The sequence below is a fragment of the Microcoleus sp. AR_TQ3_B6 genome, assembly GCF_036702785.1.
Taxonomy (GTDB): domain Bacteria; phylum Cyanobacteriota; class Cyanobacteriia; order Cyanobacteriales; family Microcoleaceae; genus Microcoleus.
In genome coordinates this window covers 57672-115342 of sequence record NZ_JAUBVJ010000006.1, presented here as the reverse complement: position 1 = coordinate 115342, position 57671 = coordinate 57672, and the positions used below count along the sequence as shown (strand labels likewise).

Annotated in this window: 55 protein-coding genes, 1 tRNA gene and 1 pseudogene (2 of these 57 cut by a window edge); 36 read left to right on the top strand and 21 right to left on the bottom strand. The window is 45.7% G+C overall.

All coding sequences use genetic code 11. From position 1 onward, the window contains the following. Together QUB56_RS05175 and QUB56_RS05170 are read left to right on the top strand one after the other, a co-directional pair. A protein-coding gene (locus tag QUB56_RS05175; RefSeq protein ID WP_332953762.1) for a hypothetical protein crosses the window boundary here: on the top strand, nt 1–275 show its end. Its footprint begins 742 nt before the window's first position; only the last 275 of its 1017 coding nucleotides appear in the window; its start codon lies beyond the left edge, outside the window; the stop codon is at nt 273–275. Nucleotides 276–407: 132 nt separating this feature from the next. Further along, complete coding sequence (locus QUB56_RS05170) at nt 408–542, top strand: hypothetical protein (RefSeq protein ID WP_332953760.1); 135 nt, start codon at nt 408–410, stop codon at nt 540–542. 155 nt (nt 543–697) lie between these two features. Here the strand turns inward: QUB56_RS05170 and serS are convergent, their stop codons facing one another. The 5 genes from serS to QUB56_RS05145 all read right to left on the bottom strand — a co-directional run bounded on the left by serS (nt 698) and on the right by QUB56_RS05145 (nt 8111). Further along, a complete protein-coding gene (serS, locus tag QUB56_RS05165) occupies nt 698–1978 on the bottom strand; it encodes a serine--tRNA ligase (RefSeq protein WP_332953759.1) in 1281 nt (426 codons plus the stop codon). A gap of 372 nt (nt 1979–2350) precedes the next feature. After that, nucleotides 2351–3985: an iron uptake porin gene (locus QUB56_RS05160; protein WP_332953757.1), complete on the bottom strand. Its 1635-nt coding sequence runs from the start codon at nt 3983–3985 to the stop codon at nt 2351–2353. Between the two features lie 231 nt (nt 3986–4216). Beyond that, the gene (locus tag QUB56_RS05155; RefSeq protein WP_332953755.1) at nt 4217–5221 is read right to left on the bottom strand and encodes an ABC transporter permease subunit; all 1005 of its coding nucleotides are present in this window, start codon (nt 5219–5221) and stop codon (nt 4217–4219) included. Further along, nucleotides 5218–6813, bottom strand: a complete 1596-nt coding sequence (locus tag QUB56_RS05150) for a sugar ABC transporter ATP-binding protein (protein ID WP_332953753.1) — start codon at nt 6811–6813, stop codon at nt 5218–5220. The genes QUB56_RS05155 and QUB56_RS05150 overlap by 4 nt, the downstream gene beginning before the upstream one ends. Nucleotides 6814–7064: 251 nt before the next feature. Then, nucleotides 7065–8111: an ABC transporter substrate-binding protein gene (locus QUB56_RS05145; protein WP_332953752.1), complete on the bottom strand. Its 1047-nt coding sequence runs from the start codon at nt 8109–8111 to the stop codon at nt 7065–7067. 767 nt (nt 8112–8878) lie between these two features. Here QUB56_RS05145 and QUB56_RS05140 point away from each other — a divergent pair. Together QUB56_RS05140 and QUB56_RS05135 are read left to right on the top strand one after the other, a co-directional pair. Beyond that, entirely contained in the window at nt 8879–10045 is a 1167-nt protein-coding gene (locus QUB56_RS05140) for a glycosyltransferase family 4 protein (protein WP_332953750.1), read from the top strand. 106 nt (nt 10046–10151) lie between these two features. After that, nucleotides 10152–10532: a hypothetical protein gene (locus QUB56_RS05135; RefSeq protein ID WP_332953748.1), complete on the top strand. Its 381-nt coding sequence runs from the start codon at nt 10152–10154 to the stop codon at nt 10530–10532. Nucleotides 10533–10680: 148 nt separating this feature from the next. Here QUB56_RS05135 and QUB56_RS05130 read toward each other — a convergent pair whose 3' ends face one another. Beyond that, nucleotides 10681–10929, bottom strand: coding sequence for a chlororespiratory reduction protein 7 (locus QUB56_RS05130; RefSeq protein ID WP_332953747.1), 249 nt, complete (start codon nt 10927–10929; stop codon nt 10681–10683). Between the two features lie 286 nt (nt 10930–11215). Between QUB56_RS05130 and sir the strand changes: the two genes are divergently transcribed. The 5 genes from sir to QUB56_RS05105 all read left to right on the top strand — a co-directional run bounded on the left by sir (nt 11216) and on the right by QUB56_RS05105 (nt 17096). Continuing rightward, the gene (gene sir / locus QUB56_RS05125) at nt 11216–13204 is read left to right on the top strand and encodes a sulfite reductase, ferredoxin dependent (protein WP_332953745.1); all 1989 of its coding nucleotides are present in this window, start codon (nt 11216–11218) and stop codon (nt 13202–13204) included. A gap of 453 nt (nt 13205–13657) precedes the next feature. Beyond that, nucleotides 13658–14434: a 16S rRNA (uracil(1498)-N(3))-methyltransferase gene (locus QUB56_RS05120; RefSeq protein ID WP_332953743.1), complete on the top strand. Its 777-nt coding sequence runs from the start codon at nt 13658–13660 to the stop codon at nt 14432–14434. A gap of 47 nt (nt 14435–14481) precedes the next feature. Further along, nucleotides 14482–14922 (top strand): lysozyme inhibitor LprI family protein, encoded by a 441-nt coding sequence (locus tag QUB56_RS05115; protein ID WP_332953740.1) that lies wholly within the window; start codon nt 14482–14484, stop codon nt 14920–14922. Nucleotides 14923–14975: 53 nt separating this feature from the next. Next, on the top strand, nt 14976–15728 hold the full coding sequence (locus QUB56_RS05110) for a hypothetical protein (protein ID WP_332953738.1): 753 nt from the start codon (nt 14976–14978) through the stop codon (nt 15726–15728). Between the two features lie 210 nt (nt 15729–15938). Continuing rightward, nucleotides 15939–17096, top strand: a complete 1158-nt coding sequence (locus QUB56_RS05105; RefSeq protein ID WP_332953737.1) for a tetratricopeptide repeat protein — start codon at nt 15939–15941, stop codon at nt 17094–17096. Between the two features lie 104 nt (nt 17097–17200). Here the strand turns inward: QUB56_RS05105 and QUB56_RS05100 are convergent, their stop codons facing one another. After that, a complete protein-coding gene (locus QUB56_RS05100; protein WP_332953735.1) occupies nt 17201–17674 on the bottom strand; it encodes a hypothetical protein in 474 nt (157 codons plus the stop codon). Nucleotides 17675–17981: 307 nt separating this feature from the next. Between QUB56_RS05100 and QUB56_RS05095 the strand changes: the two genes are divergently transcribed. Next, on the top strand, nt 17982–18599 hold the full coding sequence (locus QUB56_RS05095; RefSeq protein WP_332953733.1) for an alpha/beta fold hydrolase: 618 nt from the start codon (nt 17982–17984) through the stop codon (nt 18597–18599). Between the two features lie 2 nt (nt 18600–18601). Next, entirely contained in the window at nt 18602–19213 is a 612-nt protein-coding gene (locus QUB56_RS05090) for an alpha/beta fold hydrolase (RefSeq protein WP_332953730.1), read from the top strand. Nucleotides 19214–19627: 414 nt separating this feature from the next. On the opposite strand, the gene QUB56_RS05085 is transcribed toward QUB56_RS05090, so the two are convergent. Further along, a complete protein-coding gene (locus tag QUB56_RS05085; protein ID WP_332953727.1) occupies nt 19628–20059 on the bottom strand; it encodes a VOC family protein in 432 nt (143 codons plus the stop codon). Between the two features lie 11 nt (nt 20060–20070). Here QUB56_RS05085 and QUB56_RS05080 point away from each other — a divergent pair, with 11 nt between their 5' ends. Next, nucleotides 20071–20883 (top strand): TIGR00297 family protein, encoded by an 813-nt coding sequence (locus QUB56_RS05080; protein ID WP_332953726.1) that lies wholly within the window; start codon nt 20071–20073, stop codon nt 20881–20883. Between the two features lie 278 nt (nt 20884–21161). Here QUB56_RS05080 and hetR read toward each other — a convergent pair whose 3' ends face one another. From hetR to QUB56_RS05065, 3 genes are all read right to left on the bottom strand, one after another. Next, nucleotides 21162–22067 (bottom strand): heterocyst differentiation master regulator HetR, encoded by a 906-nt coding sequence (gene hetR / locus QUB56_RS05075; RefSeq protein ID WP_332953841.1) that lies wholly within the window; start codon nt 22065–22067, stop codon nt 21162–21164. Nucleotides 22068–22785: 718 nt separating this feature from the next. Further along, entirely contained in the window at nt 22786–23013 is a 228-nt protein-coding gene (gene patX / locus QUB56_RS05070; protein WP_332953724.1) for a heterocyst-inhibiting protein PatX, read from the bottom strand. A gap of 365 nt (nt 23014–23378) precedes the next feature. Then, complete coding sequence (locus QUB56_RS05065; RefSeq protein ID WP_332953722.1) at nt 23379–25181, bottom strand: FAD-dependent oxidoreductase; 1803 nt, start codon at nt 25179–25181, stop codon at nt 23379–23381. Nucleotides 25182–25516: 335 nt separating this feature from the next. Between QUB56_RS05065 and cysC the strand changes: the two genes are divergently transcribed. The 12 genes from cysC to QUB56_RS05005 all read left to right on the top strand — a co-directional run bounded on the left by cysC (nt 25517) and on the right by QUB56_RS05005 (nt 37265). Beyond that, a complete protein-coding gene (cysC, locus tag QUB56_RS05060) occupies nt 25517–26041 on the top strand; it encodes an adenylyl-sulfate kinase (RefSeq protein WP_332953721.1) in 525 nt (174 codons plus the stop codon). Between the two features lie 37 nt (nt 26042–26078). Further along, complete coding sequence (locus QUB56_RS05055; protein WP_332953720.1) at nt 26079–27806, top strand: SLBB domain-containing protein; 1728 nt, start codon at nt 26079–26081, stop codon at nt 27804–27806. A gap of 142 nt (nt 27807–27948) precedes the next feature. Continuing rightward, the gene (locus QUB56_RS05050) at nt 27949–30276 is read left to right on the top strand and encodes a polysaccharide biosynthesis tyrosine autokinase (RefSeq protein WP_332953718.1); all 2328 of its coding nucleotides are present in this window, start codon (nt 27949–27951) and stop codon (nt 30274–30276) included. Nucleotides 30277–30827: 551 nt separating this feature from the next. Beyond that, nucleotides 30828–32195, top strand: a complete 1368-nt coding sequence (locus tag QUB56_RS05045) for an NAD-dependent succinate-semialdehyde dehydrogenase (RefSeq protein WP_332953716.1) — start codon at nt 30828–30830, stop codon at nt 32193–32195. A gap of 109 nt (nt 32196–32304) precedes the next feature. Beyond that, nucleotides 32305–33987: an acetolactate synthase large subunit gene (locus QUB56_RS05040; protein WP_332953713.1), complete on the top strand. Its 1683-nt coding sequence runs from the start codon at nt 32305–32307 to the stop codon at nt 33985–33987. A gap of 560 nt (nt 33988–34547) precedes the next feature. Then, nucleotides 34548–34787: a DUF2283 domain-containing protein gene (locus QUB56_RS05035; protein ID WP_332953712.1), complete on the top strand. Its 240-nt coding sequence runs from the start codon at nt 34548–34550 to the stop codon at nt 34785–34787. A gap of 72 nt (nt 34788–34859) precedes the next feature. Further along, nucleotides 34860–35492, top strand: coding sequence for a type II toxin-antitoxin system antitoxin SocA domain-containing protein (locus tag QUB56_RS05030; RefSeq protein WP_332953709.1), 633 nt, complete (start codon nt 34860–34862; stop codon nt 35490–35492). After that, nucleotides 35467–35871: a hypothetical protein gene (locus QUB56_RS05025; protein WP_332953707.1), complete on the top strand. Its 405-nt coding sequence runs from the start codon at nt 35467–35469 to the stop codon at nt 35869–35871. The genes QUB56_RS05030 and QUB56_RS05025 overlap by 26 nt, the downstream gene beginning before the upstream one ends. A 134-nt stretch (nt 35872–36005) precedes the next feature. Next, nucleotides 36006–36344 carry a DUF6972 family protein gene (locus tag QUB56_RS37120; RefSeq protein ID WP_445243309.1) on the top strand — a complete coding sequence of 113 codons (339 nt, stop codon included), beginning with the start codon at nt 36006–36008 and terminating at the stop codon, nt 36342–36344. Next, the gene (locus QUB56_RS05015) at nt 36334–36561 is read left to right on the top strand and encodes a hypothetical protein (RefSeq protein ID WP_445243308.1); all 228 of its coding nucleotides are present in this window, start codon (nt 36334–36336) and stop codon (nt 36559–36561) included. Before QUB56_RS37120 ends, QUB56_RS05015 begins: the two co-directional genes overlap by 11 nt. 70 nt (nt 36562–36631) lie before the next feature. Further along, nucleotides 36632–36976 (top strand): type II toxin-antitoxin system RelE/ParE family toxin, encoded by a 345-nt coding sequence (locus QUB56_RS05010; protein ID WP_332953700.1) that lies wholly within the window; start codon nt 36632–36634, stop codon nt 36974–36976. Beyond that, a complete protein-coding gene (locus tag QUB56_RS05005) occupies nt 36948–37265 on the top strand; it encodes a transcriptional regulator (RefSeq protein ID WP_332953697.1) in 318 nt (105 codons plus the stop codon). Before QUB56_RS05010 ends, QUB56_RS05005 begins: the two co-directional genes overlap by 29 nt. A gap of 105 nt (nt 37266–37370) precedes the next feature. Here QUB56_RS05005 and QUB56_RS05000 read toward each other — a convergent pair whose 3' ends face one another. Both QUB56_RS05000 and QUB56_RS04995 read right to left on the bottom strand, forming a co-directional pair. Then, nucleotides 37371–38108, bottom strand: a complete 738-nt coding sequence (locus QUB56_RS05000; protein WP_332953695.1) for a hypothetical protein — start codon at nt 38106–38108, stop codon at nt 37371–37373. Between the two features lie 176 nt (nt 38109–38284). After that, nucleotides 38285–39580, bottom strand: a complete 1296-nt coding sequence (locus QUB56_RS04995; protein WP_332953693.1) for a hypothetical protein — start codon at nt 39578–39580, stop codon at nt 38285–38287. Nucleotides 39581–39795: 215 nt separating this feature from the next. Here QUB56_RS04995 and QUB56_RS04990 point away from each other — a divergent pair, with 215 nt between their 5' ends. Continuing rightward, complete coding sequence (locus QUB56_RS04990; protein ID WP_332953690.1) at nt 39796–41214, top strand: NB-ARC domain-containing protein; 1419 nt, start codon at nt 39796–39798, stop codon at nt 41212–41214. Between the two features lie 124 nt (nt 41215–41338). Here QUB56_RS04990 and QUB56_RS04985 read toward each other — a convergent pair whose 3' ends face one another. Then, the gene (locus QUB56_RS04985) at nt 41339–42157 is read right to left on the bottom strand and encodes a hypothetical protein (RefSeq protein ID WP_332953688.1); all 819 of its coding nucleotides are present in this window, start codon (nt 42155–42157) and stop codon (nt 41339–41341) included. 42 nt (nt 42158–42199) lie between these two features. Next, entirely contained in the window at nt 42200–42796 is a 597-nt protein-coding gene (locus QUB56_RS04980) for a hypothetical protein (RefSeq protein WP_332953686.1), read from the bottom strand. Between the two features lie 288 nt (nt 42797–43084). Here QUB56_RS04980 and QUB56_RS04975 point away from each other — a divergent pair, with 288 nt between their 5' ends. The 6 genes from QUB56_RS04975 to QUB56_RS04950 all read left to right on the top strand — a co-directional run bounded on the left by QUB56_RS04975 (nt 43085) and on the right by QUB56_RS04950 (nt 47277). After that, nucleotides 43085–43678 carry a hypothetical protein gene (locus QUB56_RS04975; protein WP_332953683.1) on the top strand — a complete coding sequence of 198 codons (594 nt, stop codon included), beginning with the start codon at nt 43085–43087 and terminating at the stop codon, nt 43676–43678. A 159-nt stretch (nt 43679–43837) separates the two neighbouring features. Further along, on the top strand, nt 43838–44542 hold the full coding sequence (locus QUB56_RS04970) for a hypothetical protein (protein ID WP_332953680.1): 705 nt from the start codon (nt 43838–43840) through the stop codon (nt 44540–44542). Between the two features lie 61 nt (nt 44543–44603). After that, nucleotides 44604–44999, top strand: coding sequence for a HEPN domain-containing protein (locus tag QUB56_RS04965; RefSeq protein ID WP_332953677.1), 396 nt, complete (start codon nt 44604–44606; stop codon nt 44997–44999). Next, nucleotides 44978–45367 (top strand): hypothetical protein, encoded by a 390-nt coding sequence (locus QUB56_RS04960; protein ID WP_332953675.1) that lies wholly within the window; start codon nt 44978–44980, stop codon nt 45365–45367. Before QUB56_RS04965 ends, QUB56_RS04960 begins: the two co-directional genes overlap by 22 nt. Before the next feature lie 76 nt (nt 45368–45443). After that, nucleotides 45444–46229, top strand: coding sequence for an exodeoxyribonuclease III (xth, locus tag QUB56_RS04955; RefSeq protein ID WP_332953672.1), 786 nt, complete (start codon nt 45444–45446; stop codon nt 46227–46229). A gap of 172 nt (nt 46230–46401) precedes the next feature. Next, the gene (locus QUB56_RS04950) at nt 46402–47277 is read left to right on the top strand and encodes an SDR family oxidoreductase (protein ID WP_332953670.1); all 876 of its coding nucleotides are present in this window, start codon (nt 46402–46404) and stop codon (nt 47275–47277) included. Between the two features lie 161 nt (nt 47278–47438). On the opposite strand, the gene QUB56_RS04945 is transcribed toward QUB56_RS04950, so the two are convergent. Then, nucleotides 47439–48560 (bottom strand): EAL domain-containing protein, encoded by a 1122-nt coding sequence (locus QUB56_RS04945; RefSeq protein WP_332953667.1) that lies wholly within the window; start codon nt 48558–48560, stop codon nt 47439–47441. Nucleotides 48561–49038: 478 nt separating this feature from the next. Further along, nucleotides 49039–49112, bottom strand: a tRNA-Pro gene (locus QUB56_RS04940). A gap of 91 nt (nt 49113–49203) precedes the next feature. On the opposite strand from QUB56_RS04940, the pseudogene lipA reads away from it, so the two are divergent. From lipA to QUB56_RS04920, 4 genes and pseudogenes are all read left to right on the top strand, one after another. After that, nucleotides 49204–50079 (top strand): annotated as a pseudogene (lipA, locus tag QUB56_RS04935) (lipoyl synthase); the annotation flags it as partial. A gap of 207 nt (nt 50080–50286) precedes the next feature. Further along, nucleotides 50287–50427, top strand: coding sequence for a hypothetical protein (locus QUB56_RS04930; protein ID WP_332953665.1), 141 nt, complete (start codon nt 50287–50289; stop codon nt 50425–50427). 532 nt (nt 50428–50959) lie between these two features. Continuing rightward, nucleotides 50960–52225 carry an RNA polymerase sigma factor SigC gene (sigC, locus tag QUB56_RS04925; protein WP_332953663.1) on the top strand — a complete coding sequence of 422 codons (1266 nt, stop codon included), beginning with the start codon at nt 50960–50962 and terminating at the stop codon, nt 52223–52225. A 272-nt stretch (nt 52226–52497) separates the two neighbouring features. After that, nucleotides 52498–53025 (top strand): transcriptional repressor, encoded by a 528-nt coding sequence (locus QUB56_RS04920; protein ID WP_332953661.1) that lies wholly within the window; start codon nt 52498–52500, stop codon nt 53023–53025. 182 nt (nt 53026–53207) lie between these two features. Here QUB56_RS04920 and QUB56_RS04915 read toward each other — a convergent pair whose 3' ends face one another. The 4 genes from QUB56_RS04915 to QUB56_RS04900 all read right to left on the bottom strand — a co-directional run bounded on the left by QUB56_RS04915 (nt 53208) and on the right by QUB56_RS04900 (nt 56390). Next, nucleotides 53208–54782, bottom strand: a complete 1575-nt coding sequence (locus QUB56_RS04915) for a peptidoglycan-binding protein (RefSeq protein ID WP_332953660.1) — start codon at nt 54780–54782, stop codon at nt 53208–53210. 506 nt (nt 54783–55288) lie between these two features. Beyond that, the gene (locus QUB56_RS04910; RefSeq protein WP_332953658.1) at nt 55289–55465 is read right to left on the bottom strand and encodes a hypothetical protein; all 177 of its coding nucleotides are present in this window, start codon (nt 55463–55465) and stop codon (nt 55289–55291) included. A 274-nt stretch (nt 55466–55739) separates the two neighbouring features. Beyond that, nucleotides 55740–55979, bottom strand: a complete 240-nt coding sequence (locus tag QUB56_RS04905; RefSeq protein ID WP_332953656.1) for a hypothetical protein — start codon at nt 55977–55979, stop codon at nt 55740–55742. Nucleotides 55980–56102: 123 nt separating this feature from the next. Beyond that, the gene (locus QUB56_RS04900) at nt 56103–56390 is read right to left on the bottom strand and encodes a hypothetical protein (RefSeq protein ID WP_332953654.1); all 288 of its coding nucleotides are present in this window, start codon (nt 56388–56390) and stop codon (nt 56103–56105) included. A gap of 233 nt (nt 56391–56623) precedes the next feature. Here QUB56_RS04900 and QUB56_RS04895 point away from each other — a divergent pair, with 233 nt between their 5' ends. After that, nucleotides 56624–57671, top strand: partial view of an nSTAND1 domain-containing NTPase gene (locus QUB56_RS04895; protein WP_332953653.1) — the start only. It continues 3743 nt past the right edge of the window; 1048 of the gene's 4791 nt are visible here — the first part of the coding sequence; its start codon is at nt 56624–56626; the stop codon falls past the right edge of the window.

The following is a 57671-nucleotide window of genomic DNA, read 5'->3' as shown; positions in this document are numbered from 1 at the left end:
TTGTCCGCAGTTGGATGATAGATCCGCAGTATTTCTCAGAATACCAAATTGCTTTCCTCGAAGACACACAGAAAGTTTTAGTTGAAATGCAAACAGATTTTCCCAATCTTTGCGACTTGCACACGCTGATAATGCACCCCCAGTACGAAAAACAGGCCATGGCTTTGGGATTTCAGAAGACTAGCACCGATAGTCAGTTATCTGTTTATTGGATCTATCTAGCATTGGATAGATTTTTGGCGCTGGATATCAAGGAAACATTAGGTAAACTGTAAGTAATATCAATTCCGGTTGCACCGTCCGTGATTGTTGACTGATGACTGTTGACTGTTGACTGTTGAATGTTGACTGATGACTGATGACTGTTGACTGTTGACTGATAACTAATGACTAAGGACTAATGATTAATGACTGTTGGCTCCCACCAACTCTGGACACCGCATCGTGCCGTTTCCCTACCCCAAAATAATCAATCTTCCTGGATAAAAGATGTAACTATCGCTCGATTGATTGTCGGGAAACGCCACGGCGCTGTGTCCTGACTTTCGGTAATATGAATTCGGATCCCACCGGATTTTATCTAATATCAAATCTCATTTTGTAGTAAGAGCTTTAGTCCTAATTAACTGGTTCGTAGTAAGAACTTTAGTCCTAGTTTCTTCTTCGATTAGGACTGAAGTCATCACTACGAAATTGTTTACAAAACCTCGCGACCTAAATAGGGTTGTAAGGCTTCCGGCACTTTTACAGTCCCGTCCGGCTGCTGGTAATTTTCCAAAATTGCCGCCATTGTCCGGCCTATAGCTAAACCGGAACCGTTAAGGGCGTGAACGAATTGAGTGCCTTTTTTCCCCGTTTCTTTAAAGCGAATATTTGCCCGCCGCGCCTGAAAATCTGCGACGTTGGAACAACTGGAAATCTCGCGGTATTTGCCAGCAGATGGCAGCCACACCTCTAAATCGTAGGTTTTGGCTGCCGCGAAACCCAAGTCGCCTGTACATAGTGCGATCGCCCGATAAGGCAGTTTCAGCGCCTGCAAAACGGACTCAGCATCCTGCACTAACTTTTCGTGCTCTGCCTCGGAGGTACTCGGATGCACGAGTTTTACCAATTCAACTTTATTAAATTGGTGCAGCCGAATTAATCCCCTCGTATCTTTGCCGTAACTGCCAGCTTCGCGCCGAAAACAAGGAGTATAAGAACAGTGATAAATTGGCAACTGTTCGGCTGTCAAAATTTCACCTCTGTACAAATTGACCACCGAAACTTCGGAAGTAGGAATCAGCCACAAATCGTCTTGGTCGCACTTGAAACTTTCTTCAGCAAATTTTGGCAATTGACCCGTAGCAGTGAGGGATTCGGTGTTAACTAAAAATGGGGGAATGACTTCTACATAACCGGCTTTTGTGTGGCGGTCGAGCATGAATTGAATTATCGCTCTTTCCAGGGCTGCACCAGCTCCCATTAAGGCGACAAAGCGGGGTTGAGAAATTTTGACAGCGCGTTCAAAGTTGAGAATTCCTAACTTTTCGCCGATTTCCCAGTGCGGCAAAATCCCCGTATTTTGGGGAATGTATTCGTCTCCCCAGCGCCGGATTTCGACGTTTTCCTCTTCATTTTTGCCGATCGGCGTTGAGGAGCCCGGCAAGTTTGGCAGCGGCAGCAATAAAGCTTCTATTTGAGCTTTTAGGTCTTTTTCCTTTGCTTGCAGTTCGTTTGACTCGGTGCCGACTTCGTTGCCTTCTGCTTGCAAAGTTTGAATTTCGGGAGATTCGAGGGGTAAACCCGATTTTCTTTTTTGACCTATGAGTTTGGCGATTTCGTTGCTGCGGGCTTGCAGTTGCGATCGCTTGCCTTCCAACTCCCGCTGCTGTCTGTCTAGTTGCAAAATCGCCTCGATTTCATAGTTACCTCCGCGCAGGTTGAGGCTTTCTTGCACGGCTTGCGGGTTTTCTCGGATTAATTTGAGGTCTAGCACAGATTTATTCTAAATCTTAAATTTTAGATCGGCTGGGACAAAACCAGATGATATAGAAGCTTTGTCAATCATTTGCGCTATCAATTATAAATTATTCTGATGAGTTTTGCCGTTGGGTGTTACCCATGAAGGGTTACACCCCCCAAAGATCTGCTATACTGGCAAATATTAGTAGATGCACCCTGATAATTTTTTACCCCAGCCAGCGATGGCTGGGGTTTTTTGTTGTGGCATGGGATTGAAGTCCTGGACGCACTCTCAGTCTAAAAAAGCCGGTTTCTCGCGCTCGTCGTCTCAAATGAGGCAATTACGTTAAGAAACTGGGTTTTTGCGTCCAGGACTAGGTTGGTAAGTCCTAAAATGTCTTTCCGGTTAAAAGTTAAAGCCTGTGCGAACCAACCAAACCCATTGAGTGTCGTTGCGGCTGTCATTCTCAGGATTAACCACTACCCAAACAGCAGGGGTGATGGAAATGTTGTCGTTGACCTGAAAGCGATAGAAGGCTTCAATGTGATAGGAAGTATCTCGCTCGCGGCGCACACTACTGCTCGTCACGCGACCTGGCAAACCCACCAAAATCCCGGGTAGGTTGCCTTCACCTCCCACATCTGGGAAACTTATACCGATCGCTGCATACACAATATCAGCGCGATCGCCGCCGTCAACATTTAGCAAAACCAAGCCACCTCTACCATCAGAAACGCTGCTAACACCGGAATTTTCTGCATTGGCGCGAGTATAAACGCCCCAACCGTGAACTTGCAAGCGGGGAGCAAGGCGGTAAAATCCTTGTACGCCTACAGTATCGCTGGATGTAGCAATATTGTCCCCAAAGGGTCGCGCAGCCAGAAAACTGCCCGTACCGCCTGTGATATCGGCTTTACCGCTTGGTGCAAAAGTACGAGAATAGGCTACGCCAATGGCTCCGCGATCGCCCCGGTAGGCAAGCTGAACCAAAGCGTTGTACGAACCGTTGAATAAACCGTTACTTGACTGCGAGAGATTGGGATTTCCTGCTATATAGCCTACAGTCAGGGTGAGGTTTTTGACGATCGTCCAGTTGACAGCAGCACCGCCACCTCCCCGGCGGTAGAGGGGATTGTATTGTCCGAACTTCGAGGGAATTCCCTCACTATCGGTAGCGATCGTGGGAGGAGTCAGCAAATCCGTAATATCGGGATACCCGACACCTGTCGGGCCGACGGTCAGCGCCAGATTAGAGGTCAGCGGCGTTACATACAATACGTGAGGGACGGTGATTGTGTTGTCGGTATTGCCATCAAAGTTCAAGGCCGTCATATTTGTACCCGTCTCATCGGCAATCCTCCTGCCCAAGTTGCCGAATTCCAAACGGGTTCTCAGCATATCGCGACCGGTGAAGCTGGTTTCAAAATTTAATCGGCCCCGGTTGGCAATAATAGTGTTGGTGCGATCGCGCGAATCCCCAACACTGTTACCCGAGGTATCTGTTACCACCACGATAATTTCCGCATTCAGCTTAGTTGTGGTGGAGAACTGATTCGCTTCTAGTTGTGCTGTGCGTGCATCGAGAGTATCGACTCGACCCCGCAACACCGATAATTCAGTTGCAAATTCTGCTTGCAGTTTTTGGACGATCGCTAAATCTTCCCCAGTAATCAGGTTGGTTGTTCCGGCGGCAATTAGTTCGCTGACTCGATCGAGACAGCTATTCAATCCTGCTGCAAATTCGTAGCGAGTCATAGCCCGGTTTCCTCTGTAAGTGCCGTCGGGATAACCGGCAATGCAGCCGTAGCGTTCTACCAGAGATTGCAGCGCCTGAAACGCCCAGTCAGTCGGTTTTACATCCGAGAGTTGAGAGACAGAATTCACCTGTGCGAAGGGTTCTTCTGCCAAAGTATTTAACGGTTCAGGAGCAACTAATCTATCAATTGGTGCAGCAAAACTTGGTAATGATGTTAGTAGAAATACACCAGGCGTTCCCACTATAAAAGCAGTAATCAGGTGAGGAAAATGCTGGATTTGCATAGGACAAAGCTCCGCATAAAAACCGATATTGCATCATTCTCAATAACGGGCAAGATGCCCGTTCCACAATAAAATTCACTCTTTGTGGAACGGGCATCTTGCCCGTTCCTAAACAAGTAATTGAGAAAGGTGCAATATCTCAGTTACATCCGTTAAATTCGTTACAGAATCCTTTTCGGAACTTCCTTCTTCCTTTTCCCCCTTGGGGGGGCTGGGGGGGGTTGGATTCCCCTAGGCTGCGCTTGAACCGGTGCGAACTTTGTCAATCGTCACTGCGATAATTATCACCAGACCTTTCACAACTAACTGCCAGAAGAAAGACACATTCATGAGAGTTAGTCCATTGTTGAGCAGGGCAATAATTAAAGCCCCGAGCAAAGTACCCCAAATAGTGCCAATTCCACCTGTAAAACTCGTTCCTCCCAAAATTACAGCAGCGATCGCATCTAATTCGTAGCCTTGCCCCAACATCCCCGTCGCACTGTAGAGGCGCGACGCGCTCATAATTCCACCTAAACCAGAAAGCAACCCACTCACGCCATAGACAAATAACAGCACCCGACTCACCTTAATACCTGTCAACCGTGCTGCCCGGATGTTGCCTCCCACGGCGTAAATATGCCTCCCGAGAACAGTCCGCCGCAAGACAAACCAACTCGCTAAAACTGCGAGGAAAGCGATAATAACCAACCAGGGAATAGGACCGACATAACTGTTACCTATCCAAGCAAAATTCAGATTTCTATTGATAACGGTAGTGCCGTTAGCGACTAAATAAGCAACTCCCCGCAAAGCTGTGTAAGAACCGAGGGTGACGATGAACGGAGGCAAACCTAAATAGGCAACTAGGGACCCGTTAAGCAATCCCAAAAAGACTCCGGCTATTAACGCAGCCGGTACGGCAAACCAACCCAGACCAGGAACTAAGGAAACCAGCACCCCGACAACTGCCGTCACGCCCAAAATTGACCCGACTGAAAGGTCAATTCCGCCAGTCAAAATCACAAAAGTCATGCCAGTAGCTAGGACAATATTGATCGATGCTTGCCGAATGACATTGATCAAATTTCCTACGGAAAGAAAGTTGGGCGTTACCAGGGAAAAAATTACACAGATGGCAACCAAAATCGGCAGGATACCGGCAACTTGGATGAATTTTTTCCAAGCTACGACTTGGCTCGCTTTCTGCCGATCGCTCCCTGAACTTCTGCTGGTTTTTGTTTGCGTTTGACTCATGATTTTACTACCTCTTTTGCACCAGTGGCATAAGCCATAATGTTTTCTTGCGTAATCTTTTCCCCAGTCGAGCCGCCTACTTCACCGACAAGGCTTCCTGCTCGCATCACTAAGACGCGATCGCTCATTCCCACAATTTCCGGCAGTTCGCTAGAAATCATCAAAATAGCCACACCTTTGGCTGCCAAATCGCTAATAATTCGATAAATTTCGCTTTTTGCGCCAATGTCCACACCCCGCGTCGGTTCATCTAGCAAAAGTACCTTTGGGTTGATAGCCAACCAACGGGCTAGCAGCAACTTCTGCTGATTTCCCCCAGAAAGATCCATTGCCCTGATGCTCGGACTTGCCAGGCGAATCTGCAAATTATTAATAGCATCATTGACAACTTTTAACAAAAAATTTGAGTTAATAATGCCAGCTTTTGCTTCTCTATCGAGGACGTTCATGGTGATATTCTCACCCGAACTTGCCTCCAAAAATAGTCCGAGAGCCTTGCGGTCTTCTGGCACGTAAGCAATTCCGGCGGCCATTGCTTCATTTGGTGTCGAGACATTGAGATGACGACCTTCCAGTTTTATTTCACCGCTTACCTTCCGATCTGCACCAAAAATCAGGCGGGCAAGTTCTGTTCTGCCAGCGCCAACTAAACCCGCTAAACCCAGAATTTCGCCCGCATAAAGTTGAAAACTGGCAGGCTTTACTTTGTGGCCGTCGCTTAAATTTGTTACCTCAAGAACAACTGCACCCGGTGTTATTTGATGCTTGTTTTCGTACAAATCCTGTAAAGAACGACCCACCATCATTTCCACCAGGCGTTCTGCCGAAATTTCGTGCTTTTCAAGAGAGCCAATATACCCGCCATCTCGGATGACGCTCACGCGATCGGCAAGGGCATAAATTTCTGCCATTCTGTGGCTGATATAAATAATAGCAATGCCCTCATTCCGCAAGCGGCGAACCACTTCAAAAAGCTTATCTGTTTCGCGGTCTGAAAGCGCGGCCGTCGGCTCGTCCATCACTAAAATTCGGCTGTTGTCTTTGAGCGCCCTAGCTATTTCCACTTGCTGCTGTTCGGCAATTGAAAGTGTCGAAACCAGGTCTCCCGCCTCAAAATTTGCATCGAGGTTTTTCAAGACCTCAGCGGCCCTACGCTGCATTTCATCTTGGTCGAGAAATGTACCTCCTTTCTTCAGTTCGCTGCCCATAAAAATGTTTTCAGCAACTGTCAGATTGGGGGCGAGATTGAGTTCTTGATAAATAATCGCTATCCCTAAATCTCTGGCTTGACCGGGGTCTGTCATCTTAACAGCTTTGCCCTCAATTCTGATTTCGCCTGCATCGGCTATGTACGCTCCCGCCAGAATTTTCATCAGCGTACTTTTGCCCGCGCCGTTTTCCCCCATGAGGGCGTGGACTTCGCCCGGGTAAACGGTGATATTTACATCGTGCAAGGCTATAAAACCGTTAAAGGTTTTTTTAATACCTTGCATTTCGAGGACGGGCTTGGTTTGGATTGAATTTATAGTGCTATTTACCATCGTAAATTTGGTGTAGGAGGATGTCACTTGCCATTGATGCCAACTTTCCACGCTCTTTCCCGCAGTCCGGCAGGGGTTGAAACCCCTGCCTCAAAGCTAAAGTCCTCTGAAGAGGACTAATAGATATCTCCCAGAATTGTTGTGGAACAGGCAAGATGCCTGTTCTTGACAGGCTTTTTGGGAGAGGTCTAATGAGTCTGAAAATTCTTCTTCTGAGTCCTCTTCAGAGGACTTTAGCTATTAGCCAGGGACTTCAGTCCCTGGCGGACTGCCGGACTGACAGCTTAAGTTGACACTAATGGTCACTCGCTAGTCCAGCCTTTATGTTGATGGACGTTTTCGCGATCGATCAGCGCGACTGGAATCAGAATGTTTGGATTGGCTGGCTTTTTTCCTTTCCGAATGTCGTTTCCGACTTCAACTGCCTTGGCTGCCATGCGAAATGGATCTTGAGCTGCTGTAGCCACAAAGAGACTGTTGTTTTGCTTGAGGGCATCTAAAGCTTCCGGTGCACCATCGACTCCCACAATAAAGAACTCGCTTCTTTGTGCTTGTTTGGCCGCTAATTCTGCACCAATGGCACAGGGGTCATTAATTGCAAAAACAGCATCAATTTTTGGGAAAGAAGTAAGGACATCGCTCATCACTCTCAATCCGCCATCGCGGCTGCCTTCTGCGTTCTGATCTTTGGAAAGAACCTTGATCTCGGGATATTTGGAGAAGACACTCTGGCACCCCTGAACTCGCTCGACGACTGAAGCGACGGGAGGCCCGTTGATAATCACAACGCTGCCTTTTCCTTTCAAGCGATCGGCTATATATTGACAGCTTACTTCGCCAGCTTGCACGTTATTTGAAGTAACTGTGGCATCCACGCCTCCCTCGGCGGCGGTATCAACTGCAATTATCGGAATTCCGGCTTGCTTGGCTTTTTCGACAGCGGGGGCAATGCCTTTGGTGTCTGCCGCATTGAGTACAATCATGCCGACATTCGAGGCAATAAAGTTTTCGATTTGATTGAATTGCTGATTTAAATCGTCGCCGCTGGAAACGAGAGTTGTCCTCACGTTTGCACCGCCGAGTTTCTTGGCTTCGGCCTCAGCGCCTTTGCCAACTTGTACGAAGAATGGATTGCCGAGGTCGCGGACTGCTACAGCAACTGATGAAAGTTCGGAGTTGCTTGGTTGTGTGCTGTTTTGAGCGTTCTGGGAAGCTGCGGTGCAACTTGCCAGGGTGCTGCTGAGTAGACTAAAAAGACTGAGTGCGATCGTTACTCGTTTCACCTCAAACTCCAATGAAGGCTCGTTTGGAGAGAGTCGCTCGTAAATATGACCTTGCCAACCTAACATTAGCTTTTGTTAGGTTTAAGCTCGAATACCTATTGTTTTAGGTGAGCCGCTTTTCTTTGTACATGATTGTACTAGATCGTGTTTATTTTCTGCTCGTAAAAGTTTCTCACTCGGCTCGCCAGACTACTTTTGTAAACCGAAAAGATCTGAATATTCAAACTATCTCCTCGATGCCAAAATAATCAACGATATTTATATTTTTTTTAATGCTTTATGAGCATTATTTTCTTGGCAATGCGTGAGAAATTTTTAGGAGAATATTTTCGACAAAATCTTTCAGAAATTGCTTTTAAAACCTGGCAGAGTCATATTAAATCTAACTCTCTATGTTGCTGATGATAACAATTAAATACTGGCTCTATATCTATCTGTGGATAGACAATACTTTTACCAAAAACTAAAGAGCCGAGCTCCTCGATCGGCACCGATATGCTAATTCGCAGTCGGGTGGGACGCGCAGCGCCAACTTAATAAATCTTAAATTTTGCTTGGGGTAGAATTTTGTAAAAAATCATTAAGTTTACAGTCAATTATGGTAGATTATAGTAAACTGCAAACAAAGTTTCGCACTTACCGATGCAGCCGGTTAAAAAGCCCTAGTAAAAAAGCAGATAGTCGCTCAAAACCAACGGTGAGAGTAGGCGAGTCAAATATTTGCCTGTAAAACCTGCAATTAGAGTCATCATGACATGGTTTAAAAGCTCTGGATAATGGCGATCGCCCGGACCGGCAAAATCACTATACTGCAATAATTGTCTGCGCTGTCAATGGGTAAATCACAGATGCGATCGGCAAATCACCTATTCTGTTTCCTCGAAATATTTGCCAGCGAAGGCGGGATTCAATCCTACGTTAAAGACATTCTCAAAGCTTACCTGTCCATAACCGCAGGGACAAACTCGCCGCCCCAAGCTGAAGTTTTGCTGTTGCGAGATGCCGAAGACTGCAACAATCCTTACGAGTCAAAAAATCTGAAATTTTATTACCTCAAAACCGAGAATCCCGGGTTGGGTCGTCTTAAGTTTGCTAAAGTATTACTAACTCGGTTGCTGCAAAAACGACCGCAGCGGGTTTTTTGCGGTCACATCAAACTCGCACCGCTAATTCAAATTCTGTGCCAACCCTTGGGAATTCCCTACACAATTTTAACTTACGGCAAGGAAGTGTGGGAACCGCTTGAGCCCAAATATCAAACAGCAATGAGTAAAGCTGACAGTATTTGGACTATAAGCAGGTACACGCGCGATCGCACTTGCGAAATTAACCAATTAAATCCCGAAAAGTTCCAAATAGTGCCTTGTACGGTAGATGAAAATATATTTACGACAGAACCCGGGCCAGAGGATTTATTAGAGCAGTACAATTTGGTGGGTGCTAAAATATTGATGACTGTAGCCAGATTGCGATCGACTGATATTTACAAAGGCGTCGATGTCACAATTCAAGCTTTGGCGCAAATAGCCAAAACTTTTCCGAATGTGAAATACTTAGTTATTGGACGCGGAGACGATCGCTCGAGATTAGCCAAACTCGCTGATGATTTGGGAGTTACCGAAAGAGTAATATTTGCGGGTTTTGTACCGACAGAAAATTTAGCAGCACATTACCAGTTGGCCGATGCTTATGTAATGCCCTCCCAGGAAGGGTTCGGTATAGTTTATTTGGAAGCGCTAGCTTGCGGAGTACCCGTGCTGGCGGGGGACGCGGACGGGTCAGCCGATCCCCTGCAAGATGGTAAACTGGGATGGCGAGTTCCCCACCGAGATTCAGCAGCAGTAGCGGTTGCTTGTGTGGAAATGCTGCGAGGGGAGGATAAAAGGTGCGATCGGCGCTGGTTGAGGGAACAAACCCTGGCAAGATTTAGTTTTGAATCCCTTTGTCAATCCTTACAAGGAAATTTTCAACCCTCTGTCTCAGATAAACTTATGCCGTAGAGAGCGGTTTCTGGGTGTACAATGGGAAAATTAACTCGATCGACCGCCTGAATTTCTGAGTAGGATAGAGTTATGCCTACCTGCAAAGACACCCAAGGAGACCACCGTGAACCAAGGCACCCCCAAAATATCTTTAAAACTACCCCGTATTAGCAATTGGCTGATACTGCTGGGCATCGCCTGTTTGTTGGTGTCAATTGGTTTGGGTTGGGTAGTTAAATCATTGTTGATTGTAGTAGCTTTTTTGCTGCTGACACCTGTAGTCGCAGTTTTCGCGCTTCAGTGGTGGCTGAAACGAAATTTAATTGAGGACAAGTGTCCAGTTTGTCAATACGAATTTACAGCTTTAAATCAAACTCAGTTTCAGTGTGCCAACTGCGGCGAACCTCTGAAAATAGAGCAAGGTCATTTTAGCCGCTTGACACCGCCCGGTACGATCGATGTTACCGCAGTTGAAGTATCATCTGTTCAACAGTTAGAAGATTAACCCATTTTAGATTTTAGATTTTGGATTTTGGATTGAAGAATTGAAGAATTGAAGAATTGTTGACTGCTAACTGTTACCAATTCCGAATTTCCGATGGCCGATACTTCGACTACGCTCAGTATAAGTGCCCAATGCGCGATGCCCAAAATTACTTTTCTAGACGCACTGCATACCACTGCAAAAATTTTCCCGGCCCGACATCTAATTCACAATAAGTATCAATTAAATACTTGGCTTGAGCTTCCACGCCAGATATTTTCTGCACGTCCTGCGGCAAATCTTCGTGTTCCTGGGCTAACACAGCTTTCAGCTTTTCTAACAGTTCTGCGGCAGTCAAAAACTGCTCTGGCTGGTTTGTTTCTAAGACCACAAAGGTATCTTCGTCATACAGTGACATAGTTTCAAAGGTTGAGGTTAATTATTTCTAAAGTTTTGTGAAGTTAAGCGATCGAAAGTATAAACTCTGGATTACAACTTTTCAGCCCGGACTCGATCGTGTTACAATTAAGCACCATCAGAATTCCTAGCGGATTACCGTTATTAACTTAGTTGTTAACCGAGTTCTCAACAGATCCGACACAGCATTTCTGAGGAGATTTGTCAAGTGCAAATTTGTCAAGTGTCAAATTGTCAAGAAATATTCGATCGGCTGTATCTAATTATAACTGGCACTACACATTCCCATGATCACATCTTCCATATCAACCCCAGTTGCGCGCAAGCCCTCTAAATCAGAAGGTCTGAAAGAACGGAGCAACTACTTACGAGAACCCGTTGCGACTGAACTGTTACAAGAAACCACCCACTTCACCGAAGACGGGATTCAGATTCTCAAATTTCACGGTTCGTACCAGCAAGACAACCGCGACAATCGAGTTAAAGGACAAGAAAAAGACTATCAGTTCATGCTCCGGACCCGCAATCCCGGCGGGTTCACCCCGCCGCAATTATACTTAGCCTTAGACAAGCTATCTGAAGAATACGGCAACCACACGATCCGCGTCACAACGCGCCAAGGTTTCCAACTGCACGGGGTGTTGAAAAAAAATCTAAAAACAGTGTTTTCCTCAATTATTAAAAATATGGGGTCAACCTTGGGAGCTTGCGGCGACTTGAACCGCAACGTCATGGCACCGCCAGCCCCGTACAAAAATCGCCCAGAATACAAGTATGCGCTGCAATACGCTAACAATGTCGCCGATTTGCTGACACCGCAAACCGGTGCTTATTATGAAATTTGGTTGGACGGCGAAAAAGCTGTTTCGGCCGAAGAAGACCCCGCAGTGAAGGCTGCGAGACAGAAAAACGGCAACGGCACAATCTTTAGCGACAAAGAAGAACCGATTTACGGCAGCCATTATATGCCGCGGAAGTTCAAGTGTGCCGTTACCGTACCCGGAGACAATTCAATTGACTTGTACTCTCAGGATTTGAGCTTAGTGGTAATTACCAATAAAGCTGGCGAGTTGCAAGGTTTTGACGTGTTTGCTGGCGGCGGTTTGGGCCGTACTCACAATAAAGAAGAAACTTTTGCGCGGGTTGCTGATGAGATTTGCTATGTTGCCAAGGATGATGTTTACGATTTGGTCAAGGCAATTGTAGCAACCCAAAGAGATTTTGGCGATCGCACAGACAGACGGCACGCGAGGCTAAAGTACCTGATTAACGACAAAGGTGTACAGTGGTTCCGCGAAAAAGTAGCCGAATATTTTGGCAAGCCGCTAGAAGCCTTTAAACCGCTGCCTGAGTGGAAGTATCTGGATTTCTTGGGCTGGAACGAACAAGGAGACGGCAAGTTGTTTGTCGGCATTTCTGTGAATAATGGCCGGATCAAGGATGAAGGTTCATTTCAGCTAAAAACGGCTTTGCGGGAAATTGTGCAGAAGTACAACTTGCCGGTACTGGCGACACCACACCAAAACGTGCTGATTTACGATATTTCGCCCGATATCAAACAAGAAATTCAGGGAATACTCGATCAATGTGGCATTGAGTCAGAAACTGCCATCGACCCCTTAGTGCGCTATGGGATGGCGTGTCCGGCAATGCCGACTTGCGGGCTGGCGATTACCGAGTCCGAGCGCGTGATGCCGAGTATTTTAGAGCGGATTCGGGCACTTTTGACCAAAGTGGGCTTAGAAGACGAGCATTTGGTGGTGCGGATGACAGGTTGCCCAAATGGATGCGCCCGCCCTTATATGGCAGAATTGGGGTTTGTCGGGAGTTCGCCGGAATCCTACCAGATTTGGCTGGGCGGTTCTCCCTCGCAAACGCGGCTGGCAAAAGCAATTGAGGAAAAGCTGCACGTCAAGGATTTTGAAGCTTTTCTCGAGCCGATTTTTGTTTATTTCAAGCAAAAACGGCAACTGAGCGAGAGTTTTGGCAATTTTTGCGATCGCGTCGGGTTAGAATCTATCCGTCAATTTGTAACCAACTACCAATCTGCTGACTCGATGACAACTGAGATTAATGAATTAGAAGTTACGTCTAGTAACGATGACGGCAACGAGACTGCCACTGCTAGCGGTGGCAAAGTCCGCCGTCGAATTAGCGTCCGCGATGAAATCTACAACGAGCTCAAAGAAGAAGCAGCCCGTCAGGGCAAGCCGATCACACAGCTAGCTACAGAGGCGATTTCTACTTACTTAAAGAAGATTAAGGAGGAAGGATAAGCCGATTTTCGATTGTATTCAATAGACTTCTGTCAAAAGTAATATAAAGGCAGAGCATTTGCAGAAAAAAACTTGAATTTGTAAAATAATTCCAGTTGTAGATGCTTTGCCTTTATTAATTCATAACAGCTTTATTTTTTCGTACATAAAAGTCCGCGGTAGAAACGAAATCCTAGCAGAGGGGGACTGATATCATGTCCGATCGATTGACCATAATATCCCGGCCGGGCGGGTTTTTGAGATTGGAGATTGTTGGCAGATATTGTTTGCTCACGGGCCCCTACCTGAGGTCGGGTAATCGACAGGACATGATATGAAAGACAAATGTGGTATGAAATTACAAACCAAAAACCTATCTCCTCTCTTCCTCTCTTCCTCTGCGTTCTCTGCGTTCTCTGCGTTCTCTGCGGTTAAATAAAAAAATATATTAAGCAAAGAGCAATCCAAAATCCAATGGCTCAATTACAAAGATTAGCAGTTACCGCCACTCAAATTTGCGATCGCACAATCGACTTAACCAGGGAACAGCAGCATTATTTAAATCGAGTGCTACGTTTGCAAACAGGCGATCGATTTATTGCCATAGACGGCCGAGGACATTGGTGGTCAGCCGTCCTCGAAGAGCGGGAAACCGGGTTATTTGCCTCCATAGCAGAGGAGATAGCTGTGAACAGAGAGCTACCCGTGGAAGTAACTTTAATGGCAGCCTTGCCCAAGGGAAACGGCTTTGATGAGGTTGTGAGGCAGGCGGTGGAGTTGGGGGTGGCAAGTATAATGCCCGTGACGAGCGATCGAACTTTACTCAAACCGAGTTCTCAGAAGGTGGCAAGGTGGAAAAGAATTGCTGCGGAGGCGGTGGAACAGTCGGAACGCCAAATTGTGCCGACAATTTTAGATCCAGTTTCATTTAATATTGCTGTCAAAGATTGCGGTCAAAAATATCGATTTATGTGTGTTGCTCGCGGTGAAAATCGGCATTTGTGGGATTGTTTGATTGGTAGTTTCGAGCCCCCCTTTGTAGGGGCAGTGTCGCCGTGCCCGCCCCCGGCTGGGGGAGAATTATCGATTGTGATTGCTGTTGGACCCGAGGGTGGATGGACTGAGGGTGAAGTGGAAAGAGCGATCGAATTTGGTTTTGAAGCTGTTTCTTTGGGTAGTAGAATTTTAAGAGCAGTGACAGCACCGATTGTGGCTTTATCTTTAGTTAGCGCGGCATTTGAGAAGTGCTAACATCAACAAATAACAAAGAATTCATCAGATAGGTGGGTTGACGGGCAATGAAAATAGAGTTTAGGAAACATCGATCGCCCTTTTGGTCGATTCCCTACGGAATAGCTTCGTTTCACGCGCTTTTGTCAATTTGCGGTACAACATCAGTTTGTGCACAATCTCCGATTTTTCCCATTGCTCAACAGATTAATTGCGATCGGCCGCAAGGAGATGTAGAAGTCAGAGCTTGTATTCGGTTGAATTACGAAGCCTCGGATAAACGACTGAACGAGGTTTACAAACAACTGATTTCCCACTTGAGTGGCGAAGAGCGGGCGCTACTTTCCGAAGCACAAATAGGGTGGATTAAATTAAGAGATAAAACCTGTGAATTTGAAGTTTATAAAAGTCGTGGCGGTACGGGTTATGGAGGTTTCCTAAATCAATGTTTGGAACGCCTGACAAAACAGCGCACTGCGGAATTAGAAAAGTATTTAAAAGACAGATAAAATAGGAAGTAAACCGTACAACACCTGACAAGAATAAAGATAAACAAGTATTTATGAAAAGCCGCTCGCCCTTCACCCTCACCCTCACCATCATCTCAGCAATTGTAACCCCGACCGTACCAGAAGTTTTTGCCCAGCAACAGCCATCAGCCAACCAAATCTACATCAATAAAAATTGCCAGCGCAACCAGCAATTACCGCAACTTGAAAGATTCACCATCTTTAGCAGAAACGAAATTACAACTAACGGTCAAAACTACTGGTTTTACGCCGCCCGCTATCAAGATGGAGGCGTACTTCTTTGTATATCACAACCAAATTTCAACCAACCAAAACCTATAAATGAACCAAAAATACAAGCCAATTTCATTGACAAAATAGTCCGAGACCCCAACCACAAAACAGCCTTTATCATCGCAGTCAGAGAAGGAAATGGTCCCGAAGCACCCGTGACAAATTACGGCTTAGAATTGAGCAACGTCGATCGCCCATTCCTCACCTCCCTTTCCATCCTACAGCAGCAGGGAACCCTCAAAGAAGGCGAAACCCGCCAACACACATTTCAAGGACGGGTAGGTCAATCTATCACCATCGACCTCAAAAGCAGAGCATTCGACCACAACATAACACTGTTCGACACCAGCGGCAAAAAAATTGCCGAAAAAACAGGCAACTCCCAGAATCGCCGAGAGTCTCAACTAACCCTAAAATTGCCTAGTAACGGCACTTATAAAATACTTGTGAAAGGAAGCGATCGTACAAGCAAAGGTTCCTACAGCTTAAGCATTAATTCCAATCAACATTAACTTATATTTATTTTCACATCCACTCAACATCCCTCTCTACACATCCGCGTTCATCCGCGTTCATCCGCATACATCTGCGGTTAAAAAATCCAAATCTTAAATTTTCCCACCAGCCCAAAATCCCAAACGAAAAAAGCCAAACTTGTTAACCAGTAGCGGAACCAACCAAACATCAGCCAAGATAGAAACAACGCCATTCCCACAACCGCCATGACAGACATCAACCAAATAGCCGCCGCCCTAGAGAGTAAAGAGTACAAACAAGCTGCCCAACTCATCAAACAACTGCAAAAAGAATCCCCCCAAAATCCCTGGGTACAATACTACATGGCCCGCTACTACGAACTCACCAACAACCTCGAAAAAGCCCAAACAACCTACAAACAAATACTCCGCGACATCACCAACCCCAAAATAGTCTCCCAGACGCGCCAAGCTATTCAACGGATTGAAACCGCACAACAAAACCTGCGCCAACAAGCCATACAAACCGCCAAAAACGACCCCAGCAACCTCGAACCCGGACTCCTCATCCTCGAACCAGTTAGCCCCGAAAAGAAAGCTGCAGCCGTACAAAATATCAGCAGAATCTTCAAAATCGACGCCTACACAACCCGGATGCAAATCCAAAGCCGCGGCTGGAGACTCTACAAAACAGGTCCCATTGCCGAACTCCGAATTTACGGTCAAGAACTCCTCAACGCCAGCATTCCCGTATTTTGGGCAACCCTAAGCGATATTCAAAAAATCCAAATCTTCCGAGTGCAACACTTCCAGTCTCTGTCTTCCCCAGCCGTTGTTTGCAAAGATAAACTCGATAGACTCGGTGCGATCGAGTTTAACTGGTCAGAAGTTACCCAAAGAGTAGAAGGCTTGTTACCGATGTTCATCGAAATCATGGACTACTCGCCCCACCGGCGAAAGGATCAATTTCGCCACAAAGAGATCAGGCAAGATTACGCTCAAATCTGCGACTTGCACATTCCCAGCAGAAACTGCATTCTGCGAATTTCTGACCAAAGTTACGAATTTCAAAAAGGCGTTGACTTCACCCAAATTTCAGCAGATATCCCTGGTTTAGCCCATCCCAAAAACCAAAAATCCCGTTCTCAAAAATCCAAACAAATCCCTCAAAGTACCACCAGAATTAACTGGAATAACTTACTGGAAATACTTGACCAACAGCTTGACGTTACAGTTTGGTCAGAATTTACTTCATTTGCCGAGACAGTGATCGATTACACGCAGATGTTGAGCAAGATCGAATCTCATGTAGAGGTCGATCGCAAATCCGAAACTCCTTGGGACGCAGCTTTTCAGCTATACAGCGGATTAGCCTTCCTCAGAAACCAAGAAAATAGGGAATAGAACAAAGAGTTAAAATTAAAAATGAGTAATGCCATTTTTTTAATTTTAACGCCAGCATTTGGAATTATCCAATGCCCCATTCCCTATTACCAATTCCCAATTTTTTACTTCGTTTTCACCTGACGAGCCATTTCCCGGAAATTATTCATGCTGGGGCCGGGACTGCGACGACTTGCAGTTGGTGTCGGCATTAAATTATTAGGAGCAAAAGTCCGAATAGGTTCAGCTTGACTCGGCGCTTTCCCGTTAGTTGCAGCAGCAGGTATCTTAGCGGGTTCCGCATTATTAGCAGGAACGCTAGCGACTGGTTCCTTTTCTTTCTTAGACTTTTTCTCTACCTTAGCCTTCTTAGCCGGTTCTGACTTCTCAGACTTAACTGGCTCAACTTTTGCTGGTGCGCTCGCAACAGGCTCAGGCTTCTTGGCAACAACAGGCTCAGCCTTTGCGGGTTCAACTTTTGCTGGTTCCTTCGCTCCTGAGTCGCCCAAATCTAGGAAATATTCAGACTTTTTAAAGCCCAACAGTCTGCCGAGAAAGCCGAAAATACCGCCGAAGAAATTTTTGATAAAACCAAACATTACACTTACTCCTTTTGTTCTTTTAGAGAAATTTGTACAAGCTTGTCAACAAAGTTAGATTACGAGGTAGGGCAACCTTTGTCTATATTTCTTAATTAAAATTTACATTGTGCTGTATGTTAAGCTATCTCATCAAAGCAAATTTTAGGTATAAATACCAGTAAAGCTTTGCACTTATTTACAATAATCTCAGAATTTGTTAGCGATTGCCCCTAATTGCCGATCCGATTCCCTAGCTGTCCTAGCAGTGGTAAAACTCCCTAGGGGAGTGATTTATGCTGTAATCAGCAAGCAATTTTCCAGCAAAATGAACAGTTCTCTCGATCGAAATCCCGTCATCCTGATACACGGCATCTGGGACACAAAGATGATTTTCAGCAAAATGTCGGCCCGCCTCACCGAACTCGGATGGTCAGTCCACAGCCTCAACCTCACTCCCAACGACGGCAGCCTCGGCCTCGACTTTCTGGCCAAGCAACTCGCAGACTACATCAGTGAAACCTTCGATCCAGAACAATCTTTAGACATAGTAGGCTACAGCATGGGCGGCATCGTCAGCCGCTACTACGTCCAGCGACTCGGAGGAATGAACCGCGTACAGCGTTTCATCACCATCTCTTCCCCTCACAACGGCACCCTCACCGCCTATTCCCTACGCCTACCAGGATACCTGGATATGCGCCCCGATAGCGGCTTGCTGCGCGATTTGAATCAAGATGTGACAATGCTCAAACGCATAAACTTCACATCAATGTGGACGCCATTTGACATAATGATTGTACCGTCGAACAGCTCTCAGCTACCAGTAGGCAAAGAGGTTAAACTCAACGTTTTGCTGCACCGCCAAATGGTGACAGAGCCCCAAAGTATTAACGCATTAGTTGAAGAACTAAAAGCACCTATTAAAAATAAAATTCCCACTTAAAAATGAATAGCAATTTCAGCCGCAACCCAGTCTTGCTAATTCACGGAATCTTCAGAAAATCGGGAATTTTTTACAAAATGTCGGCCTACCTCACCCAACTGGGATGGTCAGTCTACACTCTCAATCTCTCGCCCCGTTGGGGCAACGCCAGCATAGACGAATTAGCCCAACAAATAGCAGATTATATAGACAAAACCTTTGCGTCAGAACAGCATCTGGATATAGTAGGATTGAGCATGGGCGGTTTAGTAACTCGCTACTACCTGCAAAGGTTAGGCGGCCTTAACCGAGTGCAGCGCTTTATTGCCATATCTTCTCCTCACAGCGGTACTTGGATGGCTTACACTCTCTGGGGAAAAGGCTGCATCCAAATGCGTCCGGGCAGTGCTTTTCTGGAAGATTTAAATCGAGATGCTGCCTTGTTGGAAAAGCTCAATTTTACTTCGATTTGGACAGATTGGGATTTCATCATCGTACCGGCTTCTAGTTCCCAAATATCGGCTGCCAAAGAAGTAAAATTGTCTGTATTCGCCCATGCCATGATGGCGAGGCATTCCAGCAGTTTAAAAGCTGTGGCTGAAGCACTGTCAGAACCATTGAAAATTAATAATTAATTTGTAGGGTGCGTCAATCGATTTTAGATTTTAGATTTGAGATTTTAGATTGACTTGCGCGAGATAAATGCTCTTTCTTGAGGATTTTCGAAAATCGATTTGGGATTGATTCCACGGATAAATCACGTGGCGGGTACCACCTTTGAAATTCGCTTGTCAGCAGATAGTTGTTTTTTTATATAAAATAACACTCTTCTGACGCACCAGAATGACGACTAAAAATTGGAGACCATAGTTCAAGCTACCCGATTTATCTGTGAAGCCCATTCTTCAATTCTTCAATTCTAAAATTCTAAAATTCTAAAATTCTTCAATTCTAAAATCTAAAATCTAAAATCTAAAATCTAAAATCGCCTGACCCTAGTTCAAGCTCCCCGATTTATCTGTAGAGCCAAATCTAAAATCTAAAATCGACTAAACTGTATCGCCAACTTCAGCGTATTCGCTGCGCCCAAAAATTGCTTCAGCTTCACAGTAATACTTGAATTCCAGTATATTGTGGAAAGGGTCTTCTAAGAAGAAAGTGCGGTGCTCTGTAGGCAAACCGACAAATCGCCGTCTCGGTTCTTGATAGAAATTTAAGTTGTTTTGCTGGGCTTTTTCTAGCAACCGTTCCCAGTCAGCTTCGGAAGTAAAAATTAGCCCAAAATGCCGGGGATAGATGCCTTGCTGAGGCGTCAAAGGTTCGCGGCTGACGTGGGCGACAATTTGATGGCCGCACAGACCCATAATCGCAGAATTCGGCGATTCGCGACCTAGTTCGCAGCCGAGCCCGTCTACATAGAACGCTTTTGTTTGCGCAATATCGGTCACGGGGAAGGCAAGATGAAATAAGACTTGGTTCATGGAGGTACTAAATGCAGAATTCAGAATTGTTCTTTAATTATTTATCTTGGTCTAATCCTTGGTTGGTGGCGATCGCCCTAAATACAGTTTTACTCGCGATCGCCACCATTGCTCCTAAAAAATTGCTCACGGAGGCTGGTCAATTTCACGCCTGGGTTTTGGGGGTTCTCATCTGGGGCTGTTTGGGATGGCAAGGCTATGCTGTGGTGATGTTTTACTTTCTTGTCGGCTCGGGAGTTACCCGCATCGGCCAAGCCCAAAAAGAAGCAGAAGGCATAGCCGAAAAGCGTTCAGGCGCCCGAGGCCCAGAAAATGTCTGGGGTTCGGCTTTAACCGCTGCTGTTTGCGCTTTGGGAGTTTTGGCCTTATCTATTTTAGGAGACACAGGCAAGATGTCTGTGCCACAAGATGCTATTCCCCTGTTATTGCTGGGTTACGCGGCGAGTTTTTGCACCAAACTTTCCGATACCAGCGCCAGCGAAATCGGCAAAGCATACGGTTCGCGGACTTTTTTGATTACCAGCTTGCAGCCTGTACCTAGGGGTACGGAAGGGGCTGTAAGTTTGGAAGGAACAATCGCGGGTATTGTCGGCTCGATTCTGATTGCGGTTTTGAGTTGGGCCGTCGGTTTAATTGACTTGACAGGAATTGTTTTTTGTGTTGTTGCAGCTTTTATTGCCACCAACATCGAGAGTGTGATTGGGGCGACGGTGCAATCAAAGTTTGAGTGGCTGACCAACGAGGTAGTAAATTTTTTCAATACACTCATAGGGGCGATCGCAGCGATCGTTTTAGCTGCGACCTGGAGAGCCTTTTTAGCTTAGTTAAGCCGGGAGGCATTGGCCACCCAAGGAACCGGGTATTTTACGAAAATTCAAGGCATTTACCCAGGATTTTTAGATAAAAACGCGGTTTTTTCCTCCCGGGTTATTAGTTATTAATTATTAGTCATTAAGCTGTTGTGCATCTAATTTGACAGTCAATTTTTCTTCTACAATTATTGTGGGACGGGCCCGAGAGTCCGTCTCTGTATTCAATTTAGATGCTCCGCAGCTTAGTCTCAAGGAATCAACTCATGACTAATGATTAATAACTAATCAAACTAAGCGTCGTCTTGCGGCCCAAAAACCATTTGTAGAATCATCGTCGGTTCGCCCCGCTTGTGATAGCGATCGGCCCAATTGCGAATAATCTCATCTAGTTCCTCAACGGCTTGGTCGAGGCGTTCCGGCGGAATATCCAAAGTCTCCATAATTCGCATCACCTTCGGTTGTTTTTCCGCCCAATCCTTCATCAGCCGGAAATATCTAGCCGTATCCTCCACCATAGTAAATGTCCGCTCTTCCTGCTCTGCCGGAGAGTAAGTAGCGCGGCTGAGCGCATAAAACGGCATTCCCCAAGGAGAATCAATGCGAGTCACCGTCCCAGAATAGATCAAGCGGCGCTTGATGTGTTCTGCTAGAGCTTCGCTCAAAGGCATTCGCCTTTCGGGAGACATATCTTCTTGCGATCGCCTGTGCAGAAACTCGATCAACTCCATAAACTGAAAAGAATTGATCAGTTGAGCGTCAGGGGGATTAGGAGGAATCTTGCTTTCGAGATATTTTTTTTCATCTCCAGTCAAGCTGTTTCCCGGAATGCGAGGGCGTCCCGGCACCCAAGGATACTGTTCCAGCCAGACATAAGGAAACTGAATTAAATATCTAGGTTCTTGGGAACCCAACATTTTCAGCAATTTCCCCTTAGTCAGAGCTTCCCGGACTTCTTCAACAATCACCTTCACCCGTTTAGGCTCAATGTGATGCAAGTGTCCGGTCATCCGCAGATTGTGGTCCTGCTCTATATAAGTCATATAAATGGCACACTTAGCCGCCGTTGCGGCCGCGTCTAGAAACGCCCCGTGCCTGTGCCCACTGGTTCTCATGGCGCTAAACGCCAGATATAGCATGATCTGATCCATTGCACTAGGGCTGAGGCTTTTGACCAGATCCAAAGAGTCATTTTTCATCACTATCCCCGAAATAGCCAAACTGGGAGGCATCTTGTCGTCCTCCATTAAATTATTGCGAGAGCGCCGAATCAAGCATAGCCGACTGTCGCCGGAAAGCTTGCCAGCTACCCTAATATTCAGGTTAGTTAATTTCCCTGAGGTAACAGGGGCATGGGCTTAAAGGCTATCCACACCGCATAAGTGGTTCTTATTGGTGGCTAATTTAAGTAGATTGCTGCACCCTCTGCGCTGACAGTTTACCTATATATAAGTTAGTTATCGCACGTTAATTATAGTGCAGCCGTTGAAAATTAAACCCCACCCCAGGTGGGGAGAACGTAAATAACTGTTGCGAACCCAGGAATGTGAGGCGACTCGGAGCTGATAATTTTTGAATAGTCATGGATGGCGACACCCGGTTTCATCAACTAAAATAAGGCCTGGAGGGCGAGTGATATCGGTTGAAAAACCCGGAGCATCCCAGGGCTGTGGGTAATTCCTGTTTATTTGAAGCGTTTTCAATACAAAACCGCCACCTACTAGAATGTATCTCTAGGTAGATGGCGGTTATCGGTTTATATGCTATTTTCAATTAGACAAAAACAATCTCCTAATAACTGTCAACAAAACGTACAGTTGTTGCTTAACGTGAAAAACTAGAATCCGAGAAAATCCGATCGCTCGAATGAACGACCCGAACCAAGTCAGTTGTGGAAATCGCTTGCGTCCAGTGCCATTAGAAATCTTGTAGCGGATGAGTGTAAACATTAGGCTGGGTAAAATTCCTGCGTCCGCTGCCCCTCTCAGGACCGCGCTCGCGCTTTTGCTGAGTTTGGGCTGATAACATGTATTGGGCGGTGGCAGTTTCGAGCTCTGGGAGTGGAGATTCAAAAGCTCGAGCGGCATTGGCACTCAAGGTAATGCCCAACAGGCTCAGTAAAGCAATTGCAGTGTAGATTTGCATGGGTAGTATCCGTGTCAGTGTCTATTACCTGATACGGAGTTGCCATGATCTATCAGGATAGATATTTGTAAAATTTTCGGAACTTTGCAAAAGACCTTATAAAAAACGAACGGCAAGCCAAAAGCAAGCTGGACTTTAGTCGGCTCTCACCGAAAGCGACACTCCTAGACTTCAGTCCCCGTGTCGCTTTCTACAATTCAATAGAAAGTGCGATCGAAAATTGGGGTCTAAAACCCCGTCATAAGCTTGACGGCTCGATCCTAGAAGGTAAAGAAGTCGGGAGAGGGCATTGCCACGACAAAGATTTTGGACGTGGAGGGAGAGTGCAACCTTGCAATCGAGGGTGGCCCGCACCCGCTTGAGTTTCAACTCTTCAACTCTACTGATACCGACAGCAGCCAAGCACCGGCAAAATTCAGCCTGCCCCATACTGTCAAAGGCTTTTCGGTTTCGCAACTCTGTAAAAATCTGTCGGTTTCTGAGTCCAAAGTCACGAGTTGCCAAGTTTGACCGGCCGCAGATGCGGGACTTGTCAGCGTTAGTGTCCAGTCTTGTTCGCCGAGGCGGCGGAAAATGCCGGAAAATTGGCGGTGGGTATTGGCTGTTTGACTGCTTTGTTTCTCTACTGACTCCTGGCATTCGCCGCTGGCGGGATATGCTTGGGGTCTCTCGAGATAATAGCGCTGCCAGTCGAGCCAATCCTCGCGCCCCCGTGTCAAATTAAATAAAGGAATAACCGCCGCACTCGCCTCAGAATCTTGCAGCAAAGCTTCTTGCAAAACTCTCACCGGCAACTCCCGCGGCTGACATCCAGATTCCGCGCACAAAGCCGCCGCCATCCCCGCCGCCTGTCCAATATTCATTACCGTCGGTTGCAAGCGAGTTGCACCGTTGGCGATGTGAGAGACGGAAATATTTTTTTCGCAGACTAGCAAACCGTCTGTACTCGCAGGAATTAGCGCGCTGTAAGGAATGGTAAACGGAGTTCCCGTCCAGCGGCCACCCCAGCGGATCGATTTTGGCTGCAAGGGAATGTCGCCACTGGTGTAGTGGTGGTCATTAGCGTAGTTGCCGATAGCCACCGCAGAGCAAATTCCCTCGGCATTGATGGGCAAGGCAGCTACTTTTCCACCGACAATCGGCAAAATATCTTGTTCTGTGACTGTACTTATCCCTCGCAAGCGGCGACTTTCTCGGTAGTAAGGATGTAAGGCGAAGGAAGGAAGAAGGGAAGAATTTTGTTGATTTTCGATCTTTGAAATCGGGAAAATGTTGTTTGCTAAGCCGTAGCGGGGGCCGAGTTGGGTTTGAATGTAGCGGGCGAAACTTTGGGTGTGCCACAGACTTTCTTGGAGGAATTCTTGTCGAGATGCTTCAGATTTAATGAGTCGCTCGACTCCTTCACCATAATCATTACCTCTCTTGGGCCAATTAATCATCAACAATCCACCCGGAAGCCGGCCGTAATTGAGAAATTGCTCGGGAGTGTAACCGTCCCAAGCACCCGTAAATCGATCGGGATTGTCAAGAGGCGGCGCGGGAATTTCTGGCGCCACCGCACCTAAGCCAAAATCCTGCATAATTGCCACCCAAGTCGGAGCTTGCACCGAATACCGCTCTGTCAGAGAATTAGAGGCAGCCGGCGCGCTGGGTTCTCCCCACTCGGCTTGAAATTCCCAACCCCAGCGGTGCCCAACTTCCCCTAAAGCCAGCAAATCTCCCAATTCCGTTGCATCCAAAGTGATTTTGGCCGAAACCGTAAAATCTGCAAACCGGACGCCAGAAATTCGAGTTCCTTCCTTTAGCACATCTTGAGCAGTTTGTCCAGAAATCCAGTGCAAGTTCGGCAAACATTTAACCCAATCAGCGAAAATTTCAGCACCGGTGCGGGGATCGTAAGTAAAAAAACTGACCCAGCCCCAATCCAAACCTCCCGGCTGTCGCTGCTGCAGTTCCCGGAGAAACGCGCCCCACAAACCGGTTTGAAAAGCTGCTAATTCATTACCATCGGGGGCCGAAACGCCAGCGGAAGTCAGCATTCCTCCCAGCCAGGGGAATTCGCTTACTAAAATAGTTTTGGCACCTCGGCGGGCTGCTTGCACGGCAGCAGCGGTGCCGCCGGTGCCGCCACCGACTACCAAAACATCTGCTTTCAAAACCGAAGACATAGGCAATACCATTTTAGATTTTAGATTTTAGATTTTAGATTGCGAAAGGCTCAGTAAAATGATTGGTGCGCTACGGATAGATGTTCGGCGTTTGTTATCGCCCATTGAATGTAAGGTGCACAAGTGGCGCACCCTAGGGATTTTAAAATTACCTGTTTCTCCTCTTCCCTCTGCCTCTGTGTCAAGAGCGTCAAGAGCGGTTAATAAAAAAATTAGTTATGGTGAGAGTCGGCTCGCATCTGCAATCAAAAAGAATCAGAAAATGGGGAACCGCGACACTACAGTCATACGTCGCGTAATTTCCCAACTATTCACTACTAACGAAGCAATTGAAAATGGAAAAAGGTTTTATTTTGTGGTTCACCGGGCTGAGCGGTTCCGGCAAGACAACTATCACTAAAGCTCTCGAACCCGAATTGAAGGCAAGAGGTTGCAAAGTGGAAATATTGGATGGAGATGTCGTTCGCACCAATTTGTCAAAAGGTTTGGGATTTAGCCAAGAAGACCGAAATACTAATATTCGGCGGATTGGATTTGTAGCTCACCTGCTGAGCCGCAATGGAGTAGTCGCAATGACCGCAGCTATTAGCCCCTACAGAGCAATTCGCGACGAAATTAGAGCAATGGAGCCAAATTTTGTGGAAGTATATGTCACAGCGCCGTTAGAAGTGTGCGAAGGTCGCGATGTCAAGGGGCTGTACGCTAAGGCGAGAGCAGGAGAAATTAAGGGTTTTACGGGAATTGACGATCCTTATGAAGAACCAGTCAATCCTGAGATTATTTGTTACACAGAGCGAGAAAGTGTGGAAGACAGTGTTAAAAAAGTTCTGACCAAGTTAGAGCAGTTGGGTTACATTTGATGTTGGCGGGGTTGGATGAGGATAAAGGCAAAAAGTGATGGTGGTGAAAAGTTATTCGCGCGGCGTGCAACGTGAGAAAAAATCTCACCCTTGTGTCCGCTTCGCGGAGAGTCCAAGGGAAGAATTTCTCCCGTTTCCTGCAAGGAGAGGGGCCCAGGGAGAGGTTTCCAGCAAAAACAGCAAGCTGGGTTATTGGGGAAGCAATGCTGTCAAAAGTTTAATGATTCAAAGTTTAACAGTGTCAGTGCTGGCGGCGGCGGTGGGTTCATCTCCTGCGGCGGCCCAGTTTTTGCCTCCTCCTCCTCCTCCTGCTTCCGGTTCTCCAGGTCCTGTACCGGTACCTCTAGCACCGGGATTTCAGGGATTTCCGGCAAGTGCACCTTCAAGTGTACGATCGGAAGTTTACACTTTGGGAGCGGGCGATCGCATTCAAATGGACATCTTCAACGTCCCGGAATACAGCGGCCCCAACGGTCAACACCAAGTACAGGCCGACGGTTCCCTGAGTTTGCCGTTAATTGGCAGCGTTTCGGTATACGGGATGACCTTAGAAGAAGCTTCTAATGCTGTTAAAGACCGATACGGCAAATACCTCAAACGTCCTTGGATTACCCTGAAACTGCTAGCGGCGCGTCCTTTGCAAATTGGGATCGCGGGCGAAATCAACCGCCCCGGAGCTTATACAATATCCTCAGCAGCAGGTCCCGGAGGCACAGCAGAGCAAATGGGAACTCAAATGCCGACAATATCGCGGGCTCTGCGAATGGCCGGCGGAATTACGCAGTCAGCAGACGTGCGGCAAATCAAAATCCGCCGCCCCCAGCGCAACGCACCCGAACAAATTATTAGTGTGGATTTGTGGGAATTATTGCAAAACGGCGATTTGCGGGCCGATATGACTTTGCGCGACGGCGATACTATATTTATTCCCACTGTAACAAGCCTTAACCGCCAAGAAGCACCGACTTTAGCAGTAGCTAACATTACCGGACAAAGCACTCAACCAATTAATATTGCTGTGGTGGGCGAAGTAACTCGCCCCGGTACTTATACTTTGGCAAGAGATGTTCAAAGTAGGGTACAAGAGAATGAAATGGGTGCAAATTCTGGTTTGTTTGCTGCCAGCGAAACAAACGGCGGGGAAACTGTTTTGCTGCAAACTGTAACGAGGGCCATTAAAATGGCGGGCGGCATTACGCCGGTAGCTGATATCAGACAAGTACAAGTTCGCCGTCTGACGCGGGCTGGTACAGAACAAATTATTAATGTGAATTTGTGGCAACTTTTGGAAGGGGGAGATGTATCCCAAGATTTAACGCTGCAACAGGGAGATACAGTAATCGTTCCCAAAGCCGAAAATCTCGATGCAGCCCCAGACGAACAAGTTGCTAATTCTAATTTTTCGCCGGATACGATTAAGGTGAACGTTGTGGGAGAAGTCGTGAAACCCGGATCGATTGCTATGGTGCCCAATACTACTTTAAATCAAGCGCTGGTAGCAGCGGGAGGTTTTAATAAAGCACGGGCCCAAATGGATTCGGTGGATTTAATTCGCCTCAATCCTAACGGCACTGTTTCGAAGCTAACTGTTAAGGTTAATTTTTCCGCAACAGCAAATCAAGAAACTAATCCCAAACTGCAAAATAATGATGTAATTATGGTAAGGCGATCGGGCCGCGCTACGTTCTCGGATAATGTAGGCGGGACTCTCGCTCCTTTAAGCCCCCTATTAGGAATATTTCGATTGTTCAATATTTTTCAGTAATTTGAATAGACTAGCATTAAGGTCTTAGAAACCAGGTTTCTAGAAATTTTTTGGGTGGGCTAACGAAATTCTAGGAATCAACCCGGTTTCTGAAACGGCGCCAACGGTACAGACAGTTAAACTAATAAGTTGTAGAAATCAAATGAAACCAGGGAAAAGCTCTCAATTAGCACTGTTTAATAACCATAAAAAAACCGCAGAGCGGCAAAAACTATCTTCCGCGCTTTATGAAGAAGATCAATTTTTAGGCAGAGACAAAACTGAGGAAGAAGAGTTAAGTTTTTGGGAAGTTTGCCGCAGTCGCTCCCTCTTAGTCATCGGCGTAGCCGCGGCAGTAACTACTGGGGTTTTCGCCTGGACGCTGACTCAAAAAAGCGAGTACGAAGGGCGCTTTCAATTATTAGTAGAACCCGCAGTTACGCAAAATACTGTAGCCAAGATATACTCCGGTGAGCTGAAACTGCAACCAGCGGCCCCCGCAACGACAGAAAATGCGGGTTTTGACTACGAATCGCAAATTCAAGTTTTGCAAAGCCCGCAAGTAATGTCGCCGATTATTAAACAGTTGCAGGCTAAATATCCGGAAATAAATTACAACTACCTGTTGAACCAAAAAGCCGATAATTTGCCGTTTTCTAAGGAAACCAGGCTGTCAATCAATAGGTTCAAAAATACCAAAATTATTGAAGTTAGATATCGGGATTATGACCCGAAAAAAATTCAGTTTGTTTTGGAAAAAGTTGCGCTCGGCTACCGCAACTACAGCGTGCAAGATACCACAACTCAAATTAGTCAGACTCTGGATTTTGTGAAATCGCAAATTCCCAACCAGCAAAAGCGCCAACAAGCTCTGCAAACTGAAATTCAAAAGTTGCGGCAGCAGTACAATTTCATCGACCCGCAAATTCAAACCCAACAACTGGCGCAGCAAATCAGCCAACTTCAAACGCAAAGATTGGACGCGCAAACGCAGCTCAATCAGCAGAGATTGCTCTATTCCAATCTGCAAAATCAGCTCGGACTGAACCAGAAGCAAGCGCTGATGGCCTCGGCTCTGAGTCAAGCTCCCCGCTATCAAGGGATGCTGACTCAATTGCAGCAATTAGAAGGGCAAATTGCGCTTAACTCGGCTACGTTTACAGAGGAAACTCCGCAAATGCAATTGTTGCGAGAACAGCGCAAAAACCTAATTCCTTTGTTGAAGAAAGAAGCGCAACAGGTTCTGGGAACTGATTTGGCTAAGGTAGATTCGCAAGTGCTGGCTTTTCAAGATCCGGTGCGGATTAAGTTAATCGAGCAGTTTATTGGTACTGCTAATTTAATTCAGGTGCTGGGCGTGCGGAATCAAGTTTTGGAACAAGCTGCTAAGCAGTTGAATCAATACTCTCAAGGATTACCGGTGATTTTGCGGCGCTATGGGGATTTGCAGCGCGAGTTGGATTTAACTAACAATACGCTGAAGGGTTTGCTGGCAAAACAGCAAGCTTTGCAGCTTGAAGCTGTGGGTAAAAAAGAGGTGGCTTGGGAAGTTATTGCTAAGCCGGAAATTCCGCGCTACAAAAATGGCGAGTTGATGGCGGTTGCTCCGATTATGCCTTTGAATTTGGCTTTGGGGGGATTGGCTGGTTTGCTCTTCGGTATGCTGGCGGCGCAGTTGGCGGAACGGTTTAATAATAAAACGGTGTTCCAAACTCCGGAGGATGTCAAACATTCGATTCGGCTGCCTTTGTTGGGGGTGATTCCTGCTAGCGATAAAATTTTGAGACTTCCTCCGGCTGAGACAAGTCTGGTGGATGTGGGAATTTCGCCGATGCCGACGGATGCTTTTCAAGAAGCTTTTCGATCGCTCAATGCTAATATTCGGTTGTTAAACGTTGATACTCCGATCAATTCTTGCGTAATTACTTCTTGTCAAGTAGGTGACGGCAAGTCTACGGTAGCAGTAAATCTGGCGCGGGCGGCGGCGGCAATGGGCCAGCAAGTGCTGTTAGTGGATGGGGATTTGCGGCGGCCGCAGGTGCACGAAATGCTGGGTTTACCGAATTGGCAAGGCCTGCACAATGTGATTGCTGAAGATGTGGATGTGCAAAAGGTGATTTTGAAATCGCCCCGCGATGAAAATTTGTTTGTGTTAACTTCCGGTCCGGTTCCTCTGGATCCCACAAAGGTGCTTTCTTCCAAAAAAATGCAGCATTTAATGGCAGCTTTGTCAAGTCATTTTGACTTAGTTATTTACGATACTGCGCCGCTTTTGGGTTTGGCGGATGCGAATTTGTTGGCGGCTCACACTAACGGATTGATGCTGGTAGTGGGGCTGCATCAAACGGAGCGGGAGGCGCTGGTGTTGGCTTTTGAAGATTTGAAAATGGCGGGGATTCCGCTGTTGGGAATGGTGGCGAATAACGATAAGGGCAGCAGGTATTACTATCAGTCTTACGTGCAGGATTACGTTCAGGAAAAGTCTGTTTGAGGGAGAGGAATTGAGAAATGTAGAGGGGAACAGGCCCGAAAGGCCTGTTAAGCGAGAATTCTGGAAGATGTCTGTTTTAATTTTTAACTGTGTATCGCAGTCTTGCTCCCCCTCGCATCCCCCTTAAGAAGGGGAACTTTAAGAGATGATATCAAATCCGTTAGCATCGGAATAGTAAATTCGAGTTAACTGTTGACAGTTGACAGTTGACTGTTCACTATCAACTGTCAACCGTCAACAGTCAACATCATTCCGGTGTAACCGGAAATGATAGGATTCGGATAGGGAAATCGCTCAAGAGCCAAAGGAAGTCCCTCTCTAAGAGACTAAGAGAGCCAGTTGAAGAACGAATTTTCTTAAGATTTGCGATCGAGACTCTGGACTATAATTAAAAGTAGAGAGTTTTAAACAAATCACGAAACTTGCAACTTCGCAAGACTTGAAAGAAAACGTGGCTGGTAAATTCCCATTTTGTAATACATTGATACAACTCCCCACCTAGCTTGAAAACTAGAGGGGGTTTTTGTGTTTTTCAGGCAGGAGATGAAACAATGGCTATTGCTACTATCAACCCGGCAACGGGAGAAACGCTGAAAACTTTCGAGGCGATGTCTTCGGAGGCAATAGAAGCTAAGCTGGAATTAGCACAGCAAGCTTTTAACAAATACCGCCACCTGTCGTTTGAGCAGCGAGCTCTGTGGATGCAAAAAGCGGCAGACATCTTGGAGCGCGATCGCGAAATTTACGCTGAAATGATGACCCTGGAAATGGGCAAAACGCTCAAATCGGCGATCGGCGAAGTGGAAAAATGCGCCTTAGTTTGCCGCTATTACGCCAAAAATGCGGCTCAATTTATGGCAGACGTACCCGCAACCACCGACGCTAGCAGCAGCTTTGTCCGCTACCAACCACTGGGGGCTATTTTAGCCGTCATGCCGTGGAATTTCCCATTTTGGCAAGTTTTTCGGTTTGCGGCGCCGGCGCTGATGGCGGGCAATGTCGGCTTGCTCAAACACGCTTCCAACGTGCCGCAGTGCGCTTTGAAAATAGAGGAAATTTTCACGGAAGCGGGCTTTCCCGAAGGCGTTTTTCAAACTTTGTTAGTGGGCGCCGACAAAGTAGCTGATATCGTTGCGGACGATCGCATCAAAGCAGCAACCCTCACCGGCAGCGAACCAGCGGGTGCTAGTTTAGCCGCAAATGCGGGCAAAAACTTGAAAAAAGTTGTACTGGAATTAGGAGGAAGCGACCCCTTTATAGTGATGTCCAGTGCTGATTTAGCAGCAGCTTTATCAACGGCTGTGACAGCGCGGATGCTGAATAACGGTCAATCTTGCATCGCCGCCAAACGCTTTATTTTAGCAGAAGATATCGCCGACGAATTCATCAAAGGATTTGTCGAAAAATTTGAGCAATTAAAAGTAGGCGATCCGATGTTGCCCGAAACCGAGATCGGTCCTTTAGCTACTCCCGCCATCCTCAAAGACTTGGACAATCAAGTGCAAACTTGCATCAAATCGGGAGCAAAACTTCTGACAGGCGGCCGCCCATTGTCAGAGAATGCCGGCAATTTCTACTTGCCAACTATTCTGGCAGAGATTCCGCCGGATGCTGCTGCGCGTCAAGAAGAATTTTTCGGTCCGGTAGCTTTAGTATTCCGGGTTGCAGGCATCGATGAGGCGATCGAACTCGCAAACAGCACATCTTTTGGCTTGGGTGCGACGGCTTGGACTACAGTAAGAGAAGAGAGCGATCGGTTTATTTCCGAACTAGAAGCAGGCGCCGTCTTCATCAACGGCTTAGTAAAATCAGACCCCAGATTGCCCTTTGGCGGCATCAAACGCTCCGGTTACGGACGCGAATTGAGCATCGAAGGAATCCACGAATTCGTCAACATTAAAACAGTGTGGGTAAAATAAGTAAAACTCGATACACTGCTCGTAAAAATATAAATTAATCTGCGTTTATCCGCGTTCATCTGCGGTTCATCTGCGGTTAAAAAAATTAATCTAGTATTTTTACGAGAATTTGACCCAGACAAAAAATCCACACTTACAGAGGCAAAAAACGGAAATGAACACTGCTGAACTACTCGTAAAATGTTTAGAAAACGAAGGAGTGGAATACGTCTTCGGACTTCCAGGCGAAGAAAATTTAGAAGTTCTAGAAGCCCTGAGAAACTCTTCAATTAAATTTATTACTACTCGTCACGAACAAGGCGCCGCCTTCATGGCAGACGTTTACGGCCGCCTCACCGGCAAAGCAGGCGTTTGTTTGTCCACCTTGGGGCCGGGCGCAACTAACTTAATGACAGGAGTTGCTGATGCCAACTTAGACGGCGCTCCTTTAATAGCGATTACCGGACAAGTCGGCACAGACAGAATGCACATTGAATCGCACCAATATTTAGATTTGGTGGCCATGTTTGCACCTGTTACTAAGTGGAATGCTCAAATTGTCCGACCCAGCACCACGGCAGAAATTGTCCGCAAAGCCTTTAAAGTAGCTCAAAGCGAAAAGCCGGGAGCAGTTCATATTGACTTGCCAGAAAACATCGCAGCAATGCCTGTGGAAGGACATCCGCTAACGAAAGACAACCGCGAAAAAACTTTTGGCGCTTACCAAAGCCTGAATAAAGCGGCGGTGGCAATTTCCAAGGCAAAAAGTCCTCTGATGTTAGTAGGAAATGGCACTATCCGCGCTAATGCCAGCGAGGCGTTGACACAATTTGCTACTCGATTGAATATTCCTGTAGCTAATACTTTCATGGGCAAAGGCGTAATTCCTTACACTCATCCTTTGGCACTTTGGACGACGGGATTGCAAAAACGGGATTACATTAGCTGTGCTTTTGAAGAAACGGATTTAGTGATTGCTGTTGGCTACGATTTGATTGAATATTCCCCGAAAAAGTGGAATCCAGAGGGGAAAATCCCGATTATTCATATTGGAGCTCTGCCAGCAGAAATTGACAGCAGTTATATTCCTCTGGTTGAAGTTGTGGGGGATATTTCTGATTCCCTCAATGAAATTTTGCAGCGTGCGGATCGCATGGAGAAAGTAGACCCTTTTGCTAAGCAATTGCGGGCGGATATTCGCGCGGGGTACGAACAACATGCGGCCGATGACGGTTTCCCGATCAAGCCGCAAAAACTCATTTACGATTTGCGCCAAGTCATGGGCCCGGAAGATATTGTGATATCTGATGTGGGAGCTCACAAAATGTGGATGGCGCGGCACTATCATTGCGATCGTCCGAATACGTGTTTGATTTCCAACGGATTTGCGGCGATGGGAATTGCGATTCCGGGCGCGGTGGCTGCAAAACTCGTTTATCCCGATCGCAAAGTAGTAGCAGTCACGGGCGACGGCGGCTTTATGATGAATTGTCAGGAGTTAGAAACTGCTTTGCGTGTGGGTACTAATTTTGTGACGCTGATCTTTAATGACGGCGGTTACGGGTTGATTGAATGGAAGCAGGAAGATTATTTTGGTCATTCAGATTTCGTCAAATTTGGCAATCCCGACTTTGTGAAATTTGCCGAAAGTATGGGTTTAAAAGGCTATCGAGTGGAATCTGCAACGGATTTAATTCCGGTTCTGAAAGAAGCCCTTGCTCAAGATCTCCCTTCCGTGATTGACTGTCCGGTAGACTACCGGGAAAATGCGCGTTTTAGTCAATTATCTGGGGATATGAGTTGCAATGTCTAAGATTAGCCGAAATCAGGACACGGCAGTGCTGTTTCCCTACGGTTAATCTGGCGATGGTTACATCCTGAAAGTAGGATGGATTATTTTGGGGGAGGGAAACGGCTTGCTGTTCCCTCCATCGCTGTCTTGCTGATGGTTATGTGCGATCGCACTTTTTGACAATTTGGGACGTAAGGGCGATCGCTAAACTTGTCAGGTAATTATGGTAATCTAAAAGTTAGGTAACTAGGACTGGTAAGAATGGAGGAATCTGACAAAACAATTTTTCTGTCTATATCTCTATAGCGAAGTTGAACTCACTCAAGAGCGAGAACTACATATTGTCGATACACATCCCGATTTGCTACCATCTTATCAGCAAAGAATTGCTAAAACTCTAGCTGACCCAGATTTCAATGTGATTTACGTTTCGGCAATACTTTTCTATTTTCACAGCAGTATGGTAAGGGTCGCAAGGGTAGGTATGTTGTAGTAGCTGTTGTGAATGATACAGTTCCCAGAGAGCGCTATTGGCTCGTGACAGCTTACTTAACAAAAAATGTTACCCAAGGAGAGATAATATGGCAGAAAAACTAACTTTTAAATACGAGGCTATTGGGGATATTTTGTACGTCAATAAATGTTCACCTTATGCAGATCAAGAATCGCAAGAACTAGAATATGGAATTGTGGCTCGTCTCAATCCTGACACGGAGGAAATTGAAAATCTGGAAGTTATGTTTTTCTCAAAGCGGTTGCGAGAGAGTAATGTATTTGAATTACCGATTGTGGGTGAGTTGCACTTGAGTCAGAAGGCTTAAAAAAGAATGGATTAGGCTATTATTCCCCACTGTTTGCTACAATTATTATTTAAGTCGGCTATAAAAACTGCCATGACCCAAACTACCTCAATAACAACTGAATATCAAATAAATGTAAGTTCTCCGGTATGGCAAAAAGTTGAGCAAATTGCCGGAGAATTTAACTTGTCAGTTTATGAACTATTGGAACAGATAGGCGAAGGCAAACTGAAAGTTGTTGCGGTTCCAACTAATTCAGAAAAACTGAGCTATGGAGATATTGCAAATACTTTCCTTTGGTTAGCCGCGCAAACTAATGTAGCAATCAACGTCTACAAGCTACAAAAACTCATGTATTACGCTCAAGCTTGGTATTTAGGAGTTTACGGAAAGCCCCTATTTGATGCAGATTTTCAAGCCTGGATTCACGGGCCAGTTATTCCTGATTTATTAGAGAAGTATCAATGCCAATTTAGTTGGGAACCAATTACAGAGAAAATCGAACAACCGAAACTTCCCCAACAAATCGGGGAATTTATCGAGGATGTTGCCGAGGCATATTTTGAGTATGATGATGAAACTTTGGAACGAATGATTTGCAGTGAAAGGCCTTGGCTAGAAGCAAGAGGGGATATACCCAGAGACGCATCTTGTCATGCGATTATTTCTCAAGAATCGATGAAAAAATATTATTCGGGCCGTGTCAAAGAAGAAACCTCAGTTTAAAATTGTCCCTTCTCAACGGAAGGCGCCCGAAACTCTGGGATTTTCCTTCAAGTACCTGCAAACTCAGAATGAAAAATTTTCAATTTGCGATCGGGATGCGAATTATTTGGCTGCTTTCTTGGAAAGACTGCGCGATTTATCCACATTAACCGCACAAGAAGTGAAGATGAATCGCAGTCAATCTCTTCGCTGTCATCCGATTAAGTGGCGAGAAACAACCGAACCCAATGGATTTGGTATTCCGAATGAAAAAGAACTGGTCACAATTCCTTATCAGTTTTCTCTTTCAACTAACGAACACGGTCGAGTGCATGGATTCTTTATTGAAGATGTGTTTTATATTGTTTGGTTAGATCCGAACCATAATCTTTATCAGTAAGCAGTGCTTTTTTGAAAAATAGAGGCGAGGGGTGATTCCCTACGGGATAGCTTCGCTTCACGCACTTTGGGACAATTTGGGATGTAAGGGCGATCGCATGATTTAATCATACTTGTATGCTCAGTAATTAATTAATGAGTGGAATTAATTGCCAAATCACCCTTGACAGCAGGCACATTGCGAAACACTTGCCAGACACGCCACAAATGAGAAGACTGCTTAATAAAGGACGTGCTGCTCATGTTTTTAACGATGAGGCTACTATGAATCAGGTAGCTCAAGCCATAATAGAAGATGGAGAATTTACAGGTACGATTCGGGGCTACGATCGTTATGGTATGTTTTTTGCTGAATCAATTGGTTATAGAGTTGACCCGGATGGTAGCCGTCTTTTACTTTACTACGGAGAGATAAAAGTTGATGCAGAAAACCGATACCACGTTACGCCTCGAAGCCGATTTAGTGAAGAATAACTGGGAATTTACAGAGGTATGGATAGATCCAAATCTTTCACCGCCTTATCTGCTTTTGTTACTAAGTGACGCTGAGGGAAATTGTCGGATATACGATCCGGCTGAGGGTTATAAAGTTGTGTTTTCCAGTCAGAGTTATGATGAAGCGCAGTATTGGCTTTTAGAGGATGAGTATGAACCCGTAGAAGGGCGGCTGAGTGTGTCGGAGTTAGCTTGAATAATTCATGTAGGGGCGATTCCCTACGGGATAGCTACGCTTTAAAAGCCAGATCGCCTATGTTAAAATTATGGAAGCTCAACCACGAGAAGTACAAAACTACCTGAAAGCCGACGGGACAAGTCCCTTGGAAGGATGGCTTGATTCCCTTCAAGATACTAAAACTGTATCTAAAATCAAGAAGCGACTGAGGCGAGTTGAGCTAGGCAATCTGGGAGATTATCGCTCAGTAGGAGGGGGAGTGTATGAACTTAAAATTGATTATGGCCCTGGCTATCGGGTGTATTTTGGACAAGTCGGGTTAACAGTTGTGTTGCTGCTATGTGGCGGTGATAAAAGCACTCAAGAACGAGATATTAGCCAAGCTAAAAAATACTGGAGAGATTATGAAAGAACTCAAAGTGCCAACAACTAGAAGCTACCATGAATACTTGATTTCTTCTTTAAAAACCCCTGAAAGTGCTGCTGGCTATATCGAGGCCATGTTGGAATTGGAGGCTGAAGGCCCCGAACCTGAATTGCTGCGAGCAGGACTTAAAGATGTGGTGGATGCTTATTTACAGATGAATAAGTTATCGACAGAAGCTAAACTTATATATGAGAAGCTCGATCGAATGTTGTCTGAGAGTGGGGGCGAGGAAATTTATGCTTTGATAACTCTACTAGATAAATTGGGGTTGCAGTTGGCTGTCGCAGTAAAATAGGTTAATTAATAAAATAGTTAGGGCGATCGCGCTTTTTGACAAATTGGGACGTAAGGGCGATCGCGCTTTTGTAGTAACTAGGATATCAGAAGCTAGGGAGCGAGCTTATATCTCTGGTAAGTTCAAACTTAATTGGTAATTTTGATCTAGGTTAGAAGGTAAGCCTATTTTAGAAAAGAACTCATTAGAGAAGTTTACAGAAGATTCCACAGCCCACTTAGCACAACCATATCCCAGACATCGGTGCGGGAAGAAAAGGCTTCCTTCTCGTGTCATTGGGTTAAGCTTTTTGATTTTCTTCTCTAACTTTTGCCTTAATTTTTCATTAAGCGTCTGATTATAACTTTCTCCAGTTCCAATCCACTCAGGTTTATAGTGGATTAAAGCATTCCGTAGGGAAATGAGTGAAGCAGCAGATTGATAAGGTTCTGCTCCTCTATCAAAGCTTTCTGATTTCACTATACAAAGAGCCCTTTCGTATTTTATTTTAAGTTCTAACCTTCGTTCATTAGCCCACTCTTCATTCATTTTTTGTGCAACATCAGGACTCCATTCATTAGAACGGGAAATATCTTCTACATTCGTAAACAATTCGTTGATTGTAGCCTCAAGATAGCAAACCGCAGTGATTATGGAACCTATGACATACGATCTATGTTCATCAAACAACTCTGATGAATATTTGCTGTCATCATACTTATCTTCTCTTTCATAACTTAACTTTGCAAAGTGAGCTGCTGCTTTAATATGGCTAAATGATAATTGATGACTCACTTCAATACCACTAATGCTTGCGTTAGAGTGATCTGTGTTCAGACTTGCACTTAGAGGAATGTCAGTCATAGCTATTTTATGAGTAGTATTAAGTATAGATTATTACCTAAGTACAAAATCTTTTCAAGCCATAGAAAGTCATATTTAGTAGGTTGTTTACATCCCAACTAGGTCATAAAAAGTCACATTTAGTTGGTTGCCACTGCAAAAGTCGTATACTGAATTATTTTTAGCTTGTTCTTGGTTTATTTATCTGTACTATCTAAACGTTCTTGGAGAGGAACTTTATCAATTACATTCTGGAACTGAGGACAATATACTTTTGTAGCCGCTCCTTGTATCTCTAGTTCTACCACAAATAAATCTATATTTTCTCGCTCACTCATGGTTCCGTTTTCTATAGATTTCATATATCTATTCAGTTGTCTATCGTTGTAAGCACGGAATAATGTTTCTTGACTAATACCTTTTGATAAGTCACTGCAATACTCTAGACCATGTTTTTTGGCCCTCTCGAAGGTATAGGCTTCAAACATTTTTTTGTAACCTTCTTGTTGAGATTTTTTCGGGTATTTATCAAGGGAAGCATATACTTCTCTTTGAAACTTCGCATCTTTATTGAAATATATCCCATTAACTATTCCTAGCGCTATAAAGAGAATAGCAATTCTCATCGTCTTTTTGCTTTTAAAAATGTAATTATTGTCTTTGATAAAAACTAAACTTTGTTCATACAGTTTACTGATTATTGGATGACTAAGCACTGTTGTTTGGAGATAGTTTAAAGCTGACTGAGCTAGTTGTTTTTGGGTATTTTTGTCTGGAATTGTCGCTTGAAAACCTGAAGCTTGATTATTCACGCTTAATTTCGCTGGACTTGATGTCAACTGTACTTGGGCTATCTCAAGCTCTCGATTCCAAGCCGGAAAATCCTCACCCACCTGCTGCCCGTAAATCTTCACAGAAGCGATCGCCCCCGCCTTCAAATTCGTCAACTCCCTGCGGACAATCCTGATAGAAGCCTCCTCATCAGGAACCCGATCGCCCTCCAGCATCACCTGTAAACAACCATCTTGCAAACTCGCAGTCGCCGTAATCCCCTTATTTTGCAACGGCAGATTTAACAGAGATGCGATCGCCTCCACATCCCCAAGCTTAGCCCGTTCCTTCAAACTAAGCTGATTTGACTCCGTATTTTCACTAGAACTTGCCCGCCCCTCTGTAAAATCCGTAACAGGCAACTTTAGCCCCGCCACTTCAAACTCTTGACTCCACGTCGGCACTTTCGCCCCCGTCTGTCGCCCGTAAACCTTGACTTTCTCAATCGATGCAGCCCCCAAGCCAGCGATCGACTTACTCACCCACGGGGCTAAGACTTGCTGACTAGGCGCTTCGGCCGCTTCCAGCATCACCTGTAAACAACCATCCTTAAGGGAAGCTGCGGCGGTGATGCCCTTGGCTTGTAGCTGGCGGTTCAGCAGAAGCGCGATCGCCTTTGCGTCTCCCTGTTTCGCGAGTTCCAGAATATTCGGTTGTGTCATAACAGGTAGATACAGCTAGCGCTGAGCCTAACATTTTCTGCTTTAAGTATAAATTATTTCCTAATTGCCAAAAATTTTCAAGCCATATAAAGTCATATTTAGTAGTTTTTTCCATCCCAACTAGGTCATAAAAAGTCACATTTAGTTAGTTGCTACTAAAAAAGTCATATTTAGTTGGGTTACAATCATGTCAACCCCTTGCATATGCGTAACTGATGGACGTTGAAGAAGCCTTAAAATTTACAGACCATCTAGCTTTAACTACTACGGGAAAACACTTAGATAGTCTGCAAAAAGCTATACTGCGCGGCGCTTGGAACAATCAAAAATATAAAGAAATTGCACAGGAACACCACCGTTCAGAAAAATATGTTAAAGAAGTTGGCTTCAAATTGTGGAAAATTCTCTCAAGTGCATTAGATGATGAGCAATTATGTAAAGCCAATTTTAGAGCTAAACTGGAAAATTTACGAGTGGGGAATGTCTCACTCGTCGGGAATGGCTGCATCCATATTGGCAACATCTCCGCTGAAAATGTGCACTCCCCAGAAGTCTCACAACCTGAACCGCAAGACAAGGATAAATTTAACGAAAAAACAAGTAATTCCGAACCGAAAGTACATTTAGATTTAGCTGATGCACCAGAACCCAACCTATTTTATAACCGCACATCCGAACTCACCACCCTCGAAAACTGGATTTTAGGCCGCACCCGCCTCATCACCATCTTAGGCTTATCCGGTATTGGCAAAACCGCCCTTACTCTCCAACTAATCCCACAAATTCAACACGAATTCGATCGCATCATCTGGCGAAGTCTCCGCAACTCTCCACCCCTGGCATCACTCCAAACCGACTTAATTAAATCCTGTAGGGGCGATGCCCCCGTGCCCGCCCCCTATCCCGAAGAAAAAGCAACCGCAGAGGGATTGCCCCTACTAGAATATTTACGATCGCACCGCTGTCTCATCATCCTCGATGATGTGCAAACAATCTTCAGCAGCCAACAACTCGCAGGAAATTACCAACCTGGATATGAAAATTACGGCGCATTCTTCAAACATATAACAGAATCATCCCACAACAGTTGCTTAATCCTCCTGAGTTGGGAAAAACCCAGAGAAATCGCCGCCTTAGAAGGCGAAAACCGCCCCTGCAAATCCCTGCAACTCAACGGTTTAGGCCCTGAAGCACAAGAAATATTCAGAGAAAAAAGTTTAGCAGAACCGGAGAAATGGTCAGAACTAATCGACCTTTACCGAGGCAATCCCTTATGGTTAAATATAGTTGCCACATTCATTCAAGACTTATTCGGCGGTAGCGTTTCCGAATTCCTCTCCTATGATACCCTATTCTTAGGAGACTTAGAATCACTCCTGCACCAGCATTTCGATCGCCTAACCGCATCCGAACAACAGGCGATCGCATGGCTAGCCAATACCCCCGAACCAGCCGACATCTCAAAAATACCAGAAAACCTGCAACTATCACCGCCAGAACTCTTGAAAGTCATGCAATCCTTAGGACGGCGGTCATTAGTTGAAACAGTCAAACAAAACGGGCGATCGCACTTTACGATCTGGCCAGTAATCAGAGAGTATATAACAAACAAAACCCCAAGCAAAAACGAATAAACTTACGGCTCTGCTAAACTAGAGCTAAAATAGTCAATTTTTACGGAGTATGCTAAACTTTTGAATAGGCGGGATTTAAAGAACCTAGCACTCACTCGACTTAAAGAATAACAACTAAAACCTTCTAGTCACTAAGATTGTCTGAGGATTCAAGTATTTTCTCTATTTCAGCGGAATAATGGTAAGCTTTTTGCCAAATTTTATTGAGAACTAAGTCGGAACCAAAAGAAATAAATAAGCCTTTTAATTCGGGAAAGTCAGCTTGTAGAATTGCTTTGAATTGTGAATCTAAAGGTTTATGCGCTACTTTTTGTTGAAAGCATTCCTGAGCAATTTCATAATATAACATATTTTTACTTATAAGATCGCTTAAGTATGGGCAAACATTGTAATCCTTAGATCTTTCAAACTTTTGAGTGGCGAATTTAGCTGGAGTTATCACACCTAAGAAATCCATAGAGTTGACGCCTCTCCTTAATCTAGCATTCACTTTTTTAAATTCATTCAAGGCTGTATGGGCTAGAGTAGTTGTTAATAATTTAGCTTGGGATTGAGCCTCCTCTATCAATATTCTTTTTTGTTCTTCCTGCCTTAACCTTTCCTGTTTAGCTTCTTCAGCCCTTTGTAAAGCTTCTAGCTCTCGCTTAGCAGCAGCAGCTTTCCCAATCGGACTATTTTGATATTTTACATAAGCAATACTTGCTGCAATAGCTAGAATAACTGCCAAGGCGGAATTCCTAAAAAGTATGAAAATTTCTATTATACTCATGGTTATAAATGCAACATTCCATTGATTTTCTGATAATAGTTCTGTTGAGGTTTCATTAAGAATTTGTATTGAGGATTGCTCCTGGCTTGTTTCTGCATACGAATTATTAGCAGAAAGCCGATTTGTAGTATTTACTCCTAGATTATGGGAGGATTGACTTGCTCGTACTACCAACTCAAACTCTCGATTCCAAGCCGGAAAATTCTCACCCACCTGCTACCCGTAAACCTTCACAGATACGATCGCCCCCGCCTTCAAATCCATCAACTCCCTGCGGACAATCCTAACAGCCGCTTCCTCATCGGGAACCCCATCCCCCTCCAACATCACCTGCAAACAACCATCTTGCAAACTCCCAGTCGCACTCATCCCCTTACTTTGCAACGGCAGATTTAACAGAGATGCGATCGCATCCACATCCCCAAGCTTAGCCCGTTCCTTCAAACTAAGCTGATTGGACTCTGTATTCTCACTAGAACTTGCCCGCCCCTCTGTTACATTCGCAACAGGCAAATTTTGCCCCTCCACTTCAAACTCTAGATTCCACGCCGGCACCTTCGATCCCGTCTGTCGCCCGTAAACATTAACTTTCTCAATCGATGCAGCCGCCAAATCAGCGATCGACTTACTCACCCACCGGGCCAATATTTGCTGACTGGGCGCTTCTGCCGCTTCCAGCATCACCTGTAAACAACCATCCGTAAGAGAAGCTGCGGCGGTGATGCCGTTGGGTTGTAGCTGGCGGTTTAGCAGAAGCGCGATCGCCTTTGCATCTCGCTGTTTTGCGAGTTCCAAAATATTCGGTTGTGTCATAACAGATAGATACAAGTAGCCTTAGCATAACCTTTTGTTGTCTTAAGTATAAATTTTTTCCGAAAAACCCAATCTTGTCAAGCTATATAAACTCATATTTAGTAGTTTTTTTCCATCCCAACTAGGTCATAAAAAGTCCAATTTAGTTAGTTGCTACTGAAAAAGTCATATTTAGTTGGGTTACAATCATGTCAACCCCTTGCATCTGGCTGACTGATGAACGTTGAAGAAGCTTGAGAATTTGTTGACCATCTAGCTTTGACTACTACGGGAAAACACTGAGATAGTTTGCAAAAAGCTATATTGCGTGGCGCTTGGGACAATCAGAAATATAAAGAAATTGCACAGCATCACAACCGTTCAGAGAAATATGTTAAAGAGGTTGGCTTTAAATTATGGAAACTTCTATCAGTTGCATTAGAAGATGAAGAGGTTTGCCAAGCAAATTTTCGAGCAAAACTGGAGAATTTACGATTTTTCTCTAATGTTTCACTGGTGGGCAATGGTTGTGTGAAAATTGGTAATTTCTCCGCAGACAACATTCACTACCCAAAAATCTCACAATCTGAATCTTTACAAAAGGAAACTTTTAACGAAAAAACAAGCAAATCCGAACTGAAAGTATATCTAGATTTAGCTGATGCACCAGAACCCAACCTCTTCTATAACCGCACATCCGAACTCACCACCCTCGAAAACTGGATTTTAGGCCGCACCCGCCTCATCACCATTTTAGGCTTATCCGGTATTGGCAAAACCGCCCTTACTCTCCAACTAATCTCACAAATTCAACACGAATTCGATCGCATCATCTGGCGAAGTCTCCGCAACTCTCCACCGCTGGTATCACTCCAAACCGACTTAGGATCGCGAATTAAATAACTTACAATTTTAATTGTTATTGTGGGATGGGCGTCCCGCCCGTCCCACAAACTTCTGGAAGTTATTTAATTCTCATTCCTTAATTAAATTCTTTAGTGGCGGTGCCCCCGTGCCCGTTCCCTATCCCGAAGAAAGAAAGAAAGGGCAACCACGGGGGGATTGCCCCTACTAGAATATTTACGATCGCACCGCTGTCTGATCGTCCTCGACGATGTGCAAACAATCTTCATCAGCCAACAACTCGCAGGGAATTACCAACCTGGATATGAAAATTACGGCGCATTCTTCAAACATATAACAGAATCATCCCACAACAGTTGCTTAATCCTCCTGAGTTGGGAAAAACCCAGAGAAATCGCCGCCTTAGAAGGCGAAAACCGCCCCTGCAAATCCCTGCAACTCAACGGTTTAGGCCCTGAAGCACAAGAAATATTCAGAGAAAAAAGTTTAGCAGAACCGGAGAAATGGTCAGAACTAATCGACCTTTACCGAGGCAATCCCTTATGGTTAAATATAGTTGCCACATTCATTCAAGACTTATTCGGCGGTAGCGTTTCCGAATTCCTCTCCTATGATACCCTATTCTTAGGAGACTTAGAATCACTCCTGCACCAGCATTTCGATCGCCTAACCGCATCCGAACAACAGGCGATCGCATGGCTAGCCAATACCCCCGAACCAGCCGACATCTCAAAAATACCAGAAAACCTGCAACTATCACCGCCAGAACTCTTGAAAGTCATGCAATCTTTAGGACGGCGGTCATTAGTTGAAACAGTCAAACAAAACCGGCGATCGCACTTTACGATCTGGCCAGTAATCAGAGAGTATATAACAAACAAAACCCCAAGCAAAAACGGGTAAACTTATCGCTCTGCTAAACTAGAGCTAAAATAGTCAAAATTTATGGAGGTATGCTAAACTTTTGAATAGGCGGGATTTACAAAACCTAGCACTAACTCGACTTAAAGAAGTAGAAGTGCTGCTCAAAAATCGTCAATACTCGGGTGCTTACTACCTGAGCGGTTATGTCATTGAATGCGCTTTAAAGGCTTGCATTGCCAAGCAAACTCAAAAATTTGACTTTCCTGACAAGAAAACTGTGATGGACAGTTACACCCACGATTTGGAAAAGCTGGTTAAAGTACAGTTAAAGTCTCTCCTCAACGATCCTGACTTTTCATTGCGATGGTCTATGGTCAAAGACTGGTCAGAAGAAAGCCGTTATCAAAAACATAACCGACAAGAAGCCCTGGATATTTACTCAGCAATTACCGCTCCCAATCACGGAGTTTTACAATGGCTACAACAACATTGGTAAGTCAAGAAATAGAAGAAGGTAAAAGACTAATAGACGCTCTCAATGCAGCAAATCTATCAGTTGATTCTGCTCTCTGGATCTACGCGCCAGAACCAGAAACATGGCGGCTGATGCTCACCTCACCTCTGTACGATCGCAAAGGGCCTCTTAAAACTTATGGGGAAATCCTGTCAGTCTTTCGCCAAGTTAAACCAGACTTAAAAATCGATTGGACAGGGATTGTAGCAGTCAGCCCCAAACATGAATTAATTAAAGGATTGCGTCAGTCACAACAAGATTGGAAGTTAAACTTATCAGGCACAAGACTGACAAATAATTGGGTCGATCGCACGTGGATCGAAGATGCTTACATTTATCAAATCAAGTGAGTTGACCGGGCAAAAAATAGCTTAAAATAGGTGCGATCGCTCTCCCTCTCACCTCACCTTAAGGATTACTGTATTAATGAAAATCGCCACCTGGAACGTCAACTCAATCCGCACCCGCCTAGAACACGTTACTAGCTGGCTGCAAACCAACTCCCCAGACGTTCTCTGCCTCCAAGAAACCAAAGTTACAGACAAAGACTTCCCCCTAGAACCCTTCACCAACCTCGGCTACAACTGCTACATTTCCGGTCAAAAATCCTACAACGGCGTCGCCATTTTTAGCCGATCGCCCCTAACGCAAATCAGCACCGGATTTGCCCCCATTCTCGGCGACGAAACCGCAGGTATGTTTGACGAACAAAAACGCCTCATAGCCGGGGTTATAGACGATATTCGCATTATTTGCGTATACGTTCCCAACGGTTCCGAAGTCGGCAGCGAGAAATATGAGTACAAACTAAAGTGGCTCAAACTGCTGCAAGAATACCTCAAAATCGCACTAGACAAATCCCCTAAACTGTGCATTTGCGGCGACTTCAACATCGTCCCGGACGATCGAGATATCCACAACCCCAAAGCCAATGCTAACTCCGTCGGCCTATCAGTAGCCGAGCGCCTCGCACTAACAGAAATCATAGAATTAGGATTAAACGACCCCTTTCGCAAATTCACCAAAGAAGGAGGTCATTATAGCTGGTGGGACTACCGCGCCGCCGCATTTCCCCGCAACAACGGCTGGAGAATCGACCACCATTATCTCAGCTTTCCCCTGTACGAACAAGCCAAAAACTGTACAATAGACATTGCTCCCAGAAAATTAATCAAACCCAGCGACCACGCCCCCGTAATTGTCGAAATTTGATTTATAAGTTATAAGGTTAATAACAATTGACATCTTGCCCCATTCTCAATAAGCCTTTTATCGGCGGGCTCTCCTGCCCACCCCACAAGAAAATTCACTCTTTGTGGAACAGGCATCTTGCCTGTTCTTGAGAAACGTGCAAGATGTAAGTAACAACCAACAACTAAAAATCATGTTCTTAGTAACCGGAGCAACAGGCGCACTAGGCCGCCGAATTGTACGAGAAATCAGACAGCAAGAAAAGCCTGTCCGCGCCTTCGTTCGCCTCGCATCTCGCTACTCAGAACTAGAAAACCGAGGCGCCGAGATTTTTATCGGGGACTTAAAACAAGACAAAGATATTAAAAAAGCCTGCCAAGGAGTGCAATACATCATCAGCAGCCACGGCACCGGCGGCGACGTTCAAGCAGTACACTACCGCGCTAACATAGAACTAATCGACTGCGCCAAAGAAGCCGGAGTGCAGCACTTTGTCTTTCTTTCGGTACTGGGAGTCGATCGGGGATACGAAGATTCCGCAGTATTCAAAGCCAAGCGAGAAGTAGAAAAATACCTGCAAAACAGCGGCTTGAATTATACAATCTTGCGGCCTGCAGGTTTTGCTTCCAGCTTGTTACCGCTAGCAGAAAGATTTCGAGAAACCGGACTTTACCTGCTGATTGGCGACGGCAAAAACCGCACCTCTGTTGTCAGTACCGACGACTTAGCAAAGATTGCCGCCGACTCGCCAACAGTCGAAGGCGCCCGCAACCAAATTCTGCGAGTCGGTGGCCCGGATGTGCTGACAAGAGACGACATTCCCCGGATTTTTGGACGCTTATTCAATCGCGAACCCATCGTAATCAACCCGCCCCTGGTTGTGTTTGACGGTTTGAGAAATGCCTTGGGTTTATTGAATCCTCAAGCTAAAAAAGACTTAGGAACTTTGCGGGTATTGCTGGGTAACGAGTATTTCTGCACTCCCGAACAAGTGCAAAACTTGGAATCAATCTACGGCATGAGAATGGAATCCCTAGAAAGCTTTCTGCGGCGCTATTTGAGCGTTTAAACTGCTAGCAATTCTCGTTACCAGGCTCTGCCTGGTAATGAATATCCGGAGGCTCTGCCTCCAAATAGTTGTATCATTTTAATGGAGACAGAGCCTTCCTATATGCCTCCCCAGCCTCTTCCTGGAAGCAAATAAGGCATCAAATCGCCACTGGAAATTATTTAAGCAGAAATAGGTACGGGTTGAGCACCAATATAGCTCGTAACGGCGATCGGCGGAGAAGTCGGTTTAGCAACCAAATAACCTTGAACAAAAGTTGCTCCCCGTTGTCGCACCCACTCAAACTCCTCCAAAGTTTCCACACCTTCAGCAACAGTTTTAATCTCTAACTTACAGGCAATTTCTAACATTTTTTCAGTAATCAGTGCCTTATAATAATCTTGATGGACATTCCGAATCAATTGCATATCCAACTTCAGAAAATCTGGACGCAGTTGGTGCATCAAATTTAAATTAGAAGAACCGCTGCCAAAATCATCCAGGGCAATTAAAAATCCCGCTTCTCGGTAAAACCTCAGAATCTTAATCAAGTGATCCATATCAGGAGGGTGCTGAGATTCCCCTACTTCAAAAACAATATTGCTGTGAGGAATTCCCGATTCATCAATAGCCTGTACAGTCCTTCGCAGGCACGTAGCGGGATCGTAAACTGAAGTCGGAGAAAAATTAATAAAAAGTAGTTCTTTGATATCGTGGACATGGGCTTCGTGGATAGCGCGAGTCCGGGCTAAAGCATCTAGTTGAAAAATTAGGCCTGCTGATTCTGCTTGGGCAAAAATCCGACCCGGATAAATTAAGTTTCCCTGCTCGTCAATTCCTCGAAGCAGCGCTTCCTGGGCAAAAATTTTAGAAGTATCAGAGGTATAAACAATGGGCTGAAAATGTGTAGTAATGCGTTCTTGGGCCAATAAATCCAACAACCAGTCAGACTTGCTGAAGTTAATAAAAGAGCTTAAGGAAGTGCTGCGATAAAAATCGCTAAGTTGCGGCTGTTCAACTTCCCGCATCCACAAAACTTTTGTCTCTTTCAACTCTTGATTTGTCAGCGCCGATGATGCTAGGGCGCTAAACTTTTCTTTGGCTATTGCCTCAAGCATAATGTACAAACACTTGCTCTCTTCTAAAAACCGGAATTCAAGTTTAGCCTTGGTCAGTGCAGAAATAACCTTGTTCAGCGTGTGCGATACTGGAAACCACAGGTATAGACCTCCCCTGTCCTCTATTTTTTCGGGTACTGTTTCGCAGCGAGAGCAGGAGCCGAAGGCTTTGCCACTTCTTTGCATTGGAATATCCTCCGGTTTTTGGGTTAATTTTAGAACGGCTACAACCTATCTACAATTATAACCTCATTCAGCTATTAATACATCTATCTCAAGATGTAAATCTTAACAAACTTGTATTTAACAATTATAGCAGTATAAATAGTTACTTCGGGTTTCAAACCCAGGTCAAATTTCTCAGTATTGAGCAAGTACGTATCAGTGAACACAGTCCCAAATCCTCACAGAGCCAGAAGGCACAGACTTGTTCTCTACTCTCTATTGCTGCTGTGATTATTTACGTTTGATTCTCTAATTCCCTTTGCTAAAACAGCGGCTACAGTTGATTTTTTAGCAAGGGGGAATTAACACGCCCGTGAAGCGCAGCTATCCCGTAGGGAATTGCCCCATCGACCAATTTATGCGTACCACAAATATAGACAGCCGGACGATCGCCCACAACAAACTAACTGCCTGCGGAATATCCAATTTAATTTTAAAATCGGGATGACAGGATTTGAACCTGCGACCCCCTCGTCCCGAACGAGGTGCGCTACCAAGCTGCGCTACATCCCGGATTTAGTCAATAGATTTTTAGCTTATCACATTAAAGTGAAAATTGAGCAAGCTCCTATATAATGATTTGTAAAACACTACTCAGGCGGAGACAGACGTGACAGTTAAGCCCCAGTGGTTGCGAGTAAAAGCCCCCCAGTGGGAGCGCGTCGGCAACGTCAAAGAAATTTTGCGCGATTTAGCCCTGAATACGGTTTGCGAAGAAGCTTCGTGTCCGAACATCGGCGAATGCTTCAATGCAGGTACTGCCACATTTTTGATTATGGGCCCGGCTTGTACCCGCGCCTGTCCTTACTGCGACATCGATTTTGAGAAAAAGCCCCAACCTTTAGATCCGACGGAACCCCAAAGATTGGCGCAGGCGGTGCAGCGGCTAAAACTCAACCACGTCGTGATTACCTCTGTCAACCGGGACGATTTGCCGGATGGGGGCGCGTCTCAGTTTGTCGAGTGCATTCAAGCGGTGCGCTGTGCGATGCCGGACACAACTATAGAAGTTTTGATTCCCGACTTGTGCGGTAACTGGCAAGCTTTAGAAATTATTCTGGCAGCCCGCCCAGAGGTACTCAACCACAATACCGAAACCGTAAAGCGACTTTACCGCAAGGTGCGGCCGCAAGGAAAGTACGATCGCACCTTGGAACTATTGCAGCGAAGCCGCTTCCTCGCACCTGGGGTTTACACCAAATCCGGCATCATGGTAGGGCTCGGAGAAACAGACGCCGAAATTCGGGAGGCGATGCAAGACTTGCGGGCTGTCGGCTGCGATATTTTAACCATTGGACAGTACCTGCAACCGACTCAAAAGCACTTGAATGTAGAAAACTTTGTGCCTCCGGAACAATTTGATGCTTGGACAAAGTTCGGCGAATCTTTGGGATTCTTGCAAGTTGTCGCTTCTCCCTTAACTCGCAGTTCTTATCACGCCGAACAGGTAAGGGAACTGATGAAACTTTACCCGCGCTAAGTAGGTGGCTACAACTTAACATAACAGTCCACAGTCAACAGTCCACAGTCCATATAGGGAGAGCGGGTTTTGCAGCCGTCTACTCCCTGGTATTTGGGATCTTAGCTAAACCGGCCCCTACAAGATACTATGGTTTTTTTCCCTGGCCTACTTAGCAATTTTAATTTGAGCGCTGTTGCAGGCGCGGTGCAAAAAAACAGGTTTTTGATGTTATTGTTATTGGATGAGGTTAACCCGGAAGCAGCAGCCAACAGCAAAAAAATTATCAGCCGATCGCCCCCTCAAATTCGCGACTTAGGCAAAAGACATCCAGAAACCGGGTGTCTTCCTCAAACTTTTAGGTTTTAATCCAAAAGTTTTGTTAAGAAACCCGGTTTTTGCCGAGCGCCAATAACTCGGTACTGCTGACTGTACCAACTCGCTCAGCTCATATCCTGTAAAAGATTAAACTTCTGTGCTCACTGAGCGGGTATTTAATCAAGAGCGCCGAGTTATATAAAGTTTTATTAAATTTTATTAAAAAACTCTCGAATTTTCCGAAGTGATCGGGAACCAGCTTATATGTGATGAAGATTAACTTAGCTTCTGACGAACGTCACTTGTTTCTAGCCAGTCTGTGTCTATACTTGCTACATAAACAAAGAAGTACAACGCACTTTTCGGGCCGTCAACCTGTTACATCAGAAAGTTCTTAGCGTTTTCCAGAATCTTGGTAAAACAAGTGGGACCGCCAAAGTTCGATCGAACAACAGCATCCAAGTCTGGAAAGTTAGTAAAGAAACAAAAAGCGGTGATGCTTCCTCTTAACAAAGTGGGCATCATAATTATCAATAACCGCTAAGCGTAGCATCTTTTCACCCGGAGCAACTGAGAAATTACTATGCCAGCCACCTCTTTTTACGCTGAAGCTGAATTCGACGAACAACTGCGAGTCAATCCCTTGCAAGATGATGTGTTGGATGAAGATGCTGAAGAAGCTGGAGACGAACTCATCGATCAAGACCCAGCAGAAACAGAGGATGCAGACCAAGCAGCCAAATTGCAAAAAAATGCGAGCCGTCGCACTACAGACTTAGTTCGCCTGTACCTACAAGAAATCGGTCGGGTTCGTCTATTGGGTAGAGACGAAGAAGTCTCGGAAGCTCAAAAAGTTCAGCGCTATATCAAATTGCTGGAATTGCGCAACACCGTCGCCTCCCAGGAAGAAGGGCTAATTGGGCGCTTCGTGCATTTAATTGACGTGCGCGATCGCTTGGCGGCACAGTTAGGACATAAACCTTCCCTGGAACGCTGGGCATTAACCGCCGGCGTCGGCGACGTGCCCGAACTCAAGCGAATTATGTCCGAAGGCAAGCGCCAGTGGGCTGAGTTAGCAGAAATGACGGTAGAGACGATAGAAAGAATTCAAGCTGAAGGCGTGGAAGCTAAAGACCACATGATTAAGGCAAACCTGCGCCTGGTGGTTTCGGTGGCGAAAAAATATCAAAATCGCGGTTTAGAATTGCTCGATTTAATACAAGAAGGTACTCTCGGACTCGAGCGAGCCGTAGAAAAGTTTGATCCGACGCGGGGCTATCGGTTTAGCACCTATGCCTACTGGTGGATTCGGCAGGGAATTACGCGCGCGATAGCTACTCAAAGCCGCACCATCCGCCTCCCGGTTCACATCACCGAAAAACTTAACAAAATCAAAAAAGCCCAGCGCAAAATTTCTCAAGAAAAAGGTCGCACAGCCACTATCGAAGACATCGCGGTCGAGTTGGACATGACGGCGCCCCAAGTCCGAGAAGTTTTGCTGCGAGTCCCCCGGTCTGTTTCTCTAGAAACTAAAGTCGGCAACGAAAAAGATACAGAGTTGGGCGACTTGCTCGAAACCGACTGCGTATCGCCAGAAGAAATGCTGATGCGAGAAGCTTTGCACCGCGACTTGCAGCAACTGCTGGCAGATTTGACCAGCCGCGAGCGAGATGTAATTCTGATGCGCTTTGGGTTGGGCGACGGACACCCCTACTCGCTGGCCGAAATCGGTCGCGCCCTCGACTTGTCACGCGAGCGAGTCCGCCAAATTGAAGCTAAAGCTTTGCAAAAACTCCGCCAACCTAAGCGTCGCAACCGCGTCCGCGACTATCTAGAGTCTCTTACCTGACTTAAATTTGGCTGATCCGTCAGCGCCATCAATCACGGAGCGAGGCATTCCGCGCTTATGCAGAAGGCAGGAGACATTTGGCAGAAGTAACAATATTTACTTCTGGACCACTTCTCTGTCCTCTGCATCAATGCATAAAGCTTGTTAAAAGTCAAAAAACATCAAAAACCAATTTTTTTCCTCAATCTTTTTTCAATAAGCTGCGATATTTGCAAAATATCTCGATCGTTGTGTATGATTGTCAATAGGCAGACTTTCTTGAGAGGGTCACTATGGCACTTTATACCGCGTCCTCGTTCAAATCCGAACTCAATGACAAAGGCTGGCGGATGACTCCCCAACGGGAAACCATTTTGCACGTGTTTCAGAACCTCCCCAAAGGCAACCACCTGAGTGCCGAGGATTTGTACACTTTGTTGAAAAATCGCGGAGAAAACATTAGCTTATCCACCATTTACCGAACTTTAAAGTTAATGGCAAGGATGAGCCTCCTCCGCGAACTCGAACTAGCCGAAGGTCACAAACACTATGAAATAAACCAGCCCTACCCGCACCACCATCACCACCTAGTCTGCGTTCAGTGCAACAGAACGATCGAATTTAACAACGACTCGATTCTGAAAATTGGCATGAAGCAAGCTGAAAAGTCTGGGTTGCACCTGCTAGACTGCCAGCTAACCATTCATACGGTTTGCCACGAAGCTTTGCGGATGGGATGGCCGTCTTTGGTTTCCAGCAATTGGTCTTGTCCGAGGTCGATCGCCCAGAACGGCAGCAGCGCCCTGGAGTCAATCGAGTGAAAATACACTATTTTCGCATTTTTTGTACTGCTTGTTACAAGTTTTAACAAAAATCCGTGACCGAAGCGCAATTAGCAGTTACGCCGAAACCGGGTTTCTTCAGCAAAATAAATCATTTCAGGAATCAGTCAGAAACCAGAAACCCGATTTCTTTGATGCAGCGGCAGCAAAGTTCCCTGGTCTCAAGTTTGGCTCAACAAATCGTCGCTGCTGACCCCGTAACTGCGCTGAGCTCGATCGAGGGCGTCTCTCGTCGCAGCATCGAAAACTCCGCCGATGGGACCTGTGTAAAAACCGAGGTCTTGCAGTCGCCTTTGTAATTGCTGAATGCTCGATCGAGAGTTGAAACTGCTGCTAATTGGAACAGCAGGAACAGCTAACCGCCCAGCTAATCGGTTTTCGATCTGGGCTAAAGTCGCCGGAGTGGCAATACCCGTCGCCGGTGACAAATTGTTTTCCTGCTGAAACGACAGCACCGCCAACTCGGTCTCAGATCCAAATACTCCGTTTACCGGGCCGGGGTTTTTGCCCAGACTGATGAGCGAAGACTGAAGTTGTCGGACAGCCGGCCCAGTATCACCCCGTCGCAGACCCCCAGCGAGCGGCGGTAACGGCTGTGCAGCCGGCCTGTTGCCTTGTCGCAAAGCCGATAGAGTGCTGGTATCGACCCTCCCACTCCCGAACAGCCCGCTATCTTTCTGAAACCGGATCAAAGCTGCTTGAGTTGGTCTATCGAACCAACCGTGAATCTGGCTCCTGTAATAACCCAATTGTTGCAGCCGCCGCTGCACAAGTTCTACTTGTCGGCCTCTGTCGCCCAACTCCAGAAAATCTCCGGCATTACTCTGCTGGTCCTTTTCCCCAGTCGATGAGGTAATTTTAGGTTTCCTCATCTGAGCATCGATAGCAGTCAAAGTAGCAGTGTCAGCGCAGCCGTCAGAAATGAGATTGTAATCTTGCTGAAAACGAGTCACAGCGTAGAGAGTGCGTTCCCGAAACTTGCCGTCAACGCGGCCTTGAAAATAGCCCAAAGCTTTTAACTGCCGCTGGATCAAGTCTACCGTCGCTCCTCTGTCCCCGAACCGCAACCCCTTACAACCGCCATTCCCCGAAATATTCCCAGGAGGTGTAACGGGGGGAACCGGCCTGGTGGATCCAAACAGCAAAGCTAAAGTTTCCCTGTCAGCAACTCCTGTCACCCGCAGTCGATTAATTCGCTGGAAGTCTCTCACCGCATTGAGAGTAACTTGGCGAAAATTCCCTGTGGGATGTGCTTTGAAGTAGCCTAGCTGCTGCAACCTGCGCTGGAGAGCCGAAACATCTGCACCCGCGTCTCCAAAACGCAGCTCCCGATAACTTGTATAAATAGTTTTAGAAGGCCGATCGCTATCTGTGGCAAAACTGTTGAGTGCTATCACAGTAGCTCGATCCGGCCGGCCAGTCAGCGACAGTTGATAGTCTCGCTGAAAGTTAGTCAGAGCTTGTTTAGTAACCGGGCCGAGCTGACCGGTGGAAGCTCTGGGAAAATAGCCGAGATCCCGCAACCTGTCTTGAACGGATCGCAAATTTGGATTTCCCGGATCTATTTGAGCAAAAGCCGAACCGGCTGCACTCCAAACCGACAGCATCAAAGCCAAAGACAGCAAACGGACATAAGTCTGGCTCGACAGGTTTTGCCGCTGAGGCCCATCAAAAATTTTCGACTCTGCGGGTGCTTCGCAAACAAGAGCAAGTTCGAGGTAGGCGAGGGTTTCCATAGCTTTTTACTGTGAAATTGTGGGTGGGGTATCAGGACAAACTCCCAAAGCTCAGATTTGGGTTGCTAAGTATCTATCAAGGCTAAGTTTTACCTGTTTGCGCCCAGCACCCCTTTGAAAAAAATTTGCCTTCAAAAGTAATTACAGGTAACAACCAAGATAGCATCGCTGTTTATAGAGACGCGAATGTCAGGAAAAAAGTTTGCAGCCACATCTTAGCCTTGATGGCGGAAAAACGATCGGCTTTTAGGTATTCTTGGCTAAGATTTTATTTTTTTATATGTAAAAATATTATTTACAGGATTGAGGCATTCCGACCCAAGAAACCGGGTTTTTTACCCGATCTGGGGTTCCGAACACGTCTTTTCGTGAAAAAACCCGGTTTCGACGCACCCGTGCGATCGCCAACTAACTTATTGACGCTCGATTGAAAATCCCCACCTTTGCTAGTTGCAAATAGGGCGGGGATTTTATTGGTTAACTGTTCGTAAAAAGGGGACATTAACTTAAATTAAGCCGAACCGATCGCAAATTACAGCTACTCCCGCTGCAAAAACAGTAATGCCGATGGCTACCAGCGGGTTTTGCCCTCTGCTAACCGCAAAAGAGGTAACGACCCCAGCTCCCAGAGCCGCGGTTACAGCAGCACTCGCCAAATCTCGATCTGGACGTTTGTCGTACATATTTTTTATTGTTGGTAGCTGTTAAGCTGAAAACTTACATCTTGCGATCAAAGCTACCATTCTTGCCTCTGCTGGGGTGAAAACAGCCTGCGTTTTGCAACTAACCTTAAAATATTGCTACTTTTCTTCACATACTCTCATTAATAGCATAAGTTAATATTATGTATCTTCTAGTTTTTCTGTTGAGTTTTAGCTCTTGAAACCTTTTGTCCGCTGGGATTTTATGTAAAATTCAGGATTTGGCAGAGGAGCTCGCACCCACCGTCTGTGCGCCTCAAACTGCAATCCCAAATCTCGTAAAAAAAATTAACTTGACTTTTTGTGATAAATATGTGCAGCAACCGCGACCGGCGGTTGGGGCATAAACAGTAAGTAGTCCCAATTGCCAAGCACGATCGCACAACTCATGCCCAAGCCCTACAGTTAAGATTTTTGCCAGAAGGTTATACTCGCTATAAAGCTCGATAGCTTCAAGATTAATGAAGCCAGTCAACTGTTCAATATTAGCTGCCACACGATCGGTCTATAGCTGAAACGACAAAGCCAAACAGGGGGCTTTAAAGCGTAGCCCAATCAACCCAAAGGTAATGGTCATAAAATTACCGCAGGGGGTAAAATTCCGAGACTTTACTAGATTTCATAGTTTCCTGGAGCAACCCGACTTCCGACTTTCCATACCACCAATAGCACTAGCAAGAATCAAACCGTGTTTCCATTCCATGCAGGAACTGAATACCCCCATTCCTAGACATTCCTTCCCCAGCAAATTAGCGGCGGGTACTTCACAGTTATGGTTAAGGGTATAGTGTGCCGCCGCAGACCCCGTTGCCGGTTGAACGCGGTCTGCTTCACAACAGCTATATGCCTTTTGCGTCGCAATCAGGAAGTCGATGTATTCAATAGCGATGTATTTCAAGAGATTCATTCTTTCATTTTACTGCATCTTCTATTTAACTGGGTAACTCCTGTTAAACTTGAAACAGAAGTAGGTTTTTATTAACAAATAAATCCTCAATGTACTTCAGTAGATATGTTCTTATGCCTTTACCTGATTAGGTTATGCAAGTTTAATATTTAATTTTTAATTAGTCGTTAATAACGATAAATAATTCGTAGTCCGATATATGCAGAGCGAGAAATAATGAGAGGACATGACGCATGAACGTCTTTGAGTTCGAGATTACCATTCAGAGCAAATCAGGCGATAGTAGCTGGCCCATTGTTGTCAGGTGCAAGCAACCGGACGGACTAACCATCCATTCAAAAGAGACTCTCCAGCTAAGTCAGGAGGACTTGAACAAACTCACTCAACAGCAAGAAAACGAGAGGGAATACGGCACCCTACTGGGCAAAGCTTTGTTTCGAGGGGCTGTGTACGACACCTTTGTTCGTGCCCTATCCAAGAGCAGTCAGGACTCGCTGTTACGAATTTTGCTCTCGATCGAAGCGGGTGACAATGACTCCCTCAAAACCTTGCATTGGGAAAGGCTGTGTGCTCCGATTGATGCCGACGGGGAGTGGCATCTTTTAGCCCGCAACCAGCGCGTTCCCTTTTCCCTGTACATTCCCACCATTATCGATCGCCGCTTTCCCCCCATTGGACGACGTGACTTGCGGGCACTGGTGCTGGTAGCGAGTCCCTCTAATATCGGTAAGTTTCAATTAGCACCTTTTGACGTTGAAGCTGTCTTATCTGGAGTCAAGGAAGCGCTTGGTGAAATTCCCTACGAAGTTTTGGCAAATGATGTTGCAGGGGCGATCGGACCCCCAACCCTACAAGAACTATCTAAGCAACTGACTAACGCCAAGAAGCCATACACGTTGCTGCATTTTGTCGCCCACGGCAAGCTGATGGATAACGGAGAAACAGTTCTGTACTGGGCAAAAGCCGATAACCAAGTTCAGCCAATTACAGGAGAAGAATTACTCTCAGAACTCAAAAACATCGGTAATCATCAAAGGAGCTTACCTCACTTTACCTTTCTGTGTACTTGCGAGAGTGCCGACCCCAGAGCCGAAGCAGGATTAGGTGGATTAGGCCAAAGATTGGTCAGAAATTTGGGGATGCCTGCTGTAGTAGCAATGACCCGCAAAGTGAGCGTAGAGACAGGCTTGGCTTTAGGGCAGAACTTTTATCGACGACTCAGAGAGTCCGGAGAGGTAGATACAGCCCTACAAGAGGCAACAGCCGGACTGTCCAAGCGCC

Excerpts from the sequence above, each read along its gene's own strand:
- sigC (WP_332953663.1), top strand. The coding sequence starts at position 50,960 with ATGCCAGCCACCTCTTTTTACGCTGAAGCTGAATTCGACGAACAACTG.
- QUB56_RS05090 (WP_332953730.1), top strand. The coding sequence starts at position 18,602 with ATGAATAGCAATTTCAGCCGCAACCCAGTCTTGCTAATTCACGGAATC.
- patX (WP_332953724.1), bottom strand. The coding sequence starts at position 23,013 with ATGCAAATCTACACTGCAATTGCTTTACTGAGCCTGTTGGGCATTACC.
- QUB56_RS05155 (WP_332953755.1), bottom strand. The coding sequence starts at position 5,221 with ATGAGTCAAACGCAAACAAAAACCAGCAGAAGTTCAGGGAGCGATCGG.
- QUB56_RS05145 (WP_332953752.1), bottom strand. The coding sequence starts at position 8,111 with ATGTTAGGTTGGCAAGGTCATATTTACGAGCGACTCTCTCCAAACGAG.
- QUB56_RS05035 (WP_332953712.1), top strand. The coding sequence starts at position 34,548 with ATGGCAGAAAAACTAACTTTTAAATACGAGGCTATTGGGGATATTTTG.
- sir (WP_332953745.1), top strand. The coding sequence starts at position 11,216 with ATGATCACATCTTCCATATCAACCCCAGTTGCGCGCAAGCCCTCTAAA.
- QUB56_RS37120 (WP_445243309.1), top strand. The coding sequence starts at position 36,006 with ATGAGTGGAATTAATTGCCAAATCACCCTTGACAGCAGGCACATTGCG.
- QUB56_RS05110 (WP_332953738.1), top strand. The coding sequence starts at position 14,976 with ATGAAAAGCCGCTCGCCCTTCACCCTCACCCTCACCATCATCTCAGCA.
- QUB56_RS04900 (WP_332953654.1), bottom strand. The coding sequence starts at position 56,390 with ATGAATCTCTTGAAATACATCGCTATTGAATACATCGACTTCCTGATT.
- QUB56_RS05055 (WP_332953720.1), top strand. The coding sequence starts at position 26,079 with ATGGTGGTGAAAAGTTATTCGCGCGGCGTGCAACGTGAGAAAAAATCT.
- QUB56_RS05050 (WP_332953718.1), top strand. The coding sequence starts at position 27,949 with ATGAAACCAGGGAAAAGCTCTCAATTAGCACTGTTTAATAACCATAAA.
- QUB56_RS05045 (WP_332953716.1), top strand. The coding sequence starts at position 30,828 with ATGGCTATTGCTACTATCAACCCGGCAACGGGAGAAACGCTGAAAACT.
- QUB56_RS04995 (WP_332953693.1), bottom strand. The coding sequence starts at position 39,580 with ATGACACAACCGAATATTCTGGAACTCGCGAAACAGGGAGACGCAAAG.
- QUB56_RS05120 (WP_332953743.1), top strand. The coding sequence starts at position 13,658 with ATGGCTCAATTACAAAGATTAGCAGTTACCGCCACTCAAATTTGCGAT.
- QUB56_RS04930 (WP_332953665.1), top strand. The coding sequence starts at position 50,287 with ATGTTATTGTTATTGGATGAGGTTAACCCGGAAGCAGCAGCCAACAGC.
- QUB56_RS05080 (WP_332953726.1), top strand. The coding sequence starts at position 20,071 with ATGCAGAATTCAGAATTGTTCTTTAATTATTTATCTTGGTCTAATCCT.
- QUB56_RS04910 (WP_332953658.1), bottom strand. The coding sequence starts at position 55,465 with ATGTACGACAAACGTCCAGATCGAGATTTGGCGAGTGCTGCTGTAACC.
- QUB56_RS04945 (WP_332953667.1), bottom strand. The coding sequence starts at position 48,560 with ATGCAAAGAAGTGGCAAAGCCTTCGGCTCCTGCTCTCGCTGCGAAACA.
- QUB56_RS05100 (WP_332953735.1), bottom strand. The coding sequence starts at position 17,674 with ATGTTTGGTTTTATCAAAAATTTCTTCGGCGGTATTTTCGGCTTTCTC.
- QUB56_RS04960 (WP_332953675.1), top strand. The coding sequence starts at position 44,978 with ATGGCTACAACAACATTGGTAAGTCAAGAAATAGAAGAAGGTAAAAGA.
- QUB56_RS04950 (WP_332953670.1), top strand. The coding sequence starts at position 46,402 with ATGTTCTTAGTAACCGGAGCAACAGGCGCACTAGGCCGCCGAATTGTA.
- QUB56_RS05115 (WP_332953740.1), top strand. The coding sequence starts at position 14,482 with ATGAAAATAGAGTTTAGGAAACATCGATCGCCCTTTTGGTCGATTCCC.
- QUB56_RS05170 (WP_332953760.1), top strand. The coding sequence starts at position 408 with ATGACTGTTGGCTCCCACCAACTCTGGACACCGCATCGTGCCGTTTCC.
- xth (WP_332953672.1), top strand. The coding sequence starts at position 45,444 with ATGAAAATCGCCACCTGGAACGTCAACTCAATCCGCACCCGCCTAGAA.
- cysC (WP_332953721.1), top strand. The coding sequence starts at position 25,517 with ATGGAAAAAGGTTTTATTTTGTGGTTCACCGGGCTGAGCGGTTCCGGC.
- QUB56_RS05160 (WP_332953757.1), bottom strand. The coding sequence starts at position 3,985 with ATGCAAATCCAGCATTTTCCTCACCTGATTACTGCTTTTATAGTGGGA.
- QUB56_RS05010 (WP_332953700.1), top strand. The coding sequence starts at position 36,632 with ATGGAAGCTCAACCACGAGAAGTACAAAACTACCTGAAAGCCGACGGG.
- QUB56_RS04980 (WP_332953686.1), bottom strand. The coding sequence starts at position 42,796 with ATGACACAACCGAATATTTTGGAACTCGCAAAACAGCGAGATGCAAAG.
- QUB56_RS04915 (WP_332953660.1), bottom strand. The coding sequence starts at position 54,782 with ATGGAAACCCTCGCCTACCTCGAACTTGCTCTTGTTTGCGAAGCACCC.
- QUB56_RS04920 (WP_332953661.1), top strand. The coding sequence starts at position 52,498 with ATGGCACTTTATACCGCGTCCTCGTTCAAATCCGAACTCAATGACAAA.
- QUB56_RS05130 (WP_332953747.1), bottom strand. The coding sequence starts at position 10,929 with ATGTCACTGTATGACGAAGATACCTTTGTGGTCTTAGAAACAAACCAG.
- QUB56_RS05000 (WP_332953695.1), bottom strand. The coding sequence starts at position 38,108 with ATGACTGACATTCCTCTAAGTGCAAGTCTGAACACAGATCACTCTAAC.
- QUB56_RS04990 (WP_332953690.1), top strand. The coding sequence starts at position 39,796 with ATGGACGTTGAAGAAGCCTTAAAATTTACAGACCATCTAGCTTTAACT.
- QUB56_RS05140 (WP_332953750.1), top strand. The coding sequence starts at position 8,879 with ATGGGTAAATCACAGATGCGATCGGCAAATCACCTATTCTGTTTCCTC.
- QUB56_RS05030 (WP_332953709.1), top strand. The coding sequence starts at position 34,860 with ATGACCCAAACTACCTCAATAACAACTGAATATCAAATAAATGTAAGT.
- QUB56_RS05005 (WP_332953697.1), top strand. The coding sequence starts at position 36,948 with ATGAAAGAACTCAAAGTGCCAACAACTAGAAGCTACCATGAATACTTG.
- QUB56_RS05085 (WP_332953727.1), bottom strand. The coding sequence starts at position 20,059 with ATGAACCAAGTCTTATTTCATCTTGCCTTCCCCGTGACCGATATTGCG.
- QUB56_RS05105 (WP_332953737.1), top strand. The coding sequence starts at position 15,939 with ATGACAGACATCAACCAAATAGCCGCCGCCCTAGAGAGTAAAGAGTAC.
- QUB56_RS05095 (WP_332953733.1), top strand. The coding sequence starts at position 17,982 with ATGAACAGTTCTCTCGATCGAAATCCCGTCATCCTGATACACGGCATC.
- hetR (WP_332953841.1), bottom strand. The coding sequence starts at position 22,067 with ATGAAAAATGACTCTTTGGATCTGGTCAAAAGCCTCAGCCCTAGTGCA.
- QUB56_RS05065 (WP_332953722.1), bottom strand. The coding sequence starts at position 25,181 with ATGTCTTCGGTTTTGAAAGCAGATGTTTTGGTAGTCGGTGGCGGCACC.